The sequence below is a fragment of the Thioclava sp. DLFJ5-1 genome, from assembly GCF_002020115.1.
GTDB lineage: Bacteria > Pseudomonadota > Alphaproteobacteria > Rhodobacterales > Rhodobacteraceae > Thioclava > Thioclava sediminum.
This window is the reverse complement of record NZ_MPZU01000001.1, coordinates 1,005,929-1,062,081: the sequence shown is the minus strand read 5'-3', so window position 1 is coordinate 1,062,081 and position 56,153 is coordinate 1,005,929. Positions and strand designations below refer to the sequence as shown.

Sequence of the window (56,153 nt, the reverse complement as noted above, 5' to 3'; positions counted from 1 at the left end):
GTCGAAGATGTAGAGATCGGCCTCATGCCCGAAGGCCTTGCCGAACAGCACCTTCTGCTGATTGCCGCCCGAGAGCTTGCCGACGACGCGACTGCGGTAGCTCTCATGCAGTTCGACATGGCCGAAGATTTCCGCCGCGCGGGTGCTCAGCTGACGCGAGCGCAGCAGCGGACCGCCCTCGGCCATCAAATCCATCACCAAATTGCCGCGCGGCGTCTCGGCGAGGATCAGGCCCTCGTGCTTGCGGTCGGGCGAGAGATACCACGCGCCCGCCTTCACCAGCTTGCGGGTCTGTGCGCTGGTGACGTCCCGGCCCTTGAAGCGGACCTGCCCGGCATGGGTCGCGTTGAGCCCCATCACCGAGCGGAACAGCCGCGACTTGCCCGAGCCCACGAGGCCCGCGACGCCCAGCACCTCGCCCCGGCGCACCTCGAAGGAGGCGTGATCTATTCCGGGGGCGCTGAGGTTTTGCACGTCGAGGACGACTTCGCCGGGCGTATGGGCGATCGTCGGGTAGATGTCGCGGATTTCGCGCCCGGCCATCATGTCCACGAGCGATTGTTCGGTCATATCGGCCATCGGCGCGGTGCCGATATGCGCGCCGTCGCGCAGCACCGTCACGCGCTCGGCGATGCGCTCGAATTCATGGACGCGGTGCGAGATATAGATGATCCCCACACCTTCGGATTTGAGCCGCCCGATCACCTCGAAGAGCTGATCGACCTCGCGATCGGTCAGCGAGGCGGTGGGCTCGTCGAGGATCAGGACCGACAGATCGCCCTGCATCGCCTTCGCGATCTCGACCATCTGCTGCTGCGCCCGCGACAGGCGCGCCACGGTCAGGTCCGGGTCGATGTCGAAGTTCAGATCGGTCAGGGTTTCCTTCGCCCGCTGGCGCATCGCGCGCGGCGACAGGAAGGGGCCGACGCCCGGCTCGTGGCCCAGAAACATGTTCTGCGCCACGCTCATCGTCGGGATCAGCGAGAATTCTTGAAAAACGGTATGGATGCCTTTGGCCTGCGCATCGGCCACCGAGGCGAACTGGACCGGCTCGCCGCGCATCTCGATCGTGCCGGAGGTCGGGGTATTGGCGCCCGCCAGCAGCGAGATCATCGTCGACTTCCCCGCGCCGTTCTCACCGAACAGCACATGCAGCTCACCCGCATAGAGGTCGAAATCGACGGCATCGAGGGCGAGGACGCCCGGATAGGCCTTGCTCAGCCCATGCGCCTGTAGAAGCGGTTTGCTCGTCATTTGCTGTCTCCCAGGGCAGGAATTGGCGGCGCCGGCGGAAGGGGGAGGGCCGGCGCCGCGGGTCGTCAGTTCACCGAGAAGACCGGCTGGAAGCCGTCCGGGGGCAGCACCGCGGAACGCGGCGTGTCTTCGATATTGTCCTTGGTGATGACGAAGATCTTCGGACCGACATGTTTGACATAGTCCTTGCCTTCGAGGATACGCACCGCCTGATCGACCGCGATCCGGCCCTGGATGACCATCGAGTCCGCCGGGGCCGCCTCGATGAAGCCGCGCTGGATGCCGCTATAGACGCCGGGCGTCAGGTAGAAGGCGAGGTTGCCGACCTTGTCGGTCAGGCCACGCTCGCGCAGCAGGCCCTGTGCCACTTCCGCGGTCACCGCGGTGCCCGCGATGTAGTTCACTTCCGGGTTCGCCTGCAGCACGTCTTCGACGAGCTTGAGCTGGGCTTCCTTGCCGGTATCGCCGTAGCGCGGCTCGAGCACTTTCACGGCCGAGCCTTTCACGGCTTCCATGAAGCCCTTGTTTGCGGCTTCGACCCAACCGGCGCCTGCCGGACCCGGGAACCAGCCGACGGTCACTTCGTCGCTGCCCTCGGGGTGCTTCTGCGCGAGGTAGGAGCCGATTTCTTTGCCCATCGTCTCGAAGGAGACGAGCGACTTGGCCGCGAGGTCGGGCGAGGACATGCCGTTGACGAGGTCGATGACGGGGATGTCCTTGTCGGCCAGTTCCTTCACGACCGAGTTCAGGCCGTCATAGGAGATCGCCCCGATGATGACCGCCTGCGCGCCACCGGCGGCACAGTCCTCGATCTGGCTGATTTGCTTGGCGAGGTTGGTGTAGCCACCGGCCTCGACCACGTTCAGGCTGACGCCTTCGCGCTTGGCCTCTTCGGTCACGCCGTAATCGACGCCGAGCCAATAGGCGTCTTTCATGTGCGGGAAGGAGACGCAGATCTTGTAATCCTTGTCGGCCTTGGCAAGCGCCTCATATTCGATGGGCTGGGCGGTGCCATCGGCGGAGAAGGCCGGGACGACCTCTTCGGCGGGGTAGGGGAACCACGCATCCTCGGCCATGGCCGGGAGCGCGGCACACGTAGCGCCCAGAAGCGCGACGGATGTCAGGACATGTTTCATTGTTCAGAGACCTCTCTGTTGCTTGGTTTGATCGCGGGTTGTCCCCGCTTGTGGAATAGCGTCGGCGCGGGGCGCCCGGGGTTTACCCGAGCGCGGCGCGGATCTTGTCGAGCCGTTCGCGGCGTGCGGTGCGCGCGGCCAGTGCCTGTTCCATGGTCACTTCGACGAAGCGCACCTTGGTATTGGGTTGCAGCTGCCCGATCAGGTCCATATCGGCCGAGATCACCGCGCCGAGGGTGAAGTAGCCCCCGCCCGAGACCGCGTCGCGATGGAGCACGATGGGCTCCTGTCCGCCCGGCACTTGGATCGAGCCGTAGGAATAGCAGCCATCGACGATGTTGGACGGGTCGGAGCCCGCGCCGAAAGGCTGTTCACGCTCGACGAATTCCATCGGCGCGCCACCGCGGAAGCGATAGCCCATCCGGTCCGCCTCGGGGGCGACGGTCCATTCGTCGGCGAAGAACTGCGCCTGCGACGCCGGGGTCAGTCGGTGCCAGTAGAGGCCCGGGAGAACCCGCAGGCTGACCGGCGTCTCGACCGGGGCGAGTAGAGCCTTGTCGAGCGTGCGCTCGGTCATGTCCTTGGACTTGCCGACCGGGATGACGTCGTCGGCTGCGATGGCGCGGCCCTCGACCCCGCCAAGCGCGCCGATCGGATAGGTCGAGCGCGAGCCGAGCGCGCTCGGCGTGTCGATCCCGCCGCCGAAGGCGATGTAGATGCGCGCGCCGGATTTCAGGAAGCCGAAGCTCAGCGTCTGACCGGCCTTCACGACGAAGGAGGACCAGCTTTCGCGCGGCTCGCCATCGACCATGATCGGCATCTCGCCACCGGTGACGGCCACGAGCGTGTCATCCTCGAACGTCAGTTCCGGGCCCATGAAGACGGCTTCCAGACCGGCCTCGGCCTCGTCATTGCCGACCAGCATGTTGGCGACCCGCATCGCGAAGCGATCCATCGCACCGCCTTCGGGAATGCCGAGATGGAAATAGCCCGGACGACCAAGATCCTGGATCGTCGTCGACAGGCCGGGTTTGACAACCTTAAACGCCATTGAGGGCCTCCATCAGTTTCGCATTGGTGCCCGCCATATCGGCGTTGAACGCTTCGAGATCGAAGGTCACTTCGGCAATGCGGGGGGTATAGGTGCCGTCTTTCACGGCGGCCTCGATCCGGTCGAACTCGGCGCGGTCGATCGGTTTCCACTTCACGATGTCGCCGGGTTTGAAGAAGACCATGAAGTCTTGCAGATAGGAGACGGTCTGGGTCGGGTCGAAGATCGTCATCGGGGTGATGCCGAACATCTGGTAGCCGCCCGCGCCGCGCACCGAGTAGATGCAGCCGAAGCAGCCGCCGATACCGACCGTGTGCTTGGGCGTGTCGGTCCGGGGGCGCAGGTATTTCGGCACCTCGATCTGCTTTTCGCGCTCGACGAGCTGGTAAAGGAACGGCAAGCCCGCCACGAAACCCACCATCGAGACGAACCACGGCTGCGAGTGATAGGCTTCGATGAAGGCCTCCACGCTGTCATAGCCGTTGATCCGCGCGGCATATTCGAGATCGGTCGCCTCCGGATCCTGATGGCGTTCGCGGAACCGCATCAGGGTCTCGTGGGTCCAGGGGTCTTGGAAATAGACCGGGACCTCGACGATCCTCGTGTCGAGGCGCTTCTCGCCGGCCTCGGCCTTGTGCTCGAGCTCCTTGATCCGTGCCATCATCTCGTCGGGCGAGATCACGTCGGGGTTGAAGCGCACTTCAAAGCTGGCATTGGCGGGGCAGATCTCGGTCACGCCGGGAATGTTCGCCTCGGCCACGGCGTTGCGCAGCGACAGTGCTACGAAGAAGGCTTCGAGCGACATCTCCTCGTCGACCTCGACATAGACGTGCTCGTCGCCGCCAAAGGAATACCTTGTCTTCATGGGGATCTCCTATGCTGCGTCGGTTGCGGTGAGGTTGCCGGCATCGAGCCACGGCTCGAGCCATTGCGTATGGAAGTCGCCGGCGCGCACGCCCGGATCGGCGGCGAGCGCCAGATGCAGGGGCGTGGTGGTCTTCAGACCGCCGATTTCCATGTCTTTCAGCGTCTCGGCCATCAGGTCGATCGCGGCCTCGCGGGTCGGCGCATGAACGATCATCTTGCCCAGAAGCGAGTCGTAGAAGGGCGGGATCTGATAGCCCTCATAGAGGAAGTGATCGAAGCGCAGACCTTCGCCTTCGGGGATCGACAGCGAGGCCACCTTGCCGGGGAAGGGCAGGAACTGCATCAGCGGATCCTCGGCATTGAGGCGCACCTCGATCGCATGGCCCGTGCAGGTGATCTGATCTTGCGTGACGGGCAGCGTCTCGCCGCCCGCGATCAGCAGCATCATGGCGACCAGATCGAGCCCGGTGATCATCTCGGTCACGGGATGTTCGACCTGAATACGGGTGTTCATCTCGATGAAGTAGAACTCATCGGCGGCCGCATCGTAGAGATATTCGATCGTGCCCGCGCCGCGATAGTTCACGGCCTCGGCCAGAGCGACCGCCGCGTTGCACATCGCCTCGCGGGTGGCGTCCGGCAGGCCGAAAGCCGGGGCTTCTTCCCAGACCTTCTGGCGGCGGCGCTGCAGCGAGCATTCGCGCTCGTAGCAATGGACCGCGGCCCCCGTGCCGTCACCGAGGATCTGCACCTCGATATGGCGCGGATTGACGATCACCTTTTCCAGATAGAGGCCACCGTCGCCGAAAGCCGCTTCGGCCTCGGCGCGGGCTTGCGGGGCGAGACGGGCCAGCTCGGCCGCGTCCTGCGCGATCCGGATGCCGCGCCCACCGCCACCGGCGGCGGCCTTGATCATCACCGGGTAGCCGATCTCGTCCGCCACGCTCAGCGCCTCGTCTGCCGTGATGCGCCCGTCAGAGCCGGGCACCGTCGGCACGCCAGCCTCTTTCGCGGCGATCCGGGCGGCGACTTTGTCGCCCATCCGCTCGATCGTCTCGGGTTTGGGGCCGACGAAGATCATCCCGGCGTCTTCCACGGCGCGGGCGAAATCGGCGTTCTCGGCGAGAAACCCGTAGCCCGGATGGACCGCATCGGCGCCCGCGTCTTTCGCGGCCGCCACGACGGCAGAGATGTTCAGGTAGGATTTCGCAGCCGGGGCAGGCCCGACACAGACCGCCTCATCGGCGAGCTTGACCGCCAGCATCTCGGCATCGGCCTCGGAATAGGCCTGCACCGTCTTGATGCCAAGCGATTGCGCGGCGCGGATGATCCGCACGGCGATCTCGCCCCGGTTTGCAATGAAGAGAGTTTCGATCGCCATCGGATCAGCCCATCTTCGCGAGCACATCGCCCGCCGAAACCGGCGTCGCATCCGCCGCGACATAGTCCGAGAAGGTGCCCGCAGCCTCGGCTTTCACCTCGATGAAGGTCTTCATCACCTCGATCAGCCCAATCGTGTCGCCGACCGCGACCGCGTCGCCCGCGGATTTGAACGGGGCCGAATTGGGGTCGGGCTTGTGGTAGAAAGTTCCGGGAAGCGGGGAAACGATATCCGTCATGGCTCTCTCCTGTCAGGTCTTTTCATTTTCAGCGAGAACCATCGCCGCGGGGGCAATGGTGACGCCGTTTTCTTGCAGTGCAGTCTTGATCGCGTGGCCGATTTCCAGCGCACCGGGCGTGTCCGAGTGGAAGCAGATCGACTCGAACTCTACCGTAATCGTCTTCCCGGTGACCGTCTCGACGGTGTTCTCGAGGCAGGCGCGCACGCATTTTGCGGCGAGCTTCTTGGGGTCGGGCGCGGAGACGTGGCGGGCGAAGACGATCGAGCCGCTGTCGTCATAGTCACGGTCGGCATAGAACTCGCGCACGACCGGCTGACCGAGGCGCTTGGCGACCTCGTAGGTCTTCGAGATATCCATGCAGAACAGGATCAGCCCCGGCGCGTAGCGTTGCAGCGTCTCGACCAGGTGGCGCGAGAGGTCCTCGTTGCGCGCGGCCTCCATGTAGAGCGCGCCGTGCGGTTTGACGTGCTGCAGCGGCACCCCGTAACGGCGGCCGAATTCGCGCATCGCCCCCACCTGGTAGATGATGTCGTTCACCAGCTCCTCGGAGCTCGCGTTGATGTGGCGGCGCCCGAAACCGACGAGATCGCGATAGCCGGGATGCGCGCCGAGACCGACGGAATGCTGATGGCAGAGCTTCGCGACCCGGTTCATCTGCATCGGGTCGCCGGCGTGAAAACCGTTCGCGACATTGGCCGAGGAGATCAGCGGCATCAGCTGATCATCCGGCGCGCCAGCCATGGCCCAATGGCCGAAGCCTTCTCCGAGGTCACAGTTCAGGTCGATGAGTTTCGGCATGTCTCTTCCCAGATCTCTGTTGCAAGATCAGCTTTCGACAATGTGAACGACATGTAAAATTCTAATATCAGTGAGGGCATTATCGTGATAATCGATAATGTGATTAGACACTGTCCGGTACAAATCGCTGAAAAATATGGATATGACTTCGATCTGTGCAGATTGCGAACCTCTGATATCTGAATCCCGTGGTCGACATTATCGGAAAATCCGAAAGGAGGCGGCATGAACTTCCGTCAGCTCAAGTATTTCGTGGCAACCGCCGAGACCGGTCAGGTCAGCCGGGCGGCCAACGAACTCTCGATTTCCCAGTCCTCGGTGACGACCGCAATCCGCGAGCTTGAGGCCGAGATGGATACCGAGCTTTTCACCCGGACCTCGCACGGGATGGAACTGACCCAGTCGGGGCGCGAGTTGCTGGGCCTGTCCTACGATATCCTCACCAAGCTCGACGAGGCAGTGAATATCCGCGAGCGCAGCAGCGGCGTGACCGGGCGGGTTCTCGTCGCGACCACCTACACGGTGATCGGATATTTCCTGCCCTATCATCTGGGGCGGCTGGCGCGGCTGCACCCCAATCTCGATATCCAGCTCCACGAGCTGAACCGCGAGGCGGTGGAGGAAGGGCTGCTGTCGAACCGGTTCGACATCGCGATCGTGTTGACCTCGAACGTGATGAACCCGGAACTGGAAAGCGAGACGCTGATGCGTTCGCCCCGCAGACTCTGGCTGCCGCAGGGCCATCGGCTGGCGAACCTGCGCAGCGTCGATTTCAAGGAGATCGCCCACGAAGACTATATCATGCTCACTGTCGACGAGGCGGCGAACACGACGATGAAATACTGGAACTTCGGCTCGACCCAGCCGCGCGTGAAGCTGCGCACCTCATCGATCGAGGCCGTGCGCTCGATCGTGGCGAACGGGCAGGGGGTGACCGTGCTTTCCGATATGGTCTATCGGCCCTGGTCTCTCGAGGGAAAACGCATCGTAACGGTCGAAACCGATCCGCCCGTTCCGACGATGGATGTTGGTCTGGCGTGGCGCCGCGGGGCCGAGCTGTCTCCGGGCGCCGTCGCGCTCTACGACTACTTCCGGCTGACTTTCGACAGCTCGCTGACGTTGAACAGCTGAGCCAAGGCGAACGAAATTTCCCATCGTCAACGATGCCGGCTGCAAGTCTGGGGCGTCAGTTTGCAGTCAGGCCGCGCCTCCAAACCGCCACTTGGAGCGCATGAGAAGCCTTAGACGCCGGCTCGCATATTTTGAGACAAATCAATGACGCCGCCCGCCCTGTCGGCTGACTGTCGGAAAAAGTCCTGCAGAAACCGTCCTAGAAAACCTCGCCACGGAGTTCCGATCCAATGCCGACTAAGAAAAAAGACGTCGAGGAGAATACGCCCCCGACGACGGGAATGCTGGCGAAGTCTCGCGAGACACTTCGGGCAGCCTGCGAGCGGCTCAACATTCATCCCGACGTTTTCGAAGAGCTCAAAGGGCCCCGTGAAACTCTGGCCGCCACGCTCTTGATCCGGATGGATGACGGGAGCCGACGCGCGTTCCAGTCGTGGCGGTGCCGTTATAACGACCGGCGGGGTCCGACCAAGGGCGGCGTTCGTTTTCATCCGAACGTCTCGCTCGACGAGATCGAGACGCTTTCCTTCTGGATGACGTTCAAATGCGCCGTGGCCAACCTACCGTTCGGCGGCGGGAAGGGCGGGGTCTGCGTGGACACGAAGACGCTCTCGGTGAACGAATTGGAACGATTGAGCCGGGCCTATGTCGAAGCCTTCGCGCCGTTCATCGGCCCCGATCGCGATATTCTGGCGCCGGACATGTATACGAACGGGATCGTCATCGCGTGGATGGCGGACCAATACAGCTGGATTTCAGGGCAGGCCTCCCCGAGCGCGATCACCGGAAAACCTCTCGCTTTCGGGGGCACGAACGGGCGCGTCGATGCGACGGCGCGCGGCGGATACTATGCTCTGCGCTATCTGGAAACCGCGCTCGCCCTCGACCCGAACACCGCCACGGTGGCGATCCAGGGGTTCGGGAATGTCGGCTTCCACTGCGCCAAGCTTCTGCATGCCGACGGGTATAAAATCGTCGCCATTTCGGATTCCGGCGGCGGCATCTACGATCCAAGCGGTTTGGACCCGCTCGCCGTCATGCAACACAAGCATGAAACCGGCGGCGTGAAAGGCGCGAAAGGGCAAGGCAAAACGAAAGAGATTTCAAACGCCGAGCTGTTGGAGCTTGATTGCGACGTGCTGGTGCCTGCCGCGCTGGAGCGGCAGATCACGCTCGAAAATTGTGGCAAGATCAACGCCCGCATCATTCTGGAAATGGCGAACGGGCCGGTCTCGCCCGAGGCCGACAAGAAGCTGACGGAAGCCGGGCATATCATCGTGCCCGATATCCTCGCGAATTCCGGCGGCGTGACAGTGTCCCATCTGGAATGGGTCCAGAACAGATCGGGTTTTTATTGGGACAGCTCGCGTGTCCGGGATCATCTGAAGACGACGATGGAGACCGAGACGCAATCAATCTGGACCTTGCACAACGAAATGGAGCTTTCGATGCGCGATGCCGCCTATATCCACGGCCTGCGGCGGATCGCTGAATCCGTGGAAGCCCGGGGCACGCCCGCTTATTTTGAGGGATCATAGCGGCCGATCCCGACCTCAATTGGCACATGGAAAAGCACGATCTCGGGGTCAGCGACAATCCTCGTTGGCCCGTATCCTCGCAAGGATAAGCTTTCAAAGAAGCGGTGCTCGAAAATATGCATTCACAGCGTGAAGCTTTATTTGTCGGCCTCCAAAGGTTCCGCGGACGAATAGAGCAATCTCCCGCTCTGGTGCGCTGCGCGCGCGTTTGGGGTTTTGCGTGCGCAGCGCGAAGAAGTTCTGGCTTCTTCAGTCTGGTGCTTCCACCAGGATCTTCACCTGGGATTTTTCCGCGACAAGGGCCTCGAAGCCTTGCTCCACGATCTGATCGATCTTGATCCGCTTGGTAACCAGCTTGTCGGCGCTGAAATAGCCCTGCACCATCAGCTCCATCACCGCCGGATAGACATTGCGGTATGCGATGGTGCCTTGCAGTTGGCGCTCTTTCAGAACGGCCGTATTGGGTTGGAAGGCGGCGTCTCCCTCCCAGATCGAGACGATCAGCGTCTGACCTTCATGGCGGGTGCTGTCGATGCATTGCGGCAGAACGCGCGGCACGCCGGTCACTTCGAAAGCAACGTGAACACCGCCGGTGGCCGCACGAATTTTCTCGACGGGGCCTTCCGCCATCGGGTCTATGGCGCTGGTGGCGCCGAGTTCGAGCGCTTTCTCGCGGCGTTCAACTGAGGGTTCTACGACATGGATCTGGGCCGCGCCCGCGACGCGCAGCGCCTCGACGACCAAAAGCCCGATCGGCCCCGCGCCGAAGACAGCAGCCGTGTCCCCGGCCTTGATCTTCGACATGCGCACCGCATGCAGCGCGACAGCGGCGGGCTCGACTAACGCACCCTGTTCCATCGACAGCGCGTCGGGCATCTTGTGAACCATCCGGGCAGGCACGACCGAGGTTGCAGCAAATCCGCCATGTCCCCCGGAGAGCCCGACAAAACCGAGGCTGTCACAGAGATTGTATTTGCCCTCAAGGCAGGCGGGGCAGGTGCCGCAGGCGAAGATCGGCTCGATCGCGACACGGTCGCCGATGCTCAGTCCCGTGACGCCTTCTCCCAACTCCGCCACGGTCCCACAATATTCGTGGCCCATGGTGATCGGCGCCTTGTCGTGGCTGAGCGGATGATCCTGCTCGACCGGGACGAAGATCGGTCCCGCCAGATATTCGTGCAGATCGGAACCGCAGATCCCGGTCCATGCGACCTTGATCGCGACCTCGCCGGGGCCGGGGGTAGGGGTATCTATTTCCTCGACGCGAATGTCTTTCACGCCATGCCAACGTGCAGCTTTCATGGAATGTCTCCGTTCAATGGGGGAAGTTCTCCCGGCCCGTGTGGGGCCGGGAGAGGGATGGGATCAGGAGAGGTGGTGGACTTCCTGGAGCCCGTAGACCGGGGTCTCCAGCCCCTCCAATCGCGCTTTCAGTTGCAGCGCGAGATAGAGCGAGTAATGCCGCGATTGGTGCAGGTTGCCGCCCATGAACCACAGATGCTCCTGTTGGGTCGGCTTCCACATATTGCGCTGCTCGCCTTCCCACGGGCCGGGGTCTTTTGTGGTGTCCGAGCCAAGCCCCCAGACCTTGCCAACCCTGTCGGCGACCTCTTGGCTGATCAGATCGGCGGCCCAACCGTTCATCGAGCCGTAGCCTGTTGCGAAGACCACGAGATCGGCGGGCAAGCGCGTGCCATCGGCGAGCACCACAGCGTCTTCCTCGAAATGGTCGACCTGCCCCTTGGCCAGCTTCACCTCGCCATCGATGATCAGCTGGCTGGCGCCCACGTCGATGTAATAGCCCGAGCCGCGGCGCAGGTATTTCATGAACAGCCCGGAGCCATCGTCACCCCAGTCCAGATCGAAGCTCGCCTTTTCCAGCCCTGCGTAGAACTCCGCATCGCGCTCGCGCATCTGGTCATAAAGCGGGATCTGGAACTCGTGCATGATCTTGTAGGGCAGGGAGGCGAAGATCATGTCTGCCTTCTCGGTTGTGACTCCGTTGTCGAGCGCCTCTTCCGAGTAGAGCGCGCCGAGCCCGATCTCCATCAGCGAGTCCGAGCGCACGATATGGGTGGAGGATCGCTGCACCATGGTGACATCCGCATCGCCTTCCCAGAGTGCCGCGCAAATGTCGTGCGCGGAGTTGTTCGAGCCGATCACGACCACTTTCTTGCCAGTCCACGGATCGGGGCCCTCATGCTGCGACGAGTGCTGGATCGTGCCCTTGAAGTCTTCCATGCCCGGGAAACGCGGCATATTCGGCTTGCCAGACATTCCGGTCGCGAGCACAAGCTGCGTCGGCTCAAGTGTCACCGTCTCGCCGTCGCGATTGACCTCGACCGTCCATTTTCCGGTGGCGTCGTCGTAGCTGGCGCCGGTCACTTCGGACCGCGTCCAGTAATTGATCTCCATCACCTTGGTATACATCTCGAGCCAATCGCCGACTTTGTCCTTGGGCGTGAAGACCGGCCAATTGTCGGGGAACTTGATGTAGGGCAGATGGTCATACCAGATCGGGTCATGCAGGCAGAGCGACTTGTAACGGCTCCGCCACTGGTCGCCGGGCCGGTCATGCTTATCCAGAACGATCGCAGGCACGCCAAGCTGGCGCAGCCGCGCTCCCAGCGCGATGCCCCCTTGGCCGCCGCCGACGATCAGCACATAGGGCTGCGTGCCATAGCCCAGATCCGCCTCTTCCGCCTCGCGGTGCTCCTTCCACGAGGTCCGGTTCTTGCGCGCGCCATGTTCAGCGCCCATCGGACGGCGCGTGCCGCGGTTTTCCTCGAAACCCTTGAGCTCCTGAAGCGCGGTCAGCAGCGTCCAGATGCGGCCATCTCGGATCCGCATCAGGCCCCAGCCGCGGCCCGACTTCGTCTCGAAAGTGACCCAGGCGGTGATCACGCCGCCCTCCTCGGCAGGGATCTCGCCCGACTGGATCTCGAACTTGCCGGGGCGGGTGTGCTCGAGCTGGTTTCTCAGCATGTCGGCGACGCCGTCCGGCCCTTCCACGGTTTTCAGGTTCCAGCTGACCGCAACGAGGTCGCGCCAGTAGCTGTCGGTCGCAAACAGCGCGGCCGCGCGGTCGATATCGCCGCTCTCCAGCGCGGCGTTCAGGCTGTCCAGCATGTCCTGGGTCTGTGTGTTAATGGTGGTATCAAGCATCGCGTCTCCTCCTCTGCGCGTGTCTCTAGGAGGAGTATCGGCGCGTGATCGCTGAGCGATCCATGGTCGCGACGCGTGCAAAGGGAGGAAAAGCGACTGCTGCGGCGCGGCATGTTGCGTGCGCAACAAGGGCGCAACATATCACTCGGGCGGACGCAACCCGGCCTTGCGAATCCGGCGCAGGATAGTCGAGCGGTTGACCCCGAGCCGCCGGGCGGCGCGCGCCATGTTCCACTCGCAGGCGTCCAGAATCTCCTCGAGCATGTCCCAAGGGTCGCTCGGTGCGGGCAGGGCCTTCTCGATATTCGGGGTGATTTCGACGGGGGTGGGCAGATCGAGCAGATCGATCACCGATCCGACGCAGAGCGCCGCCGCGACGTCGAGAACCTGTTCGAGCTCGCGAATATTGCCGGGCCAGCGACGTCCCAGCAATTCAGCCCGTGCCGACGGTGACAGCCGGACCGCATCGCCCGCGTGGCGGCGCAGATGACGCGACATCAGCCAATCGAGATCACGCCGCATCCGCAGGGGCGGGACGCTGAGCACGCACCCCGCGAGCCGATGGAACAGCGGGCGCGGCAGCGCGATCTGGCTGGGCTCAAAGCAACTCGTCGCCAGCGTGCGCAATTCGGGGCGCCGGTCGAGAAGTCCGCCGAGCGCGATCGCCGTCTCCGGAGCGATCTCTTCGATTCGGCGCAGCAGGAGCGTCGTCGGCCCGATCGCCTCGGCGCAGTTTTGCATCAGCGTCTGCGGGTCGAGCCCCGCGCATTCGAGGCTGATGAACCCTTGCGCCTTGCTGCTCATGTGGATCGCACGGGCGAGTTTCGTCTTTCCGGTGCCGGTCTCGCCACAGATCAGCAGGGGCACATTGCCCGGGGCCAGCCGCTCAGCCTGTCCGATCAAACGGTTCATCTCCGGATCGCCCCCGGTCAGCCCCGCGAGCGGCCCGCCACGACGCAGTCCCTGATGAGGGTGACGTGGCGCTTTGGGTGCGATCGCATGGCCAAACAACGCCCCGCCATCGCGCATCTCGATCACCCGCTCCTCGGTTGGGCGGTCACGCATCAGGTCGGGCAGGTCGTCGACGCTGATGCTGAGCACCTCATCGATCCCGCGCCCGAGGATCGGGGCGCCTTCGGGAAACAACCGCCGCGCGGCGCGGGTATAGCCCAGCACGCGACCGGAGCCGTCGAGCCGCACAGCAGCCTCGGGATCGACATCGAGAAATTCCGGGCTGGAGGACAGGCGCAACACCCAGTCGCGGGGGCTCTCGGCCATCAGGTTGGCCATCTCGACCCGTCGTGCCGCTGACGTCACGAGATTCATCGCGAGGTTCTGGCTACTCTTGGGCGTGGGCGAGCGCAAAAGCGAAATGTCGAGCACCGCTGCCAGTTGTCCGAGACTGTCGAAGATCGGCGCGGCGGTGCAGGACAAAACAGTATGGGCGTTTCCGAAATGATCGTCCTGATGCACGGTCACAGGCTCTTGCGTCACGATGCAAGCCCCGACACCACAGGTTCCGGCCAGGTCCTCGGACCAGTTCGATCCTAGATAGAGCCCCGCGCTGCGCAGGTCTTCGGTGAAGAGATCGTCGCCGAAGAAATCGACACAGACCCCTTTGGCGTCGGTGAGCAGCAAGACGTAATTTTGTCCTGCCACCTGCCGGAAAAGCGACTGCAACCCGGAACGCGCCGCCGCGATCATCCATTCCGCCTGCTTGCGGTGATCGCGCAGCTCTGCCTCGGTCACGATATAGGCCGGGTCGGAGCGCGTCGGATCCATGCCGTAAAGCTCGACACAACGCCGCCACGAGGCCGAAACGAAACTGTCTCGCCCGGTCTGGCTGCCGTCCAGCACCCGTCCGATCTCCTCGACATGCCCTGCATCTCTCATGGCGCGTCGCCTCCCAGAAGGGACGATAGCACAGACTGCGCTTCAGACCGGAATAGAAATTGTCGTAGAGAATGGTGTGCCGATGCGGAGCTTTTTACTTCTAACTCCAACAAGGTCGCGCCAGGCTGCAATCGTTTTGCGATTGCCTTTGAAAATTTGAATGCACGAGAAGTGAGAGCTGCGGTGCCATATCCCGACCGACCACGCGGGCCGTCCGGCTTGGTGGCCCTCTCGTTGATTTTGACTCGGCCGATGTCGGTGGTGGCGGCTCCTGTGAGAACGTCGGCGAACACACCCGCGATATGATCCGGCGCGACAAGGAGGGGGCGGAGCAGGAGGCAACTCGATCACGTTGTCCGCGGTGCAGCTGTTCCGACTTGAAAGGCCTTCAGACGGGCGCGTAGCTTGAACGCGAAGACCCAACCTCCCGGAGGCCCCATGCGCTGGCTCTTTCGCGCTCTCGCTCTCGTCGTTCTGATCGCCCTGAGCCTCGGGGGGGCGCTCCTGCTGATCCCGTCGAAGAAGATCGCCCAGATCGCGGAGGCACGGTTCGAGGCCGCAACCGGGCGCAAGATGACGCTGAGCGGGTCGGTCCATGCAACGATCTGGCCGCAGCTTGGCGTGCGCACGGGGCCGGTCGAGATCGCGAATGCGGATTGGTCCAAGGACGGGCCGATGCTCTCGGCCAAGGGGCTCCAGATCGGTGTCGACCCGGGCGCGCTGATTGGCGGCGAGATCCGTGTCTCGAAGGTCGACGTGCTCTCGCCGAACATCCTGCTTGAGCGGCGCAAGGACGGGACCGGGAACTGGGGGTTTACGCCACCGGCCGCGGCCACCAGCACTCAGACCGCGCGCCCGAGCCCGGGCGAGGGCGGCGGGATAACGGCTTTCAGCCTCGACAAGGGTTTGATCAGCGACGGATCGGTGCGGTGGATCGATCATGCAAGCGGCCAGCGCCTTGCACTCACCCACCTCGATGCGAGCCTCGCGCTTCCGTCCTTCGACGGTCCGGCGAGCCTGGGCCTGACGGGGCAGGTCAATGGTAAGGCGCTGAAGGTAAATGGCACGCTCGGAAGTTTCGCGTCCTTCCTTGCGGGCGATCCGGCCCCCACCGATCTTGCGCTGACCCTCGACGCGTCGTCGATCGGCTTCAAAGGCACGTTCGGGACGGCTCCCTTGGCGGCGAAAGGGGCGCTCACCGCAAGCGTCAAGGATCCAACCGCGCTGGCGGCGATCTTCGGACAGACCGCGCTAGATCTGCCGAAGGGGCTGGGGCGTGACACGATTACCGCGAAGGGCGATGTGACACTGGGCGCGGATGGCGCCGTGCAGCTGCGCGGCGCCAAGCTCACGCTCGACGGCAATGCGCTGAGCGTGGCGGGCGACCTGTCCTTCGCGAAAGGCAAGCCGCGGATCGATGCCCAGATCGATGCGGGCGCGCTTGATCTCTCGGCGCTGACCGGGGCGTCGGGCAAGGCTGGCGCAGGCGGGTCCTCCTCCGGCTCAGGCTCTCGCGCCAGTGGCTGGTCGACCACGCCCATCGACGCCTCGGGCCTCCGGGCGCTGGATGGCAAGATCGCGCTCAATGCGAGTTCCATCGATTTCGGCACTGCCAAGCTGGGCCCGACCAAAGCGCAGATCACGATCGACAACGGCCGGGCGGTTGCGGATCTGCGTCAGGTCTCGGCCTATGGCGGCAGCGTCACCGGGCAAGTGGTGGCCAATGCGCGCAACGGGTTCTCGGCCTCCGCCGATCTGGTGGCAAAGGGCGTCTCGATGCAGCCGCTTCTGAGCGATCTGGCCGATTACAGGCGTCTCGATGCGAAGGCGGATCTGGCGGTGAAGCTTCTGGCCTCGGGCAACAGCGAGGCCGCGCTTGCGCGCTCGCTTTCGGGCTCGGGCGATGTCGCCTTCGGCAAGGGGGCGCTGGAGGGGCTCGATCTGGTGGGGATGCTGCGCACGCTCGATCTGAACTACGTGGGAGAGGGGGCGAAGACGATTTTCGATCAGATCACCGCGAGTTTCACCATCGCCAACGGGGTGCTGTCGAATGACGACCTCGCACTGAAAGCGCCGCTTCTGAGTGCTGCGGGCAAGGGTCGGGTGGATGTCGGGGCGCAGAGCCTCGATTACACGGTGACGCCGACCGCGCTCAGCAAGGCCGATGGCACGGGTGGGGTGAAGGTGCCGCTCTCGATCACGGGTCCCTGGGCGAAGCCGAAATTCGGCCTCGATATGAAGGCGCTCTCGGGCGACAAGGTCGATGCCGCGAAGCAAGACCTGAAGGCGAAAGCGGAGGCCGAGATTGCCAAGAAGCTCGGGATCGCGCCGCAGGAGGGCCAGAGCACCGAGGATGCCGCGAAGCAGAAGCTCAAGGAGGAGGCCGCGAAAGGTCTGCTGAAGCTCTTCAAGTAGGCGGGCTTCTATGTTCGTGGCAGTGCTTCGTTCATGACAAGGGGCCTCGAGAGGTTCACCCCGCATGTCTGCTGGATGAGATCGTCTCATCCAGACCGTCGATCGCTCGCAGTTTCGGCAGGGGGGGCTGGAGCGATTTGCTTTGAGAAATGCGCAAAGTGCCTCCACGCCCCCCTTATCGTCCGCTATCCGAGCCGCATCCCCGACAGGTTTGACCTCTCCGGATTTGGCGCGCTTGACGCATTCCCCTAGCCCGGACTACCGTCTCACCATGAACACGCAAGCCACCACGTTGGAGATTACCTGCTCGATATCGTGAGCTGCGCCCGTAACCGGGTGCCTATCGGTGTCGAGATTTCAATCAGGTCATTTTCAAGCGATGGTGGTCGCCATGACGCAGAAGCGCGTTCAAGTTCTCTATAAGAAACCCCTCTCAGCAAGCCTGGCCCGGTCAACGGCCACGAGCAAAACAAATACCGCTTTCGTAAAGCGGTGGGGTCGCATGTTCCCGAGCGACGAGCCTCGAGATGATTGCGGTGACATTTTCGACGATCCGTCGAAAGAGTGGCGTGAACGAAATAAGCGTAAAAATCAGCGGATTTATCGCGCTGTCGAGCGACTTGTCGATCAGAAATTCAGGAGCACTTTCGAGGTCGACAAGAATATCAGCGACACGTCCGTCAAACGGATGCATCACCTTTATACGCATGGCGCTAGACTTGCGGGGCCGGAAGCCGCGGAGTCCGTTTATGATCTCGCGGCGGTCTTGCATGCGCAGGCGCCTTGGCTTGCAGAGGTGTCGACCTCGATCATGAACCAGGGGCTCGCGCATATTGCGGCTGGAGGCGTCGGGTTGCGCTTCGACCCGATGATCCTTGTCGGCCCGCCCGGCTGCGGGAAGACGCATTTCGCACGTCTTGTTGCTGAATTTGCACGCGCGCCGCGCGCGATCATCGATGTCGGAGCCGGAGGGGCCGGGTTCCGGATCTCCGGCATTGAGTATGGCTGGGCCACGGCGAGTTCTGGAGTCCCGGTCGAGTTGATCGCGGAAACCGCGGTTGCGAACCCGGTGATCGTTGTCGACGAGGTCTGCAAGGCGGGCGGCGCCATGCATTCTGCAGACAGGTCGGCAACGTCTCTGACAACATCGTTGCTACAAGTGCTCGAGCGGTCGAGCGCAGAGCACTTCGTCTGCCCGTTCTTGCGCACGCGCTTCGACCTGAGCCATGTGAACTGGATCCTGACCGCTAATTACGAGCACCAGATTCCCGCGCCGCTTCTCGACCGGTGTCAGGTGTTTCGTGTCGATGTGAGCAAGCCTGAGCACCTCGTGGCGTTCTTCAACCGTGCGGCCGGAGACGATGCTGAGCCGGGAGAGCTGGAACGCGTGGGCGTATTCATTGAGGAGATGTGCGATGCCGGGCGTCCTCCGAGCCTGCGGCAGATCGGGCGCCTTGCGAAAACTCTGCGCGCAACCGGACGCGACATGTTGATGTGATTGCCGCCAATTTCATCGGAAAGCGAGGAGCGGAAAGAATGACGAAAGCTCTGATCGTGGCAGATCTTCACTTGGATATGTGGTCCGAAGCGGGTCGAGATGCCCTTGAGCGTCTCGATTTTAGCGACGTTGGGCTGATGATTGTCGCCGGGGATCTCACGAACAAGCCGAAGGTCAGATGGAAGCAGGCGTTCGAGAGGATCGGGCAGCACATCGATCTCGAGCGCGTGTATGTCGTGCCTGGCAACCACGACTATTATCATCACGCGTTGGACGGTGATGACCGGCTCGAGCAGATCGCGCGCGACGCTGGGGTAAACTTCGCGCAGAAGCGAGAGATCATCTTCGGGAGCAAGCGATATCTTTGCTGCACGCTCTGGACGGACTTCCAGGAGGGGCCTGGAACTCTCGAGAGCCGGGATCATGATGCCCGGGCGAAGATGAACGATTACCGCTACATTCGCGTGGCCTCAGCGGGCTACCGGAAAGCTCGGCCGGCTGATACGATCGCGAAACACCGCGAGCATCTCTCTTGGCTGCGCTCAAAGCTGGCGGAGGGTTTTGATGGGGAAACCGCGGTTGTCACCCATCACGCGCCGACCTTTGATGTTCTCCCAGGAGGACAGAAGCTCAGCTGGTGTTATGCGAGTGACCTGACGGATCTCATTCACGAATATCAGCCGGCCGAGTGGTATTTCGGGCATACGCATCACCGAACTGAGCTCCTTGTCGGGAAGACGCGGGTCGTGAATGTTTCGATCGGATATCCGATGCAGAACATGGGTGGCGCTTCCGAAGGTAAGAAGCGTCGGGTCCGAATGTGTCCGAAGGAGCGTCGAGTGTGAGTTCAGCTTTTTCGTGGGAAAGAATGGGGCTGGCGGTTTGATGCCTTTGCCGGTGAAACCTCGCTTCCAGTGATAACGCTGATGATTGTGTCGGCGAGATCTATGCGTCTAGACCGGCGAGCCGACCGTCACGGCGCCTAGCTGTGCTGAAAGGCGCGGGCCCCTCCCTTTTGCTCGGGCCTACGCAATCGCCACCCAGAGAACATGAAGGGCCATGTAGATCACGATCAAAGACCCGATCGTGTAGAAGGTCGCCCGGACTTCGTGGGTTTGGCGCGTGGCATAAGCCAAGAAATGCGCAAGCCGTGTGGCAACGAACCCATACATCAGAGCCTGCGCGAGCCAAAGTGCGGGGTCGACCATGACGAACAGGAAACCCGCGACCCAGAAGGCTGGAATGTTCTCCAGGTCGTTTCGATGCATGCGCCGAGACCGATCAACATAGTCGTTGATCTCAAGCTGGGCCGGGTCGGGCGCCTTATTGAGAAGGCCACTTTGAACGTCCTCCGGGCTCGCAAGCCCGGAGTTGGTTTTTTGCATCCGGTAGACCGTCATCCAGCCCTGGCCCATCACTTTGAGCACCATCAGAGCGGCTGCAATCACGTAAGTCGCAAAGACCGGATTTTCCAAGCTCAATAGGGCCATCGCATTCTCCATGGGCCGTTCATTCGGGGCGCGTCACGCCGACGGAACGGCGCCTCTTCAAGCTGTCAGATCGTCGAGCTTGGCATCTGGTGCATTGTTTTTCACCGATGTGATGCCATTCTCGCGGGCGGCTTCGCTGCTATAGGCTTCGCTGGTCCCGATAACCTGCCCGTTGGTGGCCTTGAGGTTGAACATCGGTTTGCCCGACGTTGTGGCCTTGCGCTCATAGCGCTCGTCCCGCGGCGCGTTCTTGCGCACGGATGCGATGCCCTGTTCGGCGCTTGCCTTTTGCTTATAACCCTCGCTGGCAAGGATGGTCTCACCGTTCCCGGCTTTCAGTCGAAAGCGGTATTCGCCCGCCTTGTCCTTATAGAGTTCGAATTTTCCAGCCACCTGTCTGTATCCTTTTGAAAACTGCTTACGGGATCAATGTGAAGCGAGCAGTCCTTCGTTGGCAATGCCTTTCGGATACCCCCAATCGCCCACACGGCCAGATTGCAGGGGCATTCGTTCGACGTTGAGCGCAATCAATGTGGCGATGCGCCATCGCTGTGATGCTGAAGCGTGAGCACCGAGGGAGTATGACATGGTCAAGAAAATTCTCATCGCAACCGACGGTTCGGACGCGTCAAATCGCGCGGTGGAGCTCGGAGCGGATATCGCCGCGCGCTTCAGCGTGCCGGTCGTGCTGCTCCATGTTCTGTTGCGCGATCACCTCTCGGAGGGGCTGCGGCACATGGCCGAAGTGAAATACGAACCCGCGGAGGGTGGTCGGACCCTCTTCGAAGCGGTTTCGGCGCTGCCCCATGCCCGCTTCCCCCTCGCGGAGCTCGTACCGAGGGACGCCCAGACCGAGGACGAGTTGCTGCGCGCCGTGGCAAAGCGCATCCTCGATGTCGCGGAACGCACGCTGCATGATCATGGCGTGGAGCGCGTGGAATGTCTGACCGCGGATGGCGATGCAGCCCGCCGGATCGTTGAAGCTGCCGAGGACTCCGGCGCAGACATGATCGTGATGGGCGCGCGGGGGCTATCGGACCTCAAGGCGCTGATTGTCGGAAGCGTTTCTCAAAAGGTCCAGCACCTGTCTCCCGTGACCGTCGTGAGCGTCCGTTGACCTCGAGACATGACTGAGCGGAGGCGGTGGCCCCGATGGGCGTCCGAGCAGAGCTATGATCGCTGGCGCAATCGTCAACTTCTGACTATGCGCTCTGGACCATGCCCATGGGCCGACATCAAAATCAGCCCATGGTTATCGTTCTGCGAGGTCGCAAAAGTTCAGTGGACCTTCTGATTTTGTGCCGTTCTGAACTTCGAAATCAGAAGGAGATATGCATCGAGGCTCTTACCTGTTGGCTATGTGCGGAGGCGAGGTCCGAGGTGAACTGATAGCCCAGCTCGAAGTCCATGTTCTGATCGACCGTTCCGCGCAGCGACAGCCCGAGGGTCAGGGCATCCTGCGATTGCGTGTCCCCGGCGAAGGAGTAATCCATCGTTCCGAGATCGGCGTAACCGAGCGTTTGCGTGAAGCCACCGTTGAAAGCATGCCGGTATTCCAGCTGCGCGCCGGGTGTCAGGGTGCCCCAGTCGCGACGCATGTCATATTCGGCCGTGATCCCGACGACGCTCGAAGCTGTCGTGTTTTCGAGCTTTCCGTAGTCTAGCGCCCAAACCGACGAGCCGGTTTCCGAGTAGCTGTCCAGCGACAGTTTCACCACGTCGAGGCGGCCATAGCTCGATGTGCTCCATTGTCCCAATTGCCCGAGCTGCGATAGGCCGAGTGAGCCGAAGAGCATATGGCCGCCGCGCTCGCCCGAAAGCATCACGCCGCCGTCGGTCGAGTAACGGTTTTCACGGAAGTCCAGCTTCCCATAACCGCCTGTCGCATCGAGGAAGAGATCGGGCTTCATCTGCCATGTGGCGTAGAGCGAAACGGTTTTCGCCCGCGAGCGCGACTTGCTGCCGTCCGGCCCGAAGGTCGTCCGGTTATACCCGAAGCCAAGCGCAGCCCCGGCGGCCATATCGCTGCCGAAGACCCGATCGACTCCGAGCGTGATCCCTTGCGTCGAGAGCTTGTTGGTGTAGCCCCCATCGACCTGATCCCTGCCGAAATCGAGCGTGCCTGTCGCCCAGATACGGTAGGGCAGATCAGAGCCGTTCTGAGCGGGCTGCAAAGCGCGGGAAACGAGATCGATGACTTGCTCCGGCTCCGAAGAACTCTCCGACTTGGTGGGTGTCGGATCGAGCAGGTAGTTCGTGCTCGGCGTGGTCGCCCCTTGGGCTGCCGAAGCCTCCGGCGCACCGCCTGTCCCCGCAAAGGCTTGGGATGTCGTTCCCCAACCGGTGCGGTTCCCGCCCGAGCGCAGCATGCCGTGAAGCGAGTCGAGACGCCGATGGGTGTTGTCGAGCTGGGTCTGTGCGAAACGATGCGACGTCGAGACCTGCGAGACGATCATGCTCCGCACGGTCGGATCGAGCTCAGGGGCAGGGCGACCGTTGACGGCCAGGGACTGTGCCGCCGAGCTTGCGGGCGCATTGGCGGCATCCCCGGAGTAATCCGCGGTGATCGAATGCGAACCCGTCGAGAGCGTGCGCGTGGTATAGCTCGCCGTCGATCCGGACAGGGCGACCGTCGCAATCGCGGAGCCACCCTCGCGGAAGATGATGTTGCCGGTCGGCGAGGCGCCGCTCGTCACACTCGCCGTCATCGTGACCGGAACGCCTTGCAGCGCGCTGCTCGACGAAAGGGTCAGCGATACGCTGGTCGCGGCTTTCGAGACGGTAAAGCCCGCGTAGCTTTGTTGATCGGTATTCCCCGCGCCATCTTTCACCTGCACCGTGAAATCATAGGATCCGGCCGTTGTCGGCGTTCCGCTCAGGACACCGCCACTGCTCAGGCTGATATTGGACGGAAGGGTGCCCGAGGCGATCGAGAACGTGTAAGGCGCGTTGCCGCTCGTGGCGGTGATCGTCTGATTGTAGGGCGTGCCGACCATTGCGCCGGGCAGGCTCGTGGTGGAGATCACCGGCGCGGCGGCCGTCACGTTGAACGCGTAGTTTTGCGTTCCGGTATAGGGCCCCGTACCGGTCGAGCTGTCAGTGGCCGTGATGGAAAAGTTGAAGCTTCCATAGCCCGTCGGAGTTCCCGAGAGCACACCGCCTGACGACAGGGTCATGCCGGCGGGCAAGGTGCCGGAAACGGAATAGGTGTAGGGGGCGGTGCCGCCACTCGCGGTGATCGTCTGGCTGTATGCCGTATTCTGCGCCGCATCGGGCAAGGTCGTCGGCGCCACGGAGATCGTCGGTTGGTTTACGGTCAGCGTGTAGGTTTTCGTGGCGCTCGCCGGTGATCCTGTGCCGGTGCTGCTATCGGTCGTCTTCACTGTGAAGGAAAAAGTGCCGCCCGCAGTCGGTGTACCCTTCAGGGTCCCGGAAGTCGTGAGGTTCACCCCCGCAGGCAGGGATCCCGATTGAACTGTAAACGTGTAGGGTGCGATGCCGCCACCGGCCTTGATCACCTGACTATAGGGGCTCCCCACAGTCGCATTGGTAAGAGAGGCTGGCGAGGTAATGCTTATTGTCGCTGAGGCGATCGTCAGCGTGAAGGACTCCGTCACCTTGAAGGGCCCGTTCCCGGTGCTGGAATCGGTGCCTGCGACAGTTAACTGGAAAGTGCCGCTGACCGTGGGCGTACCGGAAATCGTGATGGATGTGCTGTTGAAGGCTGTGACGCTAAGACCAGCGGGGATGCCGAGGATCGAATAGCCGATATAGGGGGCCGTGCCACCGGAGAAGGTGAAGGTCTGGCTGTAGCTCTGTCCGACGGTTGCGCTGAACGACCCGCTGGCGGCGATGCTCAGGGTGGGATTGCTCACGGTGATCGAGGCGGTCGCCGCGTTCGAAGTTCCGGTGGAATTGGTGCCGGTATAGGAAAAGCTGTCCGCCCCGGCATAGCCGGCGGTGGGCGTGTAGGTGATCGAGGTCCCGCTGACGCTGGTCGTCCCGTGAGAGGGTTGCGAGGTCACCGCAACCGATGTCGGGGTGCCGCCGCCTGAAAAATCGAGCGGAATGCTGTTTGCGCTGCTGCCATAGGTAACCGTCTTCGAGACCGCGCCGGCCACCGGGGCTGCAGGCCCCGAGCCGGTGTAGGACACGGTGATGATGCCGCCGCTATAGGTCGCCGATTCGAGCCCATCGACCGTGACGATCGGAATGATTTCCAAATTCGACGTGTCGCTCGACGTCGTCACATAGCGCGCCGTGCAGGTAACGGTCGCGTTCGTCTGGTTCGTGCCTGGCGGGCAAATGGTCTGAACCGAGCCGGCGGGGAACGCCTGAAAGGTGATCGACGCGGAATTGTAGGCCCGCGAGTCGGTGTTGAAGGTGACGCTCAGATCAATGGTCTGGCCTGCGCCGGAGAAGGTCGTGGGAGATGCGGTCGGCGTGCCCACGAAGGTGACGGCGGCGGCGGCCTGCCCGAAGAAGATCAACGCCGTTGCGATCCCGAGGGCACGCAGCGCTGTGCGCATTTTTTGGTCCAAGCGGCTGGCTGGATTGTTGCTCTGAGTGGATTTGGCGATTGCCGTAGCGGCAGGTTCACGACATGCGACAAGACGCGCGAACAGGCGCGCAAGCTTGTTGAAAGCTTCCATTTGAAATTGTCCCCGTTTGGCCCCCACAGGCCTGAATTTATTGATTTTCGGCGCGTTGACGTAACGTGCGTCTCATCCCTGTTTTCAATCAGGTGGATAAGTTCGTGGCTGTCAAATCACTAACGTGATTATCACCGATACGTGAGTCGGGCATTTCTCGCCAAGGCGGTATCTTCCCGGTCGGATCGCAGGGTTTGGCTGCGGTTAGCCCGGACGGCCCGATACCCTTTTTCTCGGTGACACAACGCGCTTCAGTCGCTGGCCTGTTCATGCTCGCGGAAGATCGTGAAAACGCCGCTCGCGATGATGATCGCCGCGCCCACGATCGTCATCGCATCGGGGCTCTCACGCCAGATGAGCCAGCCGAAGAGCGTCGCCCAGAGCAAACCGGTGTAGTCCAGAGGCGCCACGACGACCGCTGGCGCGAAACGGAAGGCCTGCGTGATCATCGTCATCCCGGCGGTGCCGAATATCGCGAGCCCCGCGAAAAGCCAGAGATCCTCGGACCGCACCGGCACCCAGACGAATGGCACGATCAGCGCACTCAGCAGCGCGCCTGCGCCCGTCAGGTAGACAAGCAAAGTCCACACGCTCTCGCGGCTGTCCACCCAACGGGCGCTGAGCATCAGCAGGGCATAGACAAGTGCCGTCGCGACTGGCAGCAGTGACACCAGCTGAAACGTCGCGCCGCCCGGGCGGATGATCACGAGAACCCCGAGAAACCCGACCAGCACGGCGAGCCAGCGCCGCCAACCGACCTCTTCCCCGAGGAAAGCGGCTGAAATCACGGTGATGAAGAAGGGGGCGACGAAGATGAGCGCGGTCGCCTCTGCCAGACCGAGATGGATGAAGCTGGTGAAGAACATCATTGCGGCCCCAACCCAGAGCGCACCGCGCAGCAAATGCGCAAGCGGCCGGTGCGACCGCAAGGCTTTGGGGCCACCGAAGAGCAGCGCGATCACGATGGTGGCCGGCAGGGCGATCACGTTGCGCAGGAATAGGATCTGCAGGGGGGAATAGCCGGCGGTCAGTGCTTTCGCGAAGGCGTCATTGGCGCTCAGACAGGCCACGCCCACGCACATCAGGAAGATGCCTTGCGTGTAAGGTCTCGGCGCGTTGGAAATCGCAGAGCTCATCGTTACCTCCCTGATTGGACCAGCCCTACGAGGAGGGTTCAAACGAGCCAGACCTACACTGTCGGAGGGAGCGCGGAAAGCGCGACATGGTTCTTTGGAGTTCACCTGCGGGACTAGTCGCCCCTTTCTCAGAGCTTCAGCTTGTATCCGACATGGGTCGGTTCAAATCCCAAACGGTCGTAGAAACGATGCGCGTCCGGACGGGCCTTGTCCGTGGTGAGCTGGATCAACGAACACCCGCGCGCCCGGCATTCGCCGATCGCCCAGGCAAACATCGCTTCCCCAAGCTTGCCGCCCCGGTGATCGCGCGAGATCCGCACCGCCTCGACCTGTCCGCGCCAGGCGCCCTGTCTGGCGAGGCCGGGCAGGAAGCTGAGCTGCAATGTTCCGACGACCGCTCCCTTGCGCTCGGCAACGACCAGCAGCTGGTTAGGGTCGCTTTCGATTGCGGAAAAGGCCGCGTGGTAGGCCTCTGGCAGCGGGTCGCGCAGATCCTCGCGCGTGGCCCCCAGCGGATCGTCGGCCAGCATTTCGACGATCTCGAACAGATCGGTCTCGCGGGCCGGGCGGATGGTCAGCGGTGTATCGATCATGGTCTTGTCCTCCTTCAAGCGCGGCAGATCCGAGTGCGACCGTCCCCACCCGAACCCCGTCACACCTGTCCGGCCACCGTGACGGTCGCGCCGAGGTACCCGATCGAGGCGGCCAGTGCGGCCACCCAGCGCAGATGGTTCCAGCGGGTCCAGTCGCGCGTGTAGCTGGCCCAATAGGCACATGCGTCGGGGCTTCGGTGCTCCATGCGGTCAAGACGCTGATTCATCGGCACGTTCTTGCGGGCGGTGACCGCCACGACGCCGAGGATGTAGAACCCGGCGGCCGCGGCGAGCCAGAGCGCCACGTCAGGTCCCGCACGGTATATCCCGACGACCGCGAGCAGGATCGAGACGAAGGCCAGCCCGAGCAGGAGCGTGGCGAATAGCGACCGATAGACCTCACGGTTTATCATCTGCATCGCTTCGATCCCGGCTGCGGGCTCGGCGCGTCCAAGCGCGCGCATCACGAAATCGGAGAAGGAGAGAAACACACCTGCGACGAGGCCCGTGGCAAGCGTTGCGGCGACGAGGCTGATTTCGAAGAGTTGTTGTATCATCTGGGTGTCTCCTTTTGGAACGTTCAGCTGGGAGTGCCGGCGGCGCTTTGAAGGTGGCAGCGAGCGATGAAAATCAGCCTTTTGGATGCCCTGCACGGCAGACTTTCCCGGTCATATCGATCACGCCCGGAAGGGCCCCACCGCCGCGGCAGGTTCAGCGCGCGGGCTGCGCCGTGGAGAGTCCGGGCGCCCGCTGCCAAAGGCGGCGGCGGAACGCGGCGAGGCAGAGCGCGGCGAGGATCAGTTCCACGACGAGGGCACCGATCACGTTGCCCGAGGGCATCCCGTCGGCGATCAGTCCGACCAGCCGTCCGACCGGAAAGGCGATGAAGACCGTCAGGGCCGCAGCCATGGATACGGGCAGGGCTGCCTGCCCCCAGATGCCGAGGAGCATCAGAAGACCGAACCCCGCGAGCCCGGCGCCGGGGGCGCGCAGTTCGCTCAGCAGATTGGCGTCGTCGCCCAACGTGATGCCGTAGCTGGCGTAGAAGGCGTGCGGCACGAACAGGATGGAAGCCCCGATGGTGAGCGCGGTGAAGCCGGAGAGACCGAGCGCGATCTTCTCGAACAGGGTGGGTCTCATGTCATGGTCCTTTCGTGGGACGGTATCAGGCGGCGCTTGTCCAGGCGCCGGTTCGGGCGGCGGCCCGGGCGAAATGCGCAAAGTCGCGGGGCGCACGGCCGAGCGCGCGCATCACGCCGTCCGCGGTGTGGGCGTTGCGCCCGTCCAGCGTTTCGCGCGCGATGGCCGTGAAGACGTCGGCGACGAAGTCGCCGCCAGCCTGCGCGACGGCCTCGTGGAACGCCTCGAAGCTGATCGGGATGTGCCGGATCTCGCGCCCGGTGGCCCGCGAGAGCTCGGTCGCTATGTCGGCAAATGTCATCAGCCGCGGTCCCGTCACCTCGTAGAGTTCGCCCTTATGGCCGTCTTCGGTCAGCGCGGCGACGACGACCTCGGCAATGTCGTCGATGTCGATGATGGGCTCGGCGACATTGCCGCCGGGCATCGGAAGGATACCGGCAAGGACCGGATCGCGAAGGTAGCCCTCGGAGAAGTTCTGCGCGAACCAGGCGGCCCGGACGATCGTGAAGTCGATGCCGGACTTGCGCACCACCTCTTCGCCCAGCCGGGCGTGGTGTTCGCCGCGACCGGAGAGCAGCACGACGTGTTCGACGCCAACGTCGCGGGCCGTCTCGCAGAGGGACTCCAGCTTTTCCACCGCTCCTGGGAAAGCAAGGTCAGGAAAGTAGGTAACGTAGGCTGCCCGGGCCCCGCGCAGGGCTGGCGCCCAGGTCTCCGGCGCGTCCCAATCGAAGGGCGTTGCAGAACTGCGCGAGCCGCGGCGCACGGCAAGGCCCCGCGCCTCGAGGCGGTTGGCGACGCGGCGGCCGGTCTTTCCGGTGGCGCCGATGACGAGAATCTCTCGGTCTTGCATGGGCTGTCTCCCTGGCTTCGGTTTCGATAACCAAGGGATAAGCGCAGGGAGGCAGCGCGGTATTGACCGGTGAGGCCAGCCTTTTGACCGCCGTCGCCAACGCGCCAGTCAGCGGTGGGTCATATCCTTGCGGTAGCTCGCCGGCGTTGTGCCGACCCAGCGCTTGAACGCGCGGGTAAAGGCGCTCTGCTCGGAGAAGCCGGTGAGGAACGCGATCTCGGCCAGGGAATGGCTCTCGTCGCCCAAGAGCCCCTCGGCGAGGTCGCGGCGGGTTTCCTCGGTGAGCCTTTGAAAGTTCACCCCGTGCTCGGAGAGGCGCCGGTGAAAGGACCGCGCACTCAGCCCGAGACTGCCAGCGATCTCGGACATTTTGGGTGCGCCCTCGCTGAGGGCTTGCGCGATTGCGGTTTTCGCCTGCGAGACGAGCGCGGGCTCCTGCGTGATCTCGGCCATTTCCGCGTCGAGATGCTTCGTTAGATATCTCGAAATCCCCTCGTCCCCGAGAATGTTGGGGCGGGCCAGCGTCTCGTTGTCATAGAGGATCGCGTCGAGATCGGCCCCGAAGCGCACCGGACAGCCGAACCAATCTTCGTGGGCGGTAATCGAGCGTGGGGCGGGATGCCGGACCCGCACTTCCACGGGCGCGAGGGACACTGGAGAAACCTGCCTTGCGATGGACACGGCGCTCGCAAGGGTCGCCTCGTTCGACAACCGCATCCCGAGGCGTCGTTCGCCTTCACGGTGCAGGATGAAGAGCGTGCCCCCCGCCTCCGGCCGCAGCTCGTATTCGACGACGCTGGTCCAGAGACGCGCATAGCGTTCGACCCGCGCGTAGGACGCCCCGAGCGTCGTGGCCGCCTTGAAGGCCAGTCCAAGCGCACCGTATTCATCAAGCCGCATCGAGGCGCCCGTGCGCAGCGGAAGATCGGTGACGTCGATCTGTTCGGCGATTTTCTCGAGCATGTCGTAGTAACGCTCGGCGGAAACCATCCGCCCGGCGTTCCAGGGATCGTCAGGAGTAATCCCGACGCTGGCCAGCATCGCGGCAGCATCAACCCCACCGCCCGCTGCGGCGACGACCTTGCGTGCGAAGAGAGACGTCACATACCCCATGCCCCGTATCCTACGGTGCGCGTGGTGAGCCGCCAAGCTCACGTTGGCCCCGAGCGCGCGGCGGGCAGGGTGGCCTCTTTTCGCCGGCCCTTCCATCCAACATGAGAGTGCGGAAGAAAGATCCCGGCCCAATCCGGACCTTCGTTGCTGAAGTTGATGTCGCGACGCGGCTTCGCCTGAGCCCAAATTCTCGCCTCCGGTTTTGAAGCTCGAATTTTGGATCGAATTCATGCAGCGCAAGACGCCCCACCTTGGAGAGACGTGAGCGTCTTATATCGCTACATCGAGCCGCAGCTGGTCGATATCCTTCTTGGGCGGATTTCCGAACAGCCGGGAGTATTCCCGGCTGAACTGGGACGGGCTTTCATAGCCAACCTGGAAGGCCGCGTTGGCCGCATCGAGATGGTCGTTGAGCATCAATTGGCGCGCCTCGTTCAGACGGAGCCATTTCTGGTATTTGAGCGGGCTCATCGTGGTGAGCTCGCGGAAATGCTGGTGAAAGGTCGAACTGCTCATCTGCGCGCGGGCCGCGAGGTCGTCCACCCGGAGGGGTTCGGCATAGTTGAGCTTCATCCAGTTGAGCAGGGCGAGAATGCGTTGGTTCGGGCTACCGGCGGCGACGAAGGACCACAAACGGTCTCCCTGATCGCTGCGCAGGAGCCGGTAGTGGATTTCCTGCCGGATCAGTGGCGCAAGAACAGGGAGGGCCTCGGGCTCGTCGAGAAGCGCCACGAGCCGCTCGAGCGGGGCGAGAAGGTCAGAGGTCATGGTGCCCACCGCGACACTGCTGCGCTCCTTTGCGTGAGAGGGCGGTGGCGTAACGTTGCGCGCGACCATCTCGGCCAGCATCCGCTGATCGAGCTTCAGGACCAGCCCTAGGCAGGGCCGTTCTTCGCTCGCCTCGATGATCTGCGTCTGCCCGGGGATTTCCAGAGAGGTGATCAGAAAACCGGACGGGTCGTATCGATGCGGCGCGCCGCCCACGAACATCTGCTTGGCCCCTTGCGCCACGACCAGAAGCGCGGGTTCGACCAGGCAGACATCCGGCTCGGTCGGGCGCGTGCGCCGGAAGAAGCTCAGATCGGGGAGAGGGGTCGAGACATCTTCCGAACCCTCGGCCCATTTCGCGATCATCGCGGCGAGGGCGTCGTGCGAATGTCCATATCGGATGGTCTGCTCATTCATCGGCATCATGCCCCGTCTGCAGGTCGGAGCCGCCCTCAGGCGGCTCCGAATATTTTATCACAGGTTCTCGGTGAAGAAGCTGGTGAATTTGTCGAAGGGGATCTTGTCGACCTGATCGTAGAGATCGGTGTGGTTCGCATCTTCGACGATGAACAACTCCTTCGGTTCGGCCGCAGCGGCGTAAGCCGTCTCGCTGAAATAGAGCGAATGCGCCTTGTCGCCGTGAACGAACAGGCTCGGACGCGGCGAAATCTCGTCGATATAGGTCAGGAGCGGCATGTTCATGAACGACAGCGGCGTCGTCAGCGTCCAGGATGCGTTCGAGTTGACCGACCGGGGGTGGAAGCCGCGCTCTTCGGACTTGTAGTAGCCGGCGTATTCCACGACGAATTGCGGCTCGCCGCCCTGAAGTTCGAGCGAGACCGGGCCATAGGCCGGAGCGCCGTTTTCCGCGTCGACCCAGCGCTGCTGACCGAGCGCCTCGAGAGTTTCCGCGCGCTGCTCGGGCGTGTTGCTGTCGAAGTAGCCTTTGGCCATCATGCGGCTGATGTCATACATCGTGGTGACCGCCACGGCCTTGACCCGCTTGTCCACCGCGGCTGCGTTCAGGCCCATACCGCCGAAGCCGCAAATGCCGAGGATGCCGATGCGCTCGCGATCGACCGACCCCAGCAGGCCGAGATAGTCGACCGCGGCGCTGAAATCCTCGGTGTTGATGTCGGGCGAGGCGACATTGCGCGGGCTGCCGCCGCTTTCCCCGGTGAAGGACGGGTCGAATGCCAGGGTCACGAAGCCACGCTCGGCGAGCGTCTGCGCGTGGAAGCCGGAGGATTGCTCTTTCACAGCGCCGAACGGGCCGCTGATCGCGATTGCGGCGAAGGGGCCGTCGCCCTTGGGAGCGTAGAGATCGCCCGCCAGCGTGATGCCGTAGCGGTTGGTGAAGGTGACCTTGCTGTGGTCGACCTTGTCGCTTTTCGGGAAGGTTTTGTCCCAGTCTTGCGTGAGTTCCATCATGTGTCCTTTCGAGATCGACGCGCCAATCTGCTTAGCGGCGTTGCACTCGAAATAAGTCCCGAAGGCCGGAGACAGGTATATCATTCCGGGGGTATTCTTGCCTGATCCTCCGAAAGCGCATTTTCTTTCGCTTCTCTGGTTGGGAGGTGTCGTTTCAGGATGCCGATCCCATCGGAACGGCGTTGTCGCGCTTTCTGCCCAAGGCATTCTCGACCCGAAAACTCCCGCTGCGGATGGTCCAGAGTCCTCAGGCAAAGCACGGGTTTCATCGGTCTCAGCTTGTTTCCCGAATTTACAAATCGAAGTTTTCAAGAAACTGCCCTAAATACGCCAAAAGCATCGGCGAAGAGTTGCAAGATGTGGTCAGGAGGCGAGACATGGATAATCTGCGTAAGATCGAGGACCTATTGCAACGTCTGAACCGGGTCTGCGATTGGACATTCGCGTTGGGCCTGCATGTTCGCTTTGCTAGTCCGACCCTTAGCTATCTCACCTACCCAAAAGAGTGGGTCGATTACTACACTGAAAAAGAGCTCGTTTTTGTGGATCCGACCGTCCGCTGGGCGATCTCCAATCAGGGCATTTGTGACTGGGAAGATCTCGCCGACGGTGACCAGAGTGACGTGTTCGGCGCCGCCGCGCGTTTCGGATTGCGCTTCGGAAAAGTCATTGCGCTTGGGGAGCTGGACCGCTCGCTCGGTTTCTTTGCCCATCCGTCTCGTCCAATCACGCAGGAGGAGATCGAGCAGGCTCAAACATTGATGCAGGAGCTTCACGATGTGACCCGCGATGCGCTGGACATGTCCGAGGAGGAGCTTGAGGAATTGCGCCAAATTGCCGTCCCAGCGTAACTGGTCGTTTGAAGACCGGGCGCAATACTATCGGGGCGCGTCGCCCGTCTCGAGGCCGGCGCGGCGATCGTTCTCGTCTCGGTCTGGGTCGGGCAGCGTGCGAACCGTCTGCGCGTTGGCAATAGCTTCCGTGCCCGACGTCTCGTCGGCTTTCGCCCATGCATATGGGCTGACGATCCTCGCAGAGACTGCGTTCTCCCTCAGGTTGCTGTTCCGGTGGAGGTGAGGCTGACGGCGCACAAGTGCTGGCAGGGAGAAAGATCCGCGAAGGAAAGGCGATACCTCAACCGGAAATGGGGATGGGCGCGACTGCGTTCACGAGCGACCGCTCCCTTCGCTCGCGATTGCTTCACGCAAAGGGGAATGGGCGCGACTTCAATGTCGATGCGGAACACGTATCTTTATAAGTGGTCTGGGGGCAGGCGAGCGACCGTCAAATCGAATTCACCGGGCCGGGAACCCGCAAGGAATGTCAGGAGGTCCCCAATGACGAGCAGGAAGTTTACAAGCGCACTCTCAGGCACCGTTCTCGCTGTGCTGCTCAGTTCGACCGCGGCCTCGGCAGACTTTTTCTCGAGCTTTTCGCAGCCTCGCCAAATTCCCGCGAACGCTCAATTTCAGGATGGCACTTGGACCGGGTCTCCGGTCCGCCAGTATTACGGCTATGTGCAGGTGCAAGCCCATGTGAAAAATGGGAAAATCGCCTCCATCGACATCCTGAGATCGCCGACGGATCGCAGGACGAGCCGCTATATCAACAGCAAGGCCCTGCCGATGCTCGAACGCGAAATCGTCATGGCGCAGAATACCAACGTCTCCTACATTTCCGGCGCAACGCTCACCAGCCAGGCGTTCCTGAATTCGGCAAATGATGCGCTGCTGAAATCGCTGAAATAGTCCGGCCATGACCGTCGAGACGCGGATCATCATGGGAATGCCGATCACGCTCGACATCCCGAATTCCGAGGGCGCAGACATTCACGAAAGAGTGTTTGACGTCTTCAATGACGCGGATAAACGCTTCAGTCCCTTCCGCCCTGACAGCGAAGTTTCGCGCTTCAATTCGGGCGAGATCGACGAACCCGCGCTCAGTTCCCAGATGCACGACGTCCTGAAGATCGCGCATGACATGCAAGAGATCACGGACGGGTATTTCGACATTAGGCGCGAGGATGGAACCATCGATCCCTCCGGTGTCGTGAAAGGATGGGCGATCCTCGGTGCGGCCCAACTGCTCGAGAGGGACGGGTTCGGGAATTTCTGCATCGATGCGGGCGGAGACATTCAGGTCGGCGGGCGCGATGCGCGCGACCGGGAGTGGTCGATCGGTATTCGCAATCCCTTCGATCCGCGCCAGATCGTCAAGGCGATCACGCCAAGGGGGCAGGGCGTGGCGACGTCGGGCAACTACGTCCGTGGCGATCATATCTATGACCCGCATGACCGAACCCGCCGCATCGAAGGCCCCGTCAGCATAACCGTGATCGCAGAGGACATTCTCGTCGCGGACCTACACGCCACGGCGGCCTTCGCGATGGGCGACAAGGGCATCTACTACATCGAAGCCCTTGATGGCCTCGAAGCCTACCAAATCCACCAGGATGGAACGGCCGTGCAAACGACCGGTTTCAAGGAGTTTGTCTTCTCATGATGAAACTGATCAGGCGTTCGCTGAATGGCGTCACCATGTATCGATTGATGGTCTATTACCTCGGGATCTTGTTTCTGGGCGGGGTTGCGGTCGGCATGATGGGAGCGGCCTTCCTCGACCCTGTCGGGCTTGTCGTGTCGCTCGTGCTGTCTGTCGCGAGCGCCTGGGCGACGAACCGGCTCTTCAGCTTTTTTCTGAAGCTGCCGACGAACGCGGAATCCGTTCATATCACGGCCCTGATCCTCGCGCTCATCATGCCGCCAGCGGATTTCGCCGATCCGATGACACTGGCCGCGATTGTGCTCGCATCGGTCGCAGCGATCGCGTCGAAATTCATCCTGACGATCGGGCATAAGCACATCTTCAATCCGGTGGCGATCGGCGCGGTCGTCGCGGGGCTAGCGCTCAACACCCCGGCCTTGTGGTGGGTCGGGGGCACGCCGCAGCTGTTGCCTCTGGTGATCCTCGGAGGGCTGCTCGTCGCCTACAAGATCGAACGCCTTGGCATGATCGCGGTCTACATCCTGTCCAACCTTGCCGCCGTTCTGCTGACGACTCCGCCGGACATGATGGGAATGGCGCTGCAACAGACGCTCCTCTATTCGCCGCTGTTCTTCGCGGGCTTCGCGATGCTGACGGAACCGCTGACGGCCGCGCATGGTCGCTGGTCGCGGCATGTCTACGCCGCCATCGTCGGGGTTCTGTCTTCCTCGAACATCCATATCGGGACGATGTACTTCTCCCCCGAAATGGCCTTCCTCGTGGCGAATATCTACGCCTGGGCCGCCAGCCCCAAAGGTCGGTTCAAGATGAAGCTGATCGGTGTCGAGGAGATCGCCGCGAACTGCTACGAATTCGTCTTCCAGTCGGATCGCGCCCTGAAATTCCGGGCGGGCCAGTATCTCGACTGGACGCTGGGGCTGTCGGGGTCGGACAAGCGCGGCAACCGCAGGCCCTTCACCATCGCCTCCGCGCCCGGGGCCTCAGCCGTGCGGGTCGGCGTCAAGTTCAACCCTCAGGGCAGCGCGTTCAAGCGGGGGCTTTTGCGGATGCAGGAAGGCGACACGATTTACGGCTCGCAGATCGCGGGCACCTTCGTCCTGCCGCGGCAGCGCGAGAAGAAGCTTCTGTTCATCGCGGGCGGAATTGGAATTACCCCGTTTCGCAGCATGATCGCCGACCTCCTCGAACGCGGTGAGAAACGCGATATCGTTCTGGTCTATGCGAACAGGTCAGCCGACGAGATCGCCTATCGAGAGCTGCTGACGCGCGCGCGCAACGAGTTGGGGATGAAGGTGGTCTATGCGGTGTCCGGAGAACTCGGCTCCGCCATATATGACGATGTGACGCTGGTGCAGGGCCGGATGGACGAGACGAACTTGCGCGAATGCGTTCCCGATCTGGACGAACGGCGCGTCTATGTTTCCGGCGCGAGCACCATGGTCTCCGGGTTTCTGAAGATGTTGCGCAAATGTGGGGTCCGTCGCAGATGGATTCACACCGACGCCTTTGCCGGGCTGTGATGACGGCGGCCTCGTTCTGGAGTGTATGCCGCGCTGTGCTGAAAGCCTCGATGAGAGCGGGATGAGCCGGTGGATGCCGGATCTTCTGGTGCAGGCCGGAAGGTCACGGGGACGAGCCTGCGCCCCGGTCCATCAGCCCCATGTCGATGGCTCAAGCTGAAAGAGTATCGACAGCTGTTCATAGACCGCAGGTTCGGCGTGTTTCAGCTCTGCCGGTCGCTCGAAGAAGGCCTCGACAAGGACCGCGAAGAACTCCTCCGGCCCCTCGGCGCCATAGGCGTCGATCACGGTGCGCCGCCCGTGTCTGACGTGCTGAACATGACGCTCGTAGGCCTCGGCGAATGGCATTGCCCAGCCCGCGAAGCTCTGCTCTTTGCTCAGCACCGGAATGCCGTCCGTGTGACCTGAAAGATCGTCGAGTTGGTGGGCGAACTCATGCAGGACGACGTTGTGGCCGTCATGATCGTTGGAGGCGCCCCACCGGGTGTGCTTCCAAGACAGAACGACCGGGCCGCGCGCCCAGCTCTCCCCGGTCCGGATGGTTTCGCGTTCCGTCAGAACATAGCCGCTGCGCTGAGCTTGTCTGGACTTGAAGGCCCCGGGATAGATCAGGATGGTGCGAAGGTGATCGTACCAGCTGTCTGAATTCACGACGAGAAGACAGGCTTGGGCGGCGATGGAGAGCCGCATTTCCTCGGTCACTTCCAACCCATTGCAGCCGAGGAATTCGACCTGATCCAGAAACAGGCTGATCTTGCCGTCGAGCCGAGCTTGCAGGTCGTCCGGCAGTCTTCGGATCAACGGAACCTGCTGCTTCACGATGCGACGCTGACGCTCCGGCAGCGCGGTCGTCAGGAGTTGGGCTCGCTTGTGCCGCTTGAGCCAGAAGAACGCTCCAACGGCGCCTGCGACAATGACCATGAGGATCAGGAAAATCGGCATTACCGCTGTCCAATCTGGGCTGGTGTATGTGATGGCGTAGATAGTCGTTGAGGACAATGCAACCGGCGTGGCCGCTGCGTCTCTTTATCAGAATGCTGGGCGCGAGAGCTTCTGCAAAGGGACATGAACGCCCGCATTTCTGCAACGCCACTGCTTTGATCGCGCAGAGATGTCGCAGGGGACTTGTTGTGCTCTGCGTCCGTGCCTAACTGTCCAACAGGTATGAGGCAGAGACCTCATGCGATGGAGATTTTATGCAAGAGCCCCGGGCATAAGCCCGTTCCCGATCAAGTGATGCGGGAACGCCAGAACCAAAAGAACACTCACGCGCAGCGCTGAGTGTCTCTGTTTCTGCACTCTCATAAAATCGAGACCAATCCCTTGAATATCTCAAAGCACGAACAGCGTGTTTTGCATGAACTCGCCCTTGGCGGAGCAATCCACCATGAAAGAGGCGAGGGCGGCAAGATACGCGCCATCACCTGTTACACGCGCGACGGTTACGTCCTTTCGGACTGCACGCTCGACGTGTTTATGCGCCTGAGAAAACGGCGCTTCATCCGCTCGCAGAACGGCCAGCCTTATCGCGTATCGCGGCAAGGCATCAAAGCCGTGCGCGCGCAGCTCAATCAACGATGACAAACCGGAGGAGCATGATGATGCAAACGACAATCCGCTATGACGGTCGACGTGCCCATGAAAGGGATCAGGGTGCTCTATAGGCGCTTCGGCGACTGGCTCGGCTGATTGTCGGTCGGGCTTGTCGGGCCGTTCGGCTTGGGTGCCGTGATCTTTGGGCGTCGCGCGCGAATCGACTAGGATTTGCATGAATAGGGGGAGAGACCGATGGGCTTGCGACAGAAGAGAAAAGAACTGGTCGGACTGGTCGGCGCAATCGGCGTGGTGATCGCGATTGCCGGATTTGTCGGCGGCTACCTGAGCCCCGGCGCCACCATCGTCTGGACCTTGGGGGTCTGGATCGTCGGCACGATGCTGATCCGTGTGTTCACCGATCCTCCCGGACCCGGCAAATGAAGGCCATGACCTATCACCGCTACGGCGGGGCCGAGCAGTTGCGGCTTGCGGACCTGCCGGTGCCCGAGCCGGGCAAGGGCCAGCTTCGGCTCCGGGTAAGCGCCTGCGCGGTGAACCTGTCGGATTGGGAATATCTCACGGGCGCGCCGTTCTACGCGCGAATGGTCGGCGGGTACTGGCGACCGAAGCAACCGGTGCTGGGTTCGGATGTCGTGGGGATCGTCGACAAGCTCGGTCCCGGCACGTCCGGCTTCGCGATCGGTGACCGGGTCATGGGAGACGTCGTCATGACCCGCGGCGGCTTCGCCGAATTTGTCTGCGTGCCCTCTGAACTGATGGTGAAGGTGCCCGACAGCCTGTCCGACGCGGTCGCCGCCTGCCTGCCGCAGGCGGGCGGCATCGCCGTCGCCGGGACCGAAAATGTCACGGCAGGGGACAGGCTGCTGATCAACGGGGCCGGGGGTGGTTCGGGCACGATGGCGCTGCAACTGGCGAAGCAGGCGGGGGCCTTCGTGAGCGCTGTCGACAATGGCGGCAAGGTCGACTGGCTGCGCGCGCTCGGTGCCGACGAGGTGATCGACTATCGCGCGCAGGACTTCGCTGAGACCGGGGCCACCTGGGATCGCATCCTCGATATGGTGGCGACGCGCGGGCCTCGCCGCATCGCGAAGGCGCTCGCGCCGGGCGGCATCTACCGGGCGGTCGGCGGCGAGGTGCGCGTGCTCTTGTCGCTCCTGCTCGGTGGGGCGATCTACCGGGGGCGGCACAAATCGATCGGAATGCTGATGGTGCCCTCGGGGCGTGAACTGACCGCGCGCGTGGCGGCGCTGGCACAGGCGGGGCGGATCGCGCCGCATCTGGAGGCGGAACTGCCGCTGGCCGAGCTGCCGGAGGCACTGGCGCGCACCGGCCATGGCGAGGTCAGGGGCAAGATCGTGATCCGCCCGTCCTGATCCTAGGGGATGTCGATCCTGACGATCCCGGTCTTCTGCCCCGCCTCGACATAGCGGAAGGCCTCGACGATCTCGTCCAGCCGATAGCGCCGGTCGAAGACGCCCCGGAACCGCCCCTCGGCCATCAGCCCGGCGAGGCGTCGCACGAAGCCTGGGGCATTCTCGGGAAAGGGGAGCCGCACGCGCTTGCTGACGGTGAGTGCGCACCAGCCGGAGAGGAACAGGTGCGACCAGCCGGGGCCCAGATCGGTCGCCGTAAAGATGCCTTCGGGTGTCAGTAGCGGGCGGCAGGCGCGCCACGAGGTCTTGCCCACCGCGTCGATGACGAGGTCGAAGCGCTCGCCGATCGCGGTGAAATCCTCGGTCTCGTAATTCACCACCCTGTCGGCCCCCAGGCTCTGGGCCAATTCGAGGTGACGGGTTCCGACGACCGCCGTGACATGCGCTCCGCGCACCTTGGCAAGTTGAACCGCCGCCGAGCCGATGGCGCCGGAGGCACCGTAGATCAGGCAGCGGGCGCCCTCGGACAGCAGGCTGGTGGTCGCGTCGGCATACCAGGCGCCTTCGCCCACCACAGCCTCGTCGAAGGCGAGATCGCCCGGGATCCGCGCCAACGGTCCATCGGCGGGCAGGCAGAGATATTGGGCATGGGCGCCGAACCGCTCGGGCGACAGGCCGAAGACCCGCTCCCCGGGCCGGAACGCACTCACGCCATCGCCCAAGGCGTCGACCACGCCGGCGAAATCCATCCCGAGCGTGGGCATCTTCGGCCGCAAGAGCCCCGTCATCGCCCGCGCGAAGAAGGGATGGCCGCGCAGCGTGGCCGTGTCGGTCCGGTTCACGGTTCCGGCATGCACGCGCACCCGGATTTCGCCCGGCGCGGGCGCCGGGATGGGGACTTCGTCCAGCCAAAGCGTGTCAGGCGCCCCATAGCGGTCGCAAAGCACCGCAGTCATCGTGTCCGCGTCGGTCATTTTTCCAGACTATCAGCCGAACGAGGTCCGGCAAGTGACGCTGAACAAGACGGGTTTCGGAACCGCGCGGCTCGTCAGGACGCCGCTGCACTCAGCGGCAGCTGCAAGCTGACCTCAAGGCCAGAGTCGCGACCGCTCGGCGGCGATGTCAGCGAGAGCGGGCTTCCGATCCGCTCCGCGATGACGGCGACGATGGCGAGGCCCAATCCGCTGCCGTCATTCGTGCTGCCGGCGCGCTCGAACCGCGCGGTCAGGCGCGCGAGCGTCTCCTGCGGAATGACAGGCCCGGCATTCGTCACGGTGAAGACGCCCTCCGCAGTCAGGCGCACCGAAACCGGTTCGTCTTGCGCCCCATGCTTCAGCGCGTTCTCGATCAGGTTCCGGCACAGGATACCGAAAGCATCGGGGTCGAGATCCGAGATGACAGGCGTCTCCGGCAGCTCCAGAGCGATACGCCCGGGATCGAAGCCGCGCGCGAGGTCTTCGACGATCAGGCGGGCGGCGACGCGCAGGTCCGAGCTGCGCTCCAGCCGCAAAGGCCCGCCTTCCGCGCGGGCGAGTTGCAGCAGCCGTTCCGAGAGCCGCGTGAGACGTTTGAGCGTCGCCTCGATATCGGCCGCGCGTGTCTTCGCGACAGGGTCGGTGGTTTCCGCGCTCAGACGCTGTGTCTGCGCGATGGCGCCCGCAAGGGGCGTGCGCAATTCATGCGCGGCGTTGGAGGCGAAGCTTCGCTCGGCCTCGATCCCTTCGCGCAACCGCCCCAGAAGATTGTTGAGCGTGGCGGCGACCGGGGAGATTTCGGTCTGCAGATCGTCGGTCGGAATGGGGGTGAGATCGCGAGCGTTGCGCGCCTCTAGACTGGTTCGGAACCGCCGCAGCGGCCCGAGATTGGTCCGCACCGCCAGCACGACCGCCGCGAAGGCGAGCGGGATCACGATCAGCAGCGGCAGACCGAGGCCAAGCTCTACCTCTCGCGCGACCTTCGCCCGATGCGCGAGCGGTTCCGCGACGGTGATCCGGATCGTGTCCTGAAGGGCGGCATCGCTATAGAGCCGGTGGGTGGTCGTCTGGCTGAACCCCCGGCCGTCATAGGCGGGGAAGACGGACGGATCGGCCGCGTGAGACTGCAGAAGAATGTGCCCCTCCGCGTCCCGCACGATATAGGTGAAGAATTCCTCGTGGTTGCGCAGCCTTGCAAGTCGCTGTGTCGTGTTGTTGCCGTCGCGGTTCACGATATCCATGACCGCGAGGGGCAGGATCCTCTGCGCCGTTTCCTGAAGCGTGGAGTCGAAGACCTCGCTCATCTCCTTGCGCACGATCAGCGCGGTGACCGTCGCCGCAGCAATCCACATCAGCGCCAGAACGACCCCGAGCGAAAGCCCCAGACGGGCCTGAAGGCTTCGCGGCAATCTCATGCCTTGCCCAGCCTGTAGCCGAGGCCGCGTTCGGTCTCGATCACATGGGCGCCGAGTTTCTTGCGCAGGCGGCTGACATGGACCTCGATCGTGTTGCTCTCCACCTCCGCATCGAAGGCGTAGAGCTTCTCTTCGAGCTGGGCTTTGGATAGCAATTGGCCGGGGCGCGAGAGGAACGCCTCGAACAGGGCCCATTCGCGCGCGGTCAGTTGCACGGGCTTGCCGTCTCGCAGGATGCTGCGCGCGGCGAGGTCGATCTCGAGTCCGGCATGGCTCACGATGGGGTTCGGATTGCCGCTGTAGCGCCGCGCGACCGACCCGATGCGCGCGGAGAGTTCGGCGAGGTCGAAGGGCTTCACCAGATAGTCGTCGGCGCCCGCGTTCAGCCCCTCGATCCGGTCCGAGACCTGATCGAGCGCGGTCATGATGATCACGGGGGTCACATCGCCCCCGCTGCGCAGCGACTTCAGAAAGCCGATGCCGCGGCCGTCGGGAAGCATGAGATCGAGCAGGACGAGATCATAGCCGGTGCTGCGGACCGACGCGCCCGCCTCGTCGAGACGCGTGACCCAGTCCACCGAGTGGCCGTCGCTCGCGATCTGGTCGCGCACCGCGGTGCCCAGAATAGTGTCGTCCTCGATCAGCAGGATGCGCATGTTGGTCCCATCTCTTATCCGTTGCCCAGTCTTCACCTGCCCGGCTGACACCAAGCTGACGCTGCGCGCGATGCGGCTTCAGGTTCCCGTCAGATTGATCGCCCATGAAAGGTGCAGAGTTGGCCGCGAACAGGAGTTTGGCCCATGAAGAAGACAGTGACAATTCTCGCCTTTCTCGCGGCGCTTCCGGCTGGAATGGCTCTGGCCGATGACGACTGTTTCGTGCCGATGGCGGATTGGCAGCCGCGCGATGCCGTGGCCCAACTCGCCGAAGAGAACGGCTGGACGGTGCGCCGCATCAAGATCGATGACGGCTGCTACGAGATCGACGGCACTGACGCGCAGGGCCGCAAACTCGAAGTGACGGTTCATCCGTCGACGCTCCAGATTCTCGAGGTCGAATATGAAGGCGACGAACATGGTCGGTCCCGCGAAGATCGTGAAGGAGACAAACATGACTGACGCAGCATTTCACGACACGACGAATTCCGGCGGTAGCTCCGGAGGCAAGGTGCGGGTCTGGGATCCGCTGGTGCGGATTTTCCACTGGGGCCTCGTCGCGGCTTTTGCCACGGCTTGGTTCACGGCCGACGAATTGCAGCCGGTGCATGAGATCGCAGGCTACACCGTCGCCGGGCTGGTCGCGTTCCGGCTGGTTTGGGGGCTCGTGGGCGGGCGCTATGCCCGGTTCACCCAGTTCCTCAGAGGGCCGGGGCAGACGCTGTCCTATCTTGGCGACATGCTGCGCGGCAAAGAGCGTCGCTATCTCGGCCACAACCCTGCGGGGGCGCTGATGATCGTGGCGCTGCTGATCTCGCTGTCGGGCACTGCCTTTACCGGCTGGCTGATGGCGGAACCTACCCGCGTGGCGATGCTTCCCGCGCTGCCGCAGATCGTGACCCCGGCCTTCGCGGACGAGGATGGCGAATACGGTGAATATGGCGAGGGCGGAGAAGGCGAAGGCAACGAGGCGCTGGAAGAACTGCACGAGGTTCTCGCCAATCTGGTCCTGCTGCTCGTGGCACTGCATGTCGCCGGTGTGGTTCTGGCCTCCTTCCGCCATCGCGAAAACCTCGCGCGGTCGATGCTGACCGGCGACAAGCGTGGGCCTGAGCCCGGCGATATCGCTTGACCGTTCCCGATCACATCGCCAAGGCCGTTTGTCCCGCGGCCTCACCTGGCCCCGCCCTCACAAGGCCGGGCCTTTTTCCTGACGCGAAGCTGAAGCGGAAACTGTCCGCCCGTCAGGAAGCGCTCAGGTCCGCTGCCCAGATTGTCGGTAGCAGATGAAAAAGGAGACCCTGCCATGCGAAAGATCCTGACCGCACTTCCCCTCATCGCCCTGCTGCCTGCGGGGATGGCTCTGGCCGACGACGACTACAGAAAGTCTTCGCGCGGCGAAGGAATGTCCCGCGACGCAGTGATGCAGATCGCGCGCGAGAACGGCTGGACTGTCCACGAAATCGAGATGGAAGACGGCCGATACGAGATCGAGGGCCGCGACCGCGACGGGCGGAAAATCGAAGCCAAGATCGATCCAGCGACGCAGCGCCTCATCACGTCGGACTATGACGACGATGACGAGGACGAAGACGATGATGACGACTACGGCGCATCGGCGCGCAACCCGGCCCCCGCCGGCACGGTCGCCCCGCCGAAAAACGGCCTCTTCGGTGACGGTGCTCCGCCCAAGGTTCAGGTGAACTGAGCCGCCGCCGCATTCCTCCCAAAAACAAGGATTCCCGAAATGAAGTCTCTTCTTGCAACATTGGCGCTGAGCACGGCGCTGACCATTCCCGCGCTTGCATCCGCACAGCCCGTCACGCTCAAGACCACGCTGAACAACTACGGCGGCGACGGCGCTTATCTCGCGCTCTATGTCACCGATCCGTCGGGCGCCTATGCGGGCAGCCTCTGGATGGCGGGCGGCAAGTCCAAATATTACGAGCATCTCAACGACTGGTATCGCGCGACCGGGGGTGATCCCGCGCAGATCAACGGCATCACCGGCGCGAGCGTCGGGGCGGGCCGGACGCTCGAGATCACGCTCGATCTTGCGGATGCGCTCTTCGATGCGGGCTATACGCTGCATATCGACGCCGCGGTCGAGGACATGCGCGACAGCCCCAACGAGGTCGCCGTGCCGCTGACGACCGAGGGCGCGGGCACGCCGGTTCCGGGGCGTCGCTACGTCGCCGATTTCACCTACGACATGTGAGGTCACAGCCCATGATCCGCGCGTTTCATCGCTGGCCGGGGCTGATCGCCCTGGCGCTTGTAACGGTGCTGGCGCTCAGCGGCGCGGTGCTCGCGGTCTTTCCGGTTGCGGAGCGGATCGCGGCACCGCAGGCGGGGGCGGAGCTCAGCGTCGCGACCCTCGCCGAGCGCATCCAGACGATCTATCCGGGTCTCGAACAGATCCGGCGCGCACCCTCGGGGCAGATCACGGCCTATTGGTTCGAAGCCGGACAGCCCGGCGCGGCGGTGATCGATCCCACCACGGGCCGCGGCGTCGCATCGGCTGATCCGAATGCCTTTCAGCGTTGGCTGACCAACCTTCACCGCTCCCTCTTTCTCGGCGATCCCGGCCGCGTCGCAAGCGCGCTGGGCTCCGTCGCGATGCTGGTGCTCTCGGTCTCCGGCGTCCTGCTCGTGGCGCGGCGAGTTGGCGGCTGGCGGAACTGGTTCTCGCGTTTGCGCGGGCCGCTCGCCGGTCGGCTCCACGTCGAGATCGCGCGCGTCGCGGTGATCGGCCTGCTTCTCTCCTCCGCCGCGTCTTTGTGGATGACGGCCTCGACCTTCGAGCTGATCCCCGATGGCGGGCCCTCGCTCGGCGTTCCTGCAGAGGTGAGCGGCCAAACAGACGTGCCGCTTGCCGGTCTTGCGATGCTGAGCGACACACCGGTCACGGAACTACGGAGCCTGAGCTTCCCCTATGACGGCGATGCCACCGATGTTTTCACGCTGAAGACCGATCGCGGCACCGGCTATCTCGATCAGGGCACCGGCGCGGTGCTTGCTTGGGCGGACCTGACCGCATGGCAACGCATTACTGAGACCATCTACATGCTGCATACGGGGCAGGGCGCTGCGCTGCTTGGCGCGGTGCTGGGTCTCATGGCGCTGGGCGTGCCGGTAATGGGTCTCACTGGCCTGACGATCTGGCTCGCGGGTCGGCGCGGCCGCCCGCGCATCCGGGACAACCAGCCAGCTGCGCGCGCGGAGACGATCCTCCTCGTCGGCAGCGAAAGCGGCAGCACTTGGGGTTTCGCCGCGACCCTGCATGCGGCGCTCCGTGCCGCGGGCCAGAGTGTTCATATCGCGCCGATGTCGTCCTTCGCACCCGAGCGCTACGCCCGGGCCGATCGGATCATCATGCTCGCGGCCACTTATGGCGACGGGGCGGAGCCCAGTTCCGCGAAAGGTTTCCTGACGAAACTCGACGCCTGTTCCGATGCTCAGGACATCCCGATTGCCGTGCTCGGTTTCGGGGACCGGAGTTTCCCTGCCTATTGCGCCTACGCCCAGACGATTGCCGACACCGTGGAGGCGAAGGGGTGGCCGGTTCTTCTGCCCTATGACACGATCGACCGGCAGTCGCCGCAGGCCTTCGCGCGCTGGGGGCAGGCGTTGGGTGTGGCGCTCGGGATCGCGCTCGATCTGCACCACCAACCGACGCCCCCTGCCACGACCGAACTCACGCTCCAGTCGCGGCGCGATTATGGGGCCGACGTGCAGGCGCCGACGTCGATCCTGCGCTTTTCGCTGCCGCGCGCCACGTTTTGGCAGCGGCTGACGGGGGCGGGCTTCACGCGGTTTGCCGCAGGAGATCTGATCGGGATCTTGCCCGAAGGGTCGCCGACTCCGCGCCTCTATTCGCTCGCGTCATCACGCCGCGACGGGTTTCTGGAGATCGTCGTCAAGAAGCATCCCGGCGGGTTGTGCTCGGGGCAGCTGACGGCGCTCGAACCCGGCGAGAGCATCCGTGCCTTCGTCCGGCGCAATCCCGCCTTCCGGCCGGACCATTCACGCGCGCCGCTGATCCTGATCGGCGCGGGCACGGGGATCGGCCCTCTGGTGGGTTTCGTGCGCGAAAACGAGCAACGGCGCCCGATCCACCTCTTCTTCGGGATGCGCGATCCGCAAAGCGATTTCCTCTATGCGCAGGAGATGGGCGGGTGGAAGGACGAAGGGCGTCTATCGCGGCTCGTGACCTCGGTCTCGCGCGGCCAGCGACCGCGCTATGTGCAGGATGCGATGCGCGCCGATGCTCCCGAATTGGTCCGACTCGTGCAGAGCGGCGCGCGGATCATGGTGTGCGGCGGGCGGGACATGGCGGCGGGTGTCGCCGATGCCCTGCATGACATTCTCGCCGCTTCGGGCCTGAGTGCGACCAAGCTGAAAACGGAGGGCCGTTATGTCGAAGACATCTTCTGATCTGCTGCGCTACGCTTTGCACGGCGCGACCATGGGCACCCGCTGGACCGCCCTGTTCTTCGCACCGCCCGAGCGCGATCCCGCGCCGATCCAAGCCGCGCTTCAGGCCGCGGTTGCGGAAGTCGATGCGCAGATGTCCACGTGGAAACCGGACAGCGACCTGATGCGGCTCAACGCGGCTGCAGAAGGCGAATGGTTGAAGGTGCCCGGGCGTTTGGCCGAAGTGCTTCGTCTCGGGCTCGAGATCGGCAAAGCCTCGGGCGGCGCGTTCGATATCGGGCTCGGAGATGCGGTTGCGGCGTGGGGCTTCGGTCTCGACGATGCGACACCCGAGGCGATCCGCGCCGCGATGAGCGTGCCGCGGCAGCCCGCAGATCAATGGCTCGAGCTCGACCACGACCGGGTACGCAAGAGCGGCCCCGTGGTGCTGGACCTGAACGGGATCGCGAAAGGCTACGGCGTGGATCGCCTCGCCGAGACGCTGGCCGCGCAGGGGATCGAAGCCGGTCTCGTCGGGATCGACGGCGAAATGCGGGCCATGGGGCTCAGGCCCGATGGCAGCCCTTGGACGATCGCGGTCGAGAGCCCCGATCCGCTGCGCCGCACGCCGCATTCGATCCTCGCGCTCGAGAACGCATCGGTCGCGACCTCCGGCGATTATCGGCACTGGATCGACCTCGGCGCGCGCAGGCTCTCGCATACGATGGATCGCGCGCGCGGCGCGCCCTTGCTGGCATCGCCTGCCTCCGTGACGGTGGTCGCGCGCAGTTGCGCCGAGGCCGACGGCTGGGCCACCGCGCTCATGGTGCTTGGCCCGGACAAGGGGTTGGAGGTTGCCAAGAAACGCGGCCTCGACGCTCTGTTCCTGATGCGCGAGGACGATGGCAGCGTGAAGAGCCTTGGAACGGGCGATCTGTTTCCCGAGAGCGTCGCGGCGGCGGTCTAGGCCAGGTCGCTTGGGCGTCGGCGCACCTATTCTCGAATGATCTCCGCGCCAGCAGCCCCGGTCGGATCGATTTGGCTGGCGGCGTTGAAGAACAGTTCGATCAACTCGTTCCGTTCGTCCTTCAGCGCGAACACGACCTCGTCCACCGTCGACCGGATGTCGCGGATCAAAAGCCTGCGCACCGTATCGGTGCGGTAGGTGCCGAAGCGCCACATGAAGCCGACGCCGATCCCCAAGGCCACCGCCTCGTAGACGGCGTCGCGGGTGTCGGCGATCAGCTGCGGCTCGGGGGACAGGCCGGTGGCGCGGAAAGCGCGATCGACGACCTTCTGGGTCGACGACCCTTGCGAGCGGAAGATCAACGGCAGCCGCGCCAATTCTTCCAGACTGACCTCGTCACGCAATCCGGTCGGGCTGTCGGCGGAGACGATGCCCACCACCTCCTGCGACAGCACCCGCGCGGTGCGGAACCGGCGATCGTTCGGCAGATCGGGCAGCACCGCGACATCCACCTCGCGCCGCAGCAGGGCCGCGAGGATGTCCTGATGCGAGCCGCTTTCCACCGAGACCGTCAGCGAGGGGTGCTGGCGCAGGAGCTGGTGGACGATCGCGATTCCCGGCATGGAATTGCCCAGACCGACGCGCAACCTGCGCCTGCCGGTCGGGCCCCGGCGTTCGAGGATGCGCAGCGCGTCATGTTCGGCCTCGCGCATCCGGGCCCCGATATCGCAAAGCTGCTCGCACAGCGGTGTGGCACAGAGGGTTCCGTTGAGCTTGTCGAACAGCCGCACGCCGAAGGCGGTCTCGAGATCGCGAATCTGCTGCGCGACTGCGGAATGCGACACCCCCAACCGGCGCGCAGCGGCCGAAAAAGAGCCCTCCTCGGCGACCGCAGTCACCGAGCGCAGGCGGGAAAGCGACAGGGCGCTCGCCAAAGATCCAACCGAAGCTTTCATCATCTGACGGCTTAGCTTGCAGATGTAACATCCACGTCACAGAAACTCGTCAAACCGTGAGCAGTCCGGGGCGACGCCCCATCACCGCATTAACAGACGCGCATCGCGCGAACGGGGCCGAGGCCCCGAACGGAGAGGATTTGCCCATGACCCAGCCTGTCGGATTGTCCGAGTTCCTGTCAGGGCCGCTCCCCGAACGTGCTGCGGTTCTGGCCGATCTCGATGGCTGTCTGATCGCTGGGGATCGCGTGCTGCCCGGCGTGCCCGAGTTGATCGAGCGCTGCGGCGAGCGGCTTTGGGTCGTCTCGAACAATTCCACCGACACCGCCGAGCACCTCTCGGCCCGGCTCGGGCTGATGGGACTCGCGGTAGCTGCCGAGCGCATGGTGCTGGCGGGGGAGGAAACGCTCCGCAATCTGCAGCGCCGTCGCCCCGGAGCCCGCGTCGCGCTCTTCGCCGCGCCACCGCTTGTCACGCTGGCGCGCAAGCTGGGACTTGTGCCCGACCGGGCGCAGCCCGAGCTGGTGCTTCTGGCGCGCGACACCGGTTTCAGCTTCGCCGACCTGACGGAACTCACCGCGATGGCCGCACGGGGCCTGCCCGTGCTCCTGAGCAATCCCGACACGTTCCATCCCGGCCCTGACGGCACGCCCCGACCCGAGACCGGCGCCCTGTGGGCCGCGGCACGCGCCGCAGTGCCCGCCGCGACGGCGTCGAGCCTCGCCAAGCCCGCCCCCGATCTGGTTCACGCCGCGCTGTCGCGCGCCGGGGTCGCGCCGGGTGCGGCGGTCTTCCTTGGCGACACGCCCGAAACAGATGGCCGCGCGGCTGCCGCCGCCGGGGTCGAGTTCGTCCTGCTCGCCCGGCCGGGCGGCGTGACCCTCGCCCAGGAGATCGTGACATGCTGAGCTACACCCTGCGCACCCTCGTCCGGATGGCGCTGACCTTCTTCGTCATCGTCACGCTCGTGTTCTTCGCCACGCGCCTGTCGGGGAACGCCATCGATTTCCTCGCGGGCGAGGGCATGACCCAAGAAGACCGCGAGATCCTGATCCGCTATTACGAGCTCGACCGATCGCTCTGGGACCAGTATTTCGCCTTCCTGCGCGCCTTCCTCGACGGGAATTTCGGCCTGTCCTTCATCGAGCGCCGACCGGTCATCCAGATCGTGGCGGAGCGGTTGTGGCCCTCGGCGCAGCTTCTCTTGTCGGCGATCGGGCTCACGCTCGTCGTGTCGCTCCCGCTGGGCATGATCGCCGCGATCTGGCGCAAGCACTGGCTGGGCAGCGCGGCGATGGTCGTGGCCTTCCTCGGCTACGCGGTGCCGAACTTCATCCTCGCCGTGGTGATGGTCTTGGTCTTCGCCTACTGGCTGAACTGGCTGCCGGTGGTGGGCAATGGAACGCCCTTGCATTTCATCATGCCGACGCTGGCGATGTCGGGCGTGCTGATCGCGGCGCTCACGCGCTTTACCCGCAACGCCATGCTCGACGTGCTGGGGCAGGACTTCATGCGCACGGCCCGCGCCAAGGGCCTGCCCGAGCGTGCGGTGATCCTGCGCCACGGCTTGCGCAACGCCTCGATCACGCTGCTGTCGGTGATCGGTCTTCAGATCGCGGGGCTCGCCGCCTCCGGCTCGGTGGTGGTGGAATCGATCTTCGCCTGGCCCGGCATCGGCGACCTGCTCGTCTCCTCGGCGATCCGGCGCGACTACCCGGTGCTCCAGTTCGGGGTCATCACCGTCGCCATCGCCGTCATCCTCATCAACGCCGCCATCGACCTTGCCTATGCCTGGGCCGATCCGCGCCTGCGCCATCAACTCAAAGGGTGATCCGATGACCATGGCCCTCAACACTCCCGCGCCTTCGGCTTTGAGCCGCCTTTGGACCGGCACCAACGTGATCCAGAAAGTCGCCTTCGCGGTCGGGCTGGCCCTCTTGCTCATGGCTTTCCTCGGCCCACTGATCGCGCCGCATGATCCCAATGCGCAGAGCCTGCTTTCGCGGCTGCGCCCGCCGATTGGCTTCGACCGGGCGAAGATCGCCTATCCGCTGGGCACGGACGAGCTGGGCCGCGATGTCCTCTCGCGCAGCCTGCACGGGTTGCGCCTGACGCTGATGCTGGCGATCCTCGGCGCGCTGCTGGGGCTTCTCGTCGGCGGGCTGCTCGGGCTGCTGGCCGGCGTGGTCGGCGGACGCACCGATGCCGCGATCATGTCGGCGGTCGACACCCAGATCGCGGTGCCCTTCACGCTGATCGCGCTGTTTACGCTCGCGATCTTCGGCAGCTCGCTTCAGGTGATGGTCATCGTCCTCGGCCTCGCCGGCTGGGAGCAATATGCCCGGATCGTGCGCGGCGATGTGCGCCGCCTGATGCATCTACCCTTCATCGAGGCCGCCCGTGCCGCAGGTGCCAGTCCGCGGCGCATCGCCTTCACCCACCTGCTGCCCAATATCGTCTCGCCGCTGGTGGTCCAGTTCACGCTGTCGCTGTCGAATATCGTGCTGCTCGAAAGCACGCTGTCCTTCCTCGGCCTCGGCGTGCAGCCGCCCACCGCGACGCTTGGTTCGATGGTCGGTATCGGTCGCGACTACATGCCGACCGCCCCCTGGATCGTCATCGTCCCCGCCGCGCTGATCGTGTTGCTGACCTTCGCCGTCCAGGTGGTCGGTGACTGGTTACGCGACAGCGTCGACGTGCGCCTGCGCGCACGCTGACACCCCGCAACAAGAACAGAAGGCCGCAAGCGCCCGTCGTCAAACCCTGCAATGGAGATACCAATGCTCAGACTGCTCGTTTCCACCGCTCTTGCCGCCGGCATCGCTGCCGCTGGCATCACGGGGGCTCAGGCCCGCGAACTGAAAGTCGGCGCTGCCAACGTCGCCAAATATCTCGATCCCGGTCGCGACCACTCGAATGTCGGCTCGCAGTTCTACTACAACACTTTCGACACGCTGATCGACAAGGATCACGAGAAGATCGGCGGCGAATGGCGCCCCGGTCTGGCGACCGAATGGAACCTCGTTTCGCCCAAGGTCATGGAGTTCAAGCTCCGTCAGGGCGTGACCTTCCAGAACGGCGAAGCGATGACCGCCGATGACGTGGTCTTCTCGCTCAACCGCATGTATCAGGCCACCTTCCCGCCCTACATGGTGCGCTCGAAGGACCGTCTGAACAACTTCGAGAAGGCCGAGAAGGTCGACGATTATACCGTCCGCATCACCGTGAAGCGCGAAGAGCCGCTTTGGGAAACGCTCGTGAATCTGCAGCAGGTCATGATCATCCCCGAAGACTACACCAAGGGCCTGACCGGCGATCCGAACGTGGCCGAGGACAGCGATTACGAAGCCTTCTCGATGGCTCCGGTCGGCACCGGCCCCTATGCGATCAGCGAGTTCAGCCCCGGCGAGCGCGTGGTCTATACCCGCTTCGACAATTTCTGGGGCGACAAGGCGCCGCTGGAAAAGGTCTCCGTGATCCACATCCCGGAAACCGCCTCGCGCATCACCGCGCTCAAGACCGGCGAAGTGGATATGATCACCAATGTCGCGCCCGACCAGCTGTCGCTGATCGAAGCCGATCCGAGCATCAAGGCCGCGGGCAGCGTCACGCCGCTGTTCCACGTCATGATCATGAACACCAACCATCCCAAGCTGCGCGATCCGCGCATCCGTCAGGCGCTCAGCCTCGCGATCGACCGCGACGCGCTGAACGAGGCGCTTTGGCTCGGCAAGGCCGTCGTTCCCTCGACCCACACGATGAAGGAATACGGCGATCTCTACATGCCGGAGCTGAAGACCTTCGAATACAATCCCGAGAAGGCCCGCGAACTGCTGAAGGAAGCTGGCTACGATGGGTTCGAGATCACCTATGACACCGACCCGGTCTATTACACCAACGGCCTTCTGGCCGCGCAGGCCATCGTCGAGATGTGGGCGCAGGTCGGCATCAAGGGCAAGGTGAACGTCGCCGAGAAATGGACCGGAAACAGCAAGGACATGATGACCCGCAACTGGTCGAACCCGATGTATTTCGCGGACCCCTTCGGCTCGTTTGGCGTCATGTGGGCCCCGGACGCGGCCTCGGAATCGGAAGGCCGTTTCACCACCGACGAAGCCTATCGCAAGACCTGGGACAAGTTCCGCTTCTCCAAGGATGTCGCGGATCGTCGCGCCGCCTATGCCGAGCTGATGGATCGCATCAAGCAGGACCCGCCGGTGCTGCCGCTCTATCGCCCCTATGAGAGCTGGGCGGTGCGCAAGGATATTGCCTGGGCGCCGAAGCCCGGCCACATCCCCTATGTGCTCGATTTCCGCGCCGGGGCGATCTCCTTCGCCTCCAACTAACGCTCCCCGCCTGTCGCCGCTTGCGCGCGGCGGCGGGCACCTTCCCCAACTCTTTGGAAAGTTTCAGCATGTCCACCCGTATCGCCATCGTCACTGATATCCACCATGGCAAGCCCTCGACCGCGAAGCGCGGCGACATGGCGCTGCCCCTGATGGAAGACTTCGCCCGTTACGTTCGCGACGGCGGCGCCGATCTGGTGCTCGATCTCGGGGACCGGATTTCGGATGAGAACCGCGACACCGACCTGCGTCTGGAAGCCGAGGTGGCCGAGGCGTTCCGCGCCGTCGAGGCCCCGATCCTGCATCTCAACGGCAACCATGATCGCGATCATCTGGAGGTCTCGGATAACGAAGGGATCCTCGGCCAGACGCTCGATCACGGGGTCGTCGATGTCGGTGGCTGGCGCATCGTCCTGTGGCGCGCCGATACGCGTATCCGCCGGATGCCCGACTATTCCGGCTTCGTGCTGACCGAGCCCGATGTGGTCTGGCTCTCGCGCACCATGCAGGCGAGCGACCGTCCGACGCTCGTGGTCAGCCATGTGCCGATCTCGGGCCATTCGCAGCTGGGCAACTACTATTTCGAGAACAACCCGGCCAGCTCGACCTATCCGATGGCCGAGCGCGCCCGTGCCGCTCTGTCTCGCGCGAAGGTGCCGGTCGTCTGTCTTGCCGGTCACGTGCATTGGAACACCGTCACCACCGTCGACGGGATTACCCATCTGACCCAGCAATCGCTGACCGAGAGCTTCACCACCGAGGGCGAGCCCGCCGGCGCGATGGGGATGATCGAACTGGGCGACAGTTTCCGCTGGGAGGTCGTGGGCGACGATCCCTTCTCCTTCGAGACCACCCCCCGCCATCGCCGCTGGACGCCCCCGCTGCCGTCCTTCGCCGACCACCCCGAGGCACGCGTCCGCCGCGCTGCCGCAGCCGCGAGTTGATCCATGAGCCGCGCACCGCTTCTGTCAGTCCAGAACCTGAGCCTCGCTTTCGGCTCCCACACCGCGCTGTCGGGGCTCAGCTTCGACGTCGCACGCGGCGAGACCGTCGCGCTGGTGGGGGAGTCCGGCTCGGGCAAATCCGCCACCGCGCTGGCGCTGATGCGCCTGATCGAACGCGAGGGCGGGCGCCTGACCGGCGGGCGCATCGATCTGGATGGCGACACGCCGGTTGAGATCACGGCGCTCGAGGAACGCGAGATGCAGCAGGTGCGCGGCAACCGGATCTCTATGATCTTTCAGGAGCCGATGACCGCGCTCAACCCGGTTATGCCGCTTGGCGAACAGGTGGCAGAAGTCTTGCGCCTGCATCAGGGGCTGGACCGCAAGGCAGCGCTGGCGGCGGCCCGTGCCGCATTCGCGCGGGTCAAGATCCCCGAACCCGAGCGGCGGCTGGTGCAATATCCGCACGAGCTGTCGGGCGGGTTGCGGCAGCGCGTCATGATTGCGATGGCGCTGGCCTGCCAGCCCGATCTGCTGATCGCCGATGAACCGACGACCGCGCTCGATGTGACGACGCAGGCGGAAATCCTGTCGCTGATCAAAGAGCTGCAGGAAGAAAGCGGAATGGCCGTGCTGTTCATCACCCATGACATGGGGGTGGTGGCCGAGATCGCCGACCGCGTCGTCGTGCTGTGTCGCGGCGAACAGGTCGAAACCGGTCCTGTCGGGCAGATTTTCGCGGCACCGCAGGCCGAATATACCCGCAACCTGATGGCGGCGACGCCGATGCTGGGCGCGGGGGCTCCGAAACGGCCGCTCAGCGCCGATGCGCCGCTCCTCGAAGTCGGTCGGCTTTCTGTGCGTTTCTCGGTGCGCCGCGCTGCTCCGGGACGGCCTGCGCTCGATTATCACGCGGTCAACGAGGTCTCGCTGACCCTCGGGCGCGGAGAAACGCTCGGGCTGGTGGGAGAATCCGGTTGCGGCAAATCCACTCTGGCGCGGACCTTGCTCGGGCTCGAGGCAGCCTCCGGCGGGCGGGTCCGGCTGAGCGGGCAGACCCTGACCGGCCTGACGGCGCAAGAGCTGCGCCCGTTGCGCGGAAAGATGCAGATGGTCTTTCAGGACCCCTATGCCAGCCTCAACCCGCGGCTCCCGGTCTATGATCTGATCACCGAGCCTGCCCATATCCGCAACCCGATGACGCGCGCCGAGCGGCGGGCGATGGCAGGCGAGCTGCTGGAGCGGGTCGGGCTGGAACCCGCCGCGATGGACCGTTACCCGCACCAGTTCTCCGGCGGGCAGCGTCAGCGACTTTGCATCTGCCGCGCGCTCTCGGTCAAACCGGCGATCATCGTCGCGGATGAGGCGGTTTCGGCTCTCGACGTATCGGTCGCGCGCCAGATTACCGATCTGATCGCCAAGCTGCAGCGGGAGGAGGGCGTCTCCTTCCTCTTCATCTCCCACGATATCGCGGTCGTCGAACGCGTCAGCCACCGCATCGCCGTGATGTGGGCGGGGCAGGTCGTCGAAACCGGGCCGACCGACACCGTGCTGAACAACCCGTTGCATCCCTATACCCGACGGCTGCTGTCGGCGGTGCCACATCCGGACCCGCAGCGCAGACCGCTCCAGCGCGAGCGCGCATCCGACCTGAAAACGCCGAAGCTTCTGCTGCCGCGCGCCACCGACCCCGAGCGCATCTCGCTGCGCGAAGTCGGGGAGGGGCATTTCGTGGCCATCCGCGACACGGTCGAACTGATGGCCTACCAGTCGATGGCAAGCGCCGCGCCAGAGGCGGTTCGCGAAGCGAAGCGCGAAGGCGTCGGGAGCATGGTTTTCTAGCCGTCTCGGAGTCGTCGGCGCTGGGCGGAGGGCTACCCAGGTCGACGCTGCTGCAACTGACCCGCCACCGAACTTTCGTCCAGCGCCTTCAGGAAGAGCGAGAAAAGCTGCGCCTGAGACGAGATCGACAGCTTCCGGTAGGCGTTCTTGCGATGGACCTTCACCGTCTCGTCGCTGATCTCGAGATTTGCGCCGATCGCCGTGGTCGAATAGCCACGCAGCACCATCGCAATCACCTCGGTCTCGCGCGGGGTCAGAACGCCACCGGCAATTCGGTCGAGCAGGACCTGCAGAGGGGGCAGGGCGGTCTCCGCCGCATCGTCGCGTGCCTCGCGCGTTGCCGTGACGCCCCAATGGCCGCGCATCAGGGCTTCGATGACGGGCCCCACCTCGGCGAGACGCGCCCGCTCGCGCGCACTGAAAACCGGCTGGCCGCGTTCCCGGGCGAAGCTGATCACCGCGACCCGCTTCGGCCCGATCGCGGCGAAGATGCCGATCTCGTCGCGAATGCCGGTGCGGCTGTAATGCTTGGCGTAATATTCCGATTGGAAGAACTTGTCCGGCGCCATCTGTCGAAGACCGGCCATCCCCGAGCGCCGCCGCTCGGTCTCGGCGTAGAACGGGTCGAGCAGATACGGACCGGTGCAGTAATCCCAGATCACGATCCGCGCCGCATCCCGCGGCAGATTGTGGTAGAGCGATTGCGGCGTCGCGTTGCCCTCATAGGCAAAGACCATGCAAATCTTGTAGGGAAACAGCGTCTCCGTCGCCCGGTCGAGCGTTCGGGCGAACTCTTCGGTCCCCATCGCAGTGATCGCATCGGCGATGCGCTCATTCCATCCTGACATCGTTCCCGGTCTCGCTTCGATCCGCGGCGCCCGTTGCGGGGAACGCGGCATACCCCTCGGGGGGTATTGGTAGGCTCAGCCAAGGCTCTAAGCTGAACCGGATCAGGAAAAAATGGAATGCTGCGGAATGCAAGCTGATACCCCCTATCATGTCGATATGCACGAAATGCTCGATCGGATCGGCGCACAATATGTGCATATCGGGATTTTCGATCAGGACGGGATGTTCCGCGTCAAACGGGTCGCGCGTGCCAAGGCGGAGAAGCTGGCCAAGGGCGGCTACCCGTTCT

General features: G+C 63.7%; 53 protein-coding genes (2 of these 53 running past the window's edge). 26 read left to right on the top strand and 27 right to left on the bottom strand.

Annotated features, from left to right (window positions below; all coding sequences use genetic code 11):
- From BMI86_RS05065 to BMI86_RS05035, 7 genes are all read right to left on the bottom strand, one after another.
- Positions 1-1,254: the 5' portion of a sugar ABC transporter ATP-binding protein gene (locus BMI86_RS05065; protein WP_078540027.1), read on the bottom strand. 273 nt of this gene lie to the left of the window's left edge; only the first 1,254 of its 1,527 coding nucleotides appear in the window; its start codon is at positions 1,252-1,254; the stop codon falls past the left edge of the window.
- Positions 1,255-1,319: 65 nt separating this feature from the next.
- Entirely contained in the window at positions 1,320-2,390 is a 1,071-nt protein-coding gene (gene torT / locus BMI86_RS05060; RefSeq protein ID WP_078540026.1) for a TMAO reductase system periplasmic protein TorT, read from the bottom strand.
- Positions 2,391-2,472: 82 nt separating this feature from the next.
- The gene (locus tag BMI86_RS05055; protein WP_078540025.1) at positions 2,473-3,441 is read right to left on the bottom strand and encodes a biotin-dependent carboxyltransferase family protein; all 969 of its coding nucleotides are present in this window, start codon (positions 3,439-3,441) and stop codon (positions 2,473-2,475) included.
- Positions 3,431-4,306, bottom strand: coding sequence for a carboxyltransferase domain-containing protein (locus tag BMI86_RS05050; protein WP_078540024.1), 876 nt, complete (start codon positions 4,304-4,306; stop codon positions 3,431-3,433). The genes BMI86_RS05055 and BMI86_RS05050 overlap by 11 nt, the downstream gene beginning before the upstream one ends.
- A 9-nt stretch (positions 4,307-4,315) precedes the next feature.
- Positions 4,316-5,689, bottom strand: a complete 1,374-nt coding sequence (locus BMI86_RS05045; RefSeq protein WP_078540023.1) for an acetyl-CoA carboxylase biotin carboxylase subunit — start codon at positions 5,687-5,689, stop codon at positions 4,316-4,318.
- Positions 5,690-5,693: 4 nt separating this feature from the next.
- Complete coding sequence (locus BMI86_RS05040) at positions 5,694-5,927, bottom strand: acetyl-CoA carboxylase (RefSeq protein ID WP_078540022.1); 234 nt, start codon at positions 5,925-5,927, stop codon at positions 5,694-5,696.
- 12 nt (positions 5,928-5,939) lie between these two features.
- A complete protein-coding gene (locus BMI86_RS05035; RefSeq protein ID WP_078540021.1) occupies positions 5,940-6,728 on the bottom strand; it encodes a 5-oxoprolinase subunit PxpA in 789 nt (262 codons plus the stop codon).
- A gap of 225 nt (positions 6,729-6,953) precedes the next feature.
- Here BMI86_RS05035 and BMI86_RS05030 point away from each other — a divergent pair, with 225 nt between their 5' ends.
- Together BMI86_RS05030 and BMI86_RS05025 are read left to right on the top strand one after the other, a co-directional pair.
- Entirely contained in the window at positions 6,954-7,859 is a 906-nt protein-coding gene (locus BMI86_RS05030) for a LysR family transcriptional regulator (RefSeq protein ID WP_078540020.1), read from the top strand.
- A 230-nt stretch (positions 7,860-8,089) separates the two neighbouring features.
- Positions 8,090-9,397 (top strand): Glu/Leu/Phe/Val dehydrogenase, encoded by a 1,308-nt coding sequence (locus BMI86_RS05025; protein WP_210402691.1) that lies wholly within the window; start codon positions 8,090-8,092, stop codon positions 9,395-9,397.
- A 249-nt stretch (positions 9,398-9,646) separates the two neighbouring features.
- On the opposite strand, the gene BMI86_RS05020 is transcribed toward BMI86_RS05025, so the two are convergent.
- From BMI86_RS05020 to BMI86_RS05010, 3 genes are all read right to left on the bottom strand, one after another.
- Complete coding sequence (locus BMI86_RS05020; protein ID WP_078540018.1) at positions 9,647-10,699, bottom strand: 2,3-butanediol dehydrogenase; 1,053 nt, start codon at positions 10,697-10,699, stop codon at positions 9,647-9,649.
- A 63-nt stretch (positions 10,700-10,762) separates the two neighbouring features.
- Entirely contained in the window at positions 10,763-12,562 is a 1,800-nt protein-coding gene (locus tag BMI86_RS05015; RefSeq protein ID WP_078540017.1) for an NAD(P)/FAD-dependent oxidoreductase, read from the bottom strand.
- Between the two features lie 141 nt (positions 12,563-12,703).
- Positions 12,704-14,455 (bottom strand): sigma-54-dependent Fis family transcriptional regulator, encoded by a 1,752-nt coding sequence (locus BMI86_RS05010; RefSeq protein WP_078540016.1) that lies wholly within the window; start codon positions 14,453-14,455, stop codon positions 12,704-12,706.
- Positions 14,456-14,893: 438 nt separating this feature from the next.
- On the opposite strand from BMI86_RS05010, the gene BMI86_RS05000 reads away from it, so the two are divergent.
- The 3 genes from BMI86_RS05000 to BMI86_RS04990 all read left to right on the top strand — a co-directional run bounded on the left by BMI86_RS05000 (position 14,894) and on the right by BMI86_RS04990 (position 19,213).
- Entirely contained in the window at positions 14,894-16,870 is a 1,977-nt protein-coding gene (locus BMI86_RS05000; RefSeq protein WP_078540015.1) for an AsmA family protein, read from the top strand.
- A 502-nt stretch (positions 16,871-17,372) separates the two neighbouring features.
- A complete protein-coding gene (locus BMI86_RS04995; RefSeq protein ID WP_168173786.1) occupies positions 17,373-18,368 on the top strand; it encodes an AAA family ATPase in 996 nt (331 codons plus the stop codon).
- Between the two features lie 38 nt (positions 18,369-18,406).
- The gene (locus tag BMI86_RS04990; RefSeq protein ID WP_078540013.1) at positions 18,407-19,213 is read left to right on the top strand and encodes a metallophosphoesterase; all 807 of its coding nucleotides are present in this window, start codon (positions 18,407-18,409) and stop codon (positions 19,211-19,213) included.
- 180 nt (positions 19,214-19,393) lie between these two features.
- Here BMI86_RS04990 and BMI86_RS04985 read toward each other — a convergent pair whose 3' ends face one another.
- On the bottom strand, positions 19,394-19,858 hold the full coding sequence (locus BMI86_RS04985; RefSeq protein ID WP_078540431.1) for an MAPEG family protein: 465 nt from the start codon (positions 19,856-19,858) through the stop codon (positions 19,394-19,396).
- Positions 19,859-19,915: 57 nt separating this feature from the next.
- A complete protein-coding gene (locus BMI86_RS04980) occupies positions 19,916-20,251 on the bottom strand; it encodes a YegP family protein (protein ID WP_078540012.1) in 336 nt (111 codons plus the stop codon).
- A gap of 193 nt (positions 20,252-20,444) precedes the next feature.
- Here BMI86_RS04980 and BMI86_RS04975 point away from each other — a divergent pair, with 193 nt between their 5' ends.
- On the top strand, positions 20,445-20,975 hold the full coding sequence (locus tag BMI86_RS04975) for a universal stress protein (RefSeq protein ID WP_078540011.1): 531 nt from the start codon (positions 20,445-20,447) through the stop codon (positions 20,973-20,975).
- A gap of 202 nt (positions 20,976-21,177) precedes the next feature.
- Here BMI86_RS04975 and BMI86_RS04970 read toward each other — a convergent pair whose 3' ends face one another.
- From BMI86_RS04970 to BMI86_RS04930, 9 genes are all read right to left on the bottom strand, one after another.
- Positions 21,178-24,387 carry an autotransporter domain-containing protein gene (locus BMI86_RS04970; protein WP_168173785.1) on the bottom strand — a complete coding sequence of 1,070 codons (3,210 nt, stop codon included), beginning with the start codon at positions 24,385-24,387 and terminating at the stop codon, positions 21,178-21,180.
- A gap of 374 nt (positions 24,388-24,761) precedes the next feature.
- On the bottom strand, positions 24,762-25,646 hold the full coding sequence (locus tag BMI86_RS04965) for a DMT family transporter (RefSeq protein ID WP_078540009.1): 885 nt from the start codon (positions 25,644-25,646) through the stop codon (positions 24,762-24,764).
- Between the two features lie 128 nt (positions 25,647-25,774).
- Positions 25,775-26,257, bottom strand: a complete 483-nt coding sequence (locus tag BMI86_RS04960; protein WP_246831625.1) for a GNAT family N-acetyltransferase — start codon at positions 26,255-26,257, stop codon at positions 25,775-25,777.
- A 41-nt stretch (positions 26,258-26,298) separates the two neighbouring features.
- Positions 26,299-26,796 carry an anthrone oxygenase family protein gene (locus tag BMI86_RS04955; protein WP_078540007.1) on the bottom strand — a complete coding sequence of 166 codons (498 nt, stop codon included), beginning with the start codon at positions 26,794-26,796 and terminating at the stop codon, positions 26,299-26,301.
- Positions 26,797-26,950: 154 nt separating this feature from the next.
- Complete coding sequence (locus BMI86_RS04950; protein WP_078540006.1) at positions 26,951-27,379, bottom strand: DUF4345 domain-containing protein; 429 nt, start codon at positions 27,377-27,379, stop codon at positions 26,951-26,953.
- Between the two features lie 25 nt (positions 27,380-27,404).
- A complete protein-coding gene (locus BMI86_RS04945) occupies positions 27,405-28,232 on the bottom strand; it encodes an NAD(P)H-binding protein (protein WP_078540005.1) in 828 nt (275 codons plus the stop codon).
- Positions 28,233-28,340: 108 nt separating this feature from the next.
- Positions 28,341-29,345: an AraC family transcriptional regulator gene (locus tag BMI86_RS04940; RefSeq protein ID WP_078540004.1), complete on the bottom strand. Its 1,005-nt coding sequence runs from the start codon at positions 29,343-29,345 to the stop codon at positions 28,341-28,343.
- A gap of 270 nt (positions 29,346-29,615) precedes the next feature.
- Positions 29,616-30,530, bottom strand: coding sequence for an AraC family transcriptional regulator (locus BMI86_RS04935; protein ID WP_143594726.1), 915 nt, complete (start codon positions 30,528-30,530; stop codon positions 29,616-29,618).
- A 57-nt stretch (positions 30,531-30,587) separates the two neighbouring features.
- A complete protein-coding gene (locus BMI86_RS04930) occupies positions 30,588-31,541 on the bottom strand; it encodes an alpha/beta hydrolase (RefSeq protein ID WP_210402690.1) in 954 nt (317 codons plus the stop codon).
- A 380-nt stretch (positions 31,542-31,921) separates the two neighbouring features.
- On the opposite strand from BMI86_RS04930, the gene BMI86_RS04925 reads away from it, so the two are divergent.
- The 4 genes from BMI86_RS04925 (at position 31,922) to BMI86_RS04910 (ending at position 35,569) form a co-directional block, all read left to right on the top strand.
- Complete coding sequence (locus BMI86_RS04925; protein WP_168173784.1) at positions 31,922-32,395, top strand: autoinducer binding domain-containing protein; 474 nt, start codon at positions 31,922-31,924, stop codon at positions 32,393-32,395.
- 486 nt (positions 32,396-32,881) lie between these two features.
- Complete coding sequence (locus BMI86_RS04920; protein WP_168173783.1) at positions 32,882-33,292, top strand: FMN-binding protein; 411 nt, start codon at positions 32,882-32,884, stop codon at positions 33,290-33,292.
- A gap of 7 nt (positions 33,293-33,299) precedes the next feature.
- Entirely contained in the window at positions 33,300-34,046 is a 747-nt protein-coding gene (locus tag BMI86_RS04915) for an FAD:protein FMN transferase (RefSeq protein ID WP_078540001.1), read from the top strand.
- Positions 34,043-35,569 carry a hypothetical protein gene (locus BMI86_RS04910; protein WP_078540000.1) on the top strand — a complete coding sequence of 509 codons (1,527 nt, stop codon included), beginning with the start codon at positions 34,043-34,045 and terminating at the stop codon, positions 35,567-35,569. Before BMI86_RS04915 ends, BMI86_RS04910 begins: the two co-directional genes overlap by 4 nt.
- Before the next feature lie 132 nt (positions 35,570-35,701).
- Here BMI86_RS04910 and BMI86_RS04905 read toward each other — a convergent pair whose 3' ends face one another.
- On the bottom strand, positions 35,702-36,511 hold the full coding sequence (locus BMI86_RS04905) for a M90 family metallopeptidase (RefSeq protein WP_078539999.1): 810 nt from the start codon (positions 36,509-36,511) through the stop codon (positions 35,702-35,704).
- Between the two features lie 339 nt (positions 36,512-36,850).
- Between BMI86_RS04905 and BMI86_RS04900 the strand changes: the two genes are divergently transcribed.
- From BMI86_RS04900 to BMI86_RS04890, 3 genes are all read left to right on the top strand, one after another.
- Positions 36,851-37,150, top strand: a complete 300-nt coding sequence (locus BMI86_RS04900) for a YjhX family toxin (RefSeq protein ID WP_348638947.1) — start codon at positions 36,851-36,853, stop codon at positions 37,148-37,150.
- Between the two features lie 207 nt (positions 37,151-37,357).
- Complete coding sequence (locus BMI86_RS04895; RefSeq protein ID WP_078539998.1) at positions 37,358-37,546, top strand: hypothetical protein; 189 nt, start codon at positions 37,358-37,360, stop codon at positions 37,544-37,546.
- Entirely contained in the window at positions 37,543-38,499 is a 957-nt protein-coding gene (locus BMI86_RS04890; RefSeq protein ID WP_078539997.1) for an NAD(P)-dependent alcohol dehydrogenase, read from the top strand. The genes BMI86_RS04895 and BMI86_RS04890 overlap by 4 nt, the downstream gene beginning before the upstream one ends.
- Positions 38,500-38,501: 2 nt before the next feature.
- On the opposite strand, the gene BMI86_RS04885 is transcribed toward BMI86_RS04890, so the two are convergent.
- The 3 genes from BMI86_RS04885 to BMI86_RS04875 all read right to left on the bottom strand — a co-directional run bounded on the left by BMI86_RS04885 (position 38,502) and on the right by BMI86_RS04875 (position 41,544).
- On the bottom strand, positions 38,502-39,473 hold the full coding sequence (locus BMI86_RS04885; RefSeq protein ID WP_246831624.1) for an NAD(P)-dependent alcohol dehydrogenase: 972 nt from the start codon (positions 39,471-39,473) through the stop codon (positions 38,502-38,504).
- A gap of 74 nt (positions 39,474-39,547) precedes the next feature.
- Entirely contained in the window at positions 39,548-40,888 is a 1,341-nt protein-coding gene (locus BMI86_RS04880) for an ATP-binding protein (RefSeq protein WP_078539996.1), read from the bottom strand.
- Positions 40,885-41,544: a response regulator transcription factor gene (locus BMI86_RS04875; protein WP_078539995.1), complete on the bottom strand. Its 660-nt coding sequence runs from the start codon at positions 41,542-41,544 to the stop codon at positions 40,885-40,887. The genes BMI86_RS04880 and BMI86_RS04875 overlap by 4 nt, the downstream gene beginning before the upstream one ends.
- Before the next feature lie 144 nt (positions 41,545-41,688).
- Between BMI86_RS04875 and BMI86_RS04870 the strand changes: the two genes are divergently transcribed.
- The 6 genes from BMI86_RS04870 (at position 41,689) to BMI86_RS04845 (ending at position 46,927) form a co-directional block, all read left to right on the top strand.
- Complete coding sequence (locus tag BMI86_RS04870; RefSeq protein WP_078539994.1) at positions 41,689-42,006, top strand: PepSY domain-containing protein; 318 nt, start codon at positions 41,689-41,691, stop codon at positions 42,004-42,006.
- Positions 41,999-42,676, top strand: coding sequence for a cytochrome b/b6 domain-containing protein (locus BMI86_RS04865; protein ID WP_078539993.1), 678 nt, complete (start codon positions 41,999-42,001; stop codon positions 42,674-42,676). The genes BMI86_RS04870 and BMI86_RS04865 overlap by 8 nt, the downstream gene beginning before the upstream one ends.
- Positions 42,677-42,850: 174 nt before the next feature.
- Positions 42,851-43,252, top strand: a complete 402-nt coding sequence (locus BMI86_RS04860; RefSeq protein ID WP_078539992.1) for a PepSY domain-containing protein — start codon at positions 42,851-42,853, stop codon at positions 43,250-43,252.
- Positions 43,253-43,291: 39 nt separating this feature from the next.
- Complete coding sequence (locus BMI86_RS04855) at positions 43,292-43,762, top strand: DUF2271 domain-containing protein (protein ID WP_078539991.1); 471 nt, start codon at positions 43,292-43,294, stop codon at positions 43,760-43,762.
- Between the two features lie 11 nt (positions 43,763-43,773).
- On the top strand, positions 43,774-45,981 hold the full coding sequence (locus BMI86_RS04850; protein ID WP_078539990.1) for a PepSY domain-containing protein: 2,208 nt from the start codon (positions 43,774-43,776) through the stop codon (positions 45,979-45,981).
- The gene (locus BMI86_RS04845) at positions 45,962-46,927 is read left to right on the top strand and encodes an FAD:protein FMN transferase (protein WP_078539989.1); all 966 of its coding nucleotides are present in this window, start codon (positions 45,962-45,964) and stop codon (positions 46,925-46,927) included. The genes BMI86_RS04850 and BMI86_RS04845 overlap by 20 nt, the downstream gene beginning before the upstream one ends.
- A gap of 26 nt (positions 46,928-46,953) precedes the next feature.
- Here the strand turns inward: BMI86_RS04845 and BMI86_RS04840 are convergent, their stop codons facing one another.
- The gene (locus BMI86_RS04840) at positions 46,954-47,886 is read right to left on the bottom strand and encodes a LysR family transcriptional regulator (RefSeq protein ID WP_246831623.1); all 933 of its coding nucleotides are present in this window, start codon (positions 47,884-47,886) and stop codon (positions 46,954-46,956) included.
- A gap of 143 nt (positions 47,887-48,029) precedes the next feature.
- On the opposite strand from BMI86_RS04840, the gene BMI86_RS04835 reads away from it, so the two are divergent.
- The 6 genes from BMI86_RS04835 to BMI86_RS04815 all read left to right on the top strand — a co-directional run bounded on the left by BMI86_RS04835 (position 48,030) and on the right by BMI86_RS04815 (position 55,015).
- Positions 48,030-48,791, top strand: coding sequence for an HAD family hydrolase (locus BMI86_RS04835; RefSeq protein ID WP_078539988.1), 762 nt, complete (start codon positions 48,030-48,032; stop codon positions 48,789-48,791).
- The gene (locus tag BMI86_RS04830; RefSeq protein ID WP_078539987.1) at positions 48,785-49,714 is read left to right on the top strand and encodes an ABC transporter permease; all 930 of its coding nucleotides are present in this window, start codon (positions 48,785-48,787) and stop codon (positions 49,712-49,714) included. The genes BMI86_RS04835 and BMI86_RS04830 overlap by 7 nt, the downstream gene beginning before the upstream one ends.
- Before the next feature lie 4 nt (positions 49,715-49,718).
- On the top strand, positions 49,719-50,600 hold the full coding sequence (locus tag BMI86_RS04825; RefSeq protein ID WP_078539986.1) for an ABC transporter permease: 882 nt from the start codon (positions 49,719-49,721) through the stop codon (positions 50,598-50,600).
- Between the two features lie 63 nt (positions 50,601-50,663).
- Positions 50,664-52,229: an ABC transporter substrate-binding protein gene (locus BMI86_RS04820; RefSeq protein WP_078539985.1), complete on the top strand. Its 1,566-nt coding sequence runs from the start codon at positions 50,664-50,666 to the stop codon at positions 52,227-52,229.
- A 68-nt stretch (positions 52,230-52,297) separates the two neighbouring features.
- Positions 52,298-53,173 (top strand): metallophosphoesterase, encoded by an 876-nt coding sequence (locus BMI86_RS20860; RefSeq protein WP_143594682.1) that lies wholly within the window; start codon positions 52,298-52,300, stop codon positions 53,171-53,173.
- Positions 53,174-53,176: 3 nt separating this feature from the next.
- On the top strand, positions 53,177-55,015 hold the full coding sequence (locus tag BMI86_RS04815; protein WP_143594681.1) for an ABC transporter ATP-binding protein: 1,839 nt from the start codon (positions 53,177-53,179) through the stop codon (positions 55,013-55,015).
- Between the two features lie 32 nt (positions 55,016-55,047).
- Here BMI86_RS04815 and BMI86_RS04810 read toward each other — a convergent pair whose 3' ends face one another.
- Positions 55,048-55,863 carry a helix-turn-helix transcriptional regulator gene (locus BMI86_RS04810; RefSeq protein WP_168173782.1) on the bottom strand — a complete coding sequence of 272 codons (816 nt, stop codon included), beginning with the start codon at positions 55,861-55,863 and terminating at the stop codon, positions 55,048-55,050.
- Between the two features lie 127 nt (positions 55,864-55,990).
- Between BMI86_RS04810 and BMI86_RS04805 the strand changes: the two genes are divergently transcribed.
- Positions 55,991-56,153, top strand: partial view of a glutamine synthetase gene (locus BMI86_RS04805; protein ID WP_078539983.1) — the beginning only. The gene runs 1,184 nt beyond the window's last position; 163 of the gene's 1,347 nt are visible here — the first part of the coding sequence; the start codon lies at positions 55,991-55,993; its stop codon lies off the right edge, out of view.

Bases quoted from the DNA above. Each gene is read 5' to 3' on its own strand.
- torT (WP_078540026.1), bottom strand. From the start codon at position 2,390: ATGAAACATGTCCTGACATCCGTCGCGCTTCTGGGCGCTACGTGTGCC.
- BMI86_RS05055 (WP_078540025.1), bottom strand. From the start codon at position 3,441: ATGGCGTTTAAGGTTGTCAAACCCGGCCTGTCGACGACGATCCAGGAT.
- BMI86_RS05050 (WP_078540024.1), bottom strand. From the start codon at position 4,306: ATGAAGACAAGGTATTCCTTTGGCGGCGACGAGCACGTCTATGTCGAG.
- BMI86_RS05045 (WP_078540023.1), bottom strand. From the start codon at position 5,689: ATGGCGATCGAAACTCTCTTCATTGCAAACCGGGGCGAGATCGCCGTG.
- BMI86_RS05040 (WP_078540022.1), bottom strand. From the start codon at position 5,927: ATGACGGATATCGTTTCCCCGCTTCCCGGAACTTTCTACCACAAGCCC.
- BMI86_RS05035 (WP_078540021.1), bottom strand. From the start codon at position 6,728: ATGCCGAAACTCATCGACCTGAACTGTGACCTCGGAGAAGGCTTCGGC.
- BMI86_RS05030 (WP_078540020.1), top strand. From the start codon at position 6,954: ATGAACTTCCGTCAGCTCAAGTATTTCGTGGCAACCGCCGAGACCGGT.
- BMI86_RS05025 (WP_210402691.1), top strand. From the start codon at position 8,090: ATGCCGACTAAGAAAAAAGACGTCGAGGAGAATACGCCCCCGACGACG.
- BMI86_RS05020 (WP_078540018.1), bottom strand. From the start codon at position 10,699: ATGAAAGCTGCACGTTGGCATGGCGTGAAAGACATTCGCGTCGAGGAA.
- BMI86_RS05015 (WP_078540017.1), bottom strand. From the start codon at position 12,562: ATGCTTGATACCACCATTAACACACAGACCCAGGACATGCTGGACAGC.
- BMI86_RS05010 (WP_078540016.1), bottom strand. From the start codon at position 14,455: ATGAGAGATGCAGGGCATGTCGAGGAGATCGGACGGGTGCTGGACGGC.
- BMI86_RS05000 (WP_078540015.1), top strand. From the start codon at position 14,894: ATGCGCTGGCTCTTTCGCGCTCTCGCTCTCGTCGTTCTGATCGCCCTG.
- BMI86_RS04995 (WP_168173786.1), top strand. From the start codon at position 17,373: ATGTTCCCGAGCGACGAGCCTCGAGATGATTGCGGTGACATTTTCGAC.
- BMI86_RS04990 (WP_078540013.1), top strand. From the start codon at position 18,407: ATGACGAAAGCTCTGATCGTGGCAGATCTTCACTTGGATATGTGGTCC.
- BMI86_RS04985 (WP_078540431.1), bottom strand. From the start codon at position 19,858: ATGGCCCTATTGAGCTTGGAAAATCCGGTCTTTGCGACTTACGTGATT.
- BMI86_RS04975 (WP_078540011.1), top strand. From the start codon at position 20,445: ATGGTCAAGAAAATTCTCATCGCAACCGACGGTTCGGACGCGTCAAAT.
- BMI86_RS04970 (WP_168173785.1), bottom strand. From the start codon at position 24,387: ATGCGCACAGCGCTGCGTGCCCTCGGGATCGCAACGGCGTTGATCTTC.
- BMI86_RS04965 (WP_078540009.1), bottom strand. From the start codon at position 25,646: ATGAGCTCTGCGATTTCCAACGCGCCGAGACCTTACACGCAAGGCATC.
- BMI86_RS04955 (WP_078540007.1), bottom strand. From the start codon at position 26,796: ATGATACAACAACTCTTCGAAATCAGCCTCGTCGCCGCAACGCTTGCC.
- BMI86_RS04950 (WP_078540006.1), bottom strand. From the start codon at position 27,379: ATGAGACCCACCCTGTTCGAGAAGATCGCGCTCGGTCTCTCCGGCTTC.
- BMI86_RS04945 (WP_078540005.1), bottom strand. From the start codon at position 28,232: ATGCAAGACCGAGAGATTCTCGTCATCGGCGCCACCGGAAAGACCGGC.
- BMI86_RS04940 (WP_078540004.1), bottom strand. From the start codon at position 29,345: ATGGGGTATGTGACGTCTCTCTTCGCACGCAAGGTCGTCGCCGCAGCG.
- BMI86_RS04935 (WP_143594726.1), bottom strand. From the start codon at position 30,530: ATGAATGAGCAGACCATCCGATATGGACATTCGCACGACGCCCTCGCC.
- BMI86_RS04930 (WP_210402690.1), bottom strand. From the start codon at position 31,541: ATGGAACTCACGCAAGACTGGGACAAAACCTTCCCGAAAAGCGACAAG.
- BMI86_RS04925 (WP_168173784.1), top strand. From the start codon at position 31,922: ATGGATAATCTGCGTAAGATCGAGGACCTATTGCAACGTCTGAACCGG.
- BMI86_RS04920 (WP_168173783.1), top strand. From the start codon at position 32,882: ATGACGAGCAGGAAGTTTACAAGCGCACTCTCAGGCACCGTTCTCGCT.
- BMI86_RS04915 (WP_078540001.1), top strand. From the start codon at position 33,300: ATGACCGTCGAGACGCGGATCATCATGGGAATGCCGATCACGCTCGAC.
- BMI86_RS04910 (WP_078540000.1), top strand. From the start codon at position 34,043: ATGATGAAACTGATCAGGCGTTCGCTGAATGGCGTCACCATGTATCGA.
- BMI86_RS04905 (WP_078539999.1), bottom strand. From the start codon at position 36,511: ATGCCGATTTTCCTGATCCTCATGGTCATTGTCGCAGGCGCCGTTGGA.
- BMI86_RS04895 (WP_078539998.1), top strand. From the start codon at position 37,358: ATGGGCTTGCGACAGAAGAGAAAAGAACTGGTCGGACTGGTCGGCGCA.
- BMI86_RS04890 (WP_078539997.1), top strand. From the start codon at position 37,543: ATGAAGGCCATGACCTATCACCGCTACGGCGGGGCCGAGCAGTTGCGG.
- BMI86_RS04885 (WP_246831624.1), bottom strand. From the start codon at position 39,473: ATGACCGACGCGGACACGATGACTGCGGTGCTTTGCGACCGCTATGGG.
- BMI86_RS04880 (WP_078539996.1), bottom strand. From the start codon at position 40,888: ATGAGATTGCCGCGAAGCCTTCAGGCCCGTCTGGGGCTTTCGCTCGGG.
- BMI86_RS04875 (WP_078539995.1), bottom strand. From the start codon at position 41,544: ATGCGCATCCTGCTGATCGAGGACGACACTATTCTGGGCACCGCGGTG.
- BMI86_RS04870 (WP_078539994.1), top strand. From the start codon at position 41,689: ATGAAGAAGACAGTGACAATTCTCGCCTTTCTCGCGGCGCTTCCGGCT.
- BMI86_RS04865 (WP_078539993.1), top strand. From the start codon at position 41,999: ATGACTGACGCAGCATTTCACGACACGACGAATTCCGGCGGTAGCTCC.
- BMI86_RS04860 (WP_078539992.1), top strand. From the start codon at position 42,851: ATGCGAAAGATCCTGACCGCACTTCCCCTCATCGCCCTGCTGCCTGCG.
- BMI86_RS04855 (WP_078539991.1), top strand. From the start codon at position 43,292: ATGAAGTCTCTTCTTGCAACATTGGCGCTGAGCACGGCGCTGACCATT.
- BMI86_RS04850 (WP_078539990.1), top strand. From the start codon at position 43,774: ATGATCCGCGCGTTTCATCGCTGGCCGGGGCTGATCGCCCTGGCGCTT.
- BMI86_RS04845 (WP_078539989.1), top strand. From the start codon at position 45,962: ATGTCGAAGACATCTTCTGATCTGCTGCGCTACGCTTTGCACGGCGCG.
- BMI86_RS04840 (WP_246831623.1), bottom strand. From the start codon at position 47,886: ATGATGAAAGCTTCGGTTGGATCTTTGGCGAGCGCCCTGTCGCTTTCC.
- BMI86_RS04835 (WP_078539988.1), top strand. From the start codon at position 48,030: ATGACCCAGCCTGTCGGATTGTCCGAGTTCCTGTCAGGGCCGCTCCCC.
- BMI86_RS04830 (WP_078539987.1), top strand. From the start codon at position 48,785: ATGCTGAGCTACACCCTGCGCACCCTCGTCCGGATGGCGCTGACCTTC.
- BMI86_RS04825 (WP_078539986.1), top strand. From the start codon at position 49,719: ATGACCATGGCCCTCAACACTCCCGCGCCTTCGGCTTTGAGCCGCCTT.
- BMI86_RS04820 (WP_078539985.1), top strand. From the start codon at position 50,664: ATGCTCAGACTGCTCGTTTCCACCGCTCTTGCCGCCGGCATCGCTGCC.
- BMI86_RS20860 (WP_143594682.1), top strand. From the start codon at position 52,298: ATGTCCACCCGTATCGCCATCGTCACTGATATCCACCATGGCAAGCCC.
- BMI86_RS04815 (WP_143594681.1), top strand. From the start codon at position 53,177: ATGAGCCGCGCACCGCTTCTGTCAGTCCAGAACCTGAGCCTCGCTTTC.
- BMI86_RS04810 (WP_168173782.1), bottom strand. From the start codon at position 55,863: ATGTCAGGATGGAATGAGCGCATCGCCGATGCGATCACTGCGATGGGG.